60 protein-coding genes, 1 tRNA gene and 1 pseudogene (1 of these 62 cut by a window edge) are annotated in these 56,680 nt (G+C 58.8%); 54 read left to right on the forward strand and 8 right to left on the reverse strand.

Annotated elements, in window-relative coordinates; genetic code table 11:
• Positions 1-644, forward strand: a 644-nt coding sequence (locus ACT3TP_RS13835; protein WP_444620838.1) for a sensor histidine kinase, incomplete at its 5' end; no start/stop codon positions are given.
• On the forward strand, positions 641-1,309 hold the full coding sequence (locus ACT3TP_RS13840) for a LuxR C-terminal-related transcriptional regulator (protein ID WP_096283724.1): 669 nt from the start codon (positions 641-643) through the stop codon (positions 1,307-1,309). The genes ACT3TP_RS13835 and ACT3TP_RS13840, both read left to right, overlap by 4 nt.
• A gap of 58 nt (positions 1,310-1,367) precedes the next feature.
• Here ACT3TP_RS13840 and ACT3TP_RS13845 read toward each other — a convergent pair whose 3' ends face one another.
• Positions 1,368-2,567, reverse strand: a complete 1,200-nt coding sequence (locus ACT3TP_RS13845; protein WP_444616365.1) for a pyridoxal phosphate-dependent aminotransferase — start codon at positions 2,565-2,567, stop codon at positions 1,368-1,370.
• 262 nt (positions 2,568-2,829) lie between these two features.
• On the opposite strand from ACT3TP_RS13845, the gene ACT3TP_RS13850 reads away from it, so the two are divergent.
• From ACT3TP_RS13850 to ACT3TP_RS13885, 8 genes are all read left to right on the forward strand, one after another.
• Positions 2,830-2,902 (forward strand) — tRNA-Trp (locus ACT3TP_RS13850).
• A gap of 119 nt (positions 2,903-3,021) precedes the next feature.
• On the forward strand, positions 3,022-3,276 hold the full coding sequence (secE, locus tag ACT3TP_RS13855; RefSeq protein WP_096283720.1) for a preprotein translocase subunit SecE: 255 nt from the start codon (positions 3,022-3,024) through the stop codon (positions 3,274-3,276).
• 71 nt (positions 3,277-3,347) lie between these two features.
• A complete protein-coding gene (nusG, locus tag ACT3TP_RS13860; protein ID WP_096283718.1) occupies positions 3,348-4,235 on the forward strand; it encodes a transcription termination/antitermination protein NusG in 888 nt (295 codons plus the stop codon).
• 128 nt (positions 4,236-4,363) lie between these two features.
• Positions 4,364-4,795, forward strand: coding sequence for a 50S ribosomal protein L11 (rplK, locus tag ACT3TP_RS13865; RefSeq protein WP_096283716.1), 432 nt, complete (start codon positions 4,364-4,366; stop codon positions 4,793-4,795).
• 135 nt (positions 4,796-4,930) lie between these two features.
• Complete coding sequence (gene rplA, locus ACT3TP_RS13870) at positions 4,931-5,632, forward strand: 50S ribosomal protein L1 (protein ID WP_096283714.1); 702 nt, start codon at positions 4,931-4,933, stop codon at positions 5,630-5,632.
• A 765-nt stretch (positions 5,633-6,397) separates the two neighbouring features.
• Positions 6,398-6,919, forward strand: coding sequence for a 50S ribosomal protein L10 (rplJ, locus tag ACT3TP_RS13875; protein WP_096283712.1), 522 nt, complete (start codon positions 6,398-6,400; stop codon positions 6,917-6,919).
• A gap of 71 nt (positions 6,920-6,990) precedes the next feature.
• Positions 6,991-7,365: a 50S ribosomal protein L7/L12 gene (gene rplL, locus ACT3TP_RS13880; protein WP_096283710.1), complete on the forward strand. Its 375-nt coding sequence runs from the start codon at positions 6,991-6,993 to the stop codon at positions 7,363-7,365.
• 162 nt (positions 7,366-7,527) lie between these two features.
• The gene (locus ACT3TP_RS13885) at positions 7,528-8,700 is read left to right on the forward strand and encodes an acyltransferase family protein (protein WP_444616369.1); all 1,173 of its coding nucleotides are present in this window, start codon (positions 7,528-7,530) and stop codon (positions 8,698-8,700) included.
• Here the strand turns inward: ACT3TP_RS13885 and ACT3TP_RS13890 are convergent.
• Entirely contained in the window at positions 8,654-9,151 is a 498-nt protein-coding gene (locus ACT3TP_RS13890) for an aminoacyl-tRNA deacylase (protein ID WP_096283706.1), read from the reverse strand. The genes ACT3TP_RS13885 and ACT3TP_RS13890 overlap by 47 nt on opposite strands.
• A gap of 251 nt (positions 9,152-9,402) precedes the next feature.
• On the reverse strand, positions 9,403-10,848 hold the full coding sequence (locus ACT3TP_RS13895) for an amino acid permease (RefSeq protein ID WP_444620839.1): 1,446 nt from the start codon (positions 10,846-10,848) through the stop codon (positions 9,403-9,405).
• 746 nt (positions 10,849-11,594) lie between these two features.
• Between ACT3TP_RS13895 and rpoB the strand changes: the two genes are divergently transcribed.
• The 19 genes from rpoB to ACT3TP_RS13990 all read left to right on the forward strand — a co-directional run bounded on the left by rpoB (position 11,595) and on the right by ACT3TP_RS13990 (position 34,039).
• Complete coding sequence (gene rpoB, locus ACT3TP_RS13900) at positions 11,595-15,101, forward strand: DNA-directed RNA polymerase subunit beta (RefSeq protein WP_096283782.1); 3,507 nt, start codon at positions 11,595-11,597, stop codon at positions 15,099-15,101.
• A gap of 108 nt (positions 15,102-15,209) precedes the next feature.
• Complete coding sequence (locus tag ACT3TP_RS13905; RefSeq protein ID WP_444620840.1) at positions 15,210-19,100, forward strand: DNA-directed RNA polymerase subunit beta'; 3,891 nt, start codon at positions 15,210-15,212, stop codon at positions 19,098-19,100.
• Positions 19,101-19,550: 450 nt separating this feature from the next.
• Entirely contained in the window at positions 19,551-19,925 is a 375-nt protein-coding gene (gene rpsL / locus ACT3TP_RS13910; protein WP_096283780.1) for a 30S ribosomal protein S12, read from the forward strand.
• Positions 19,925-20,395 (forward strand): 30S ribosomal protein S7, encoded by a 471-nt coding sequence (rpsG, locus tag ACT3TP_RS13915; RefSeq protein ID WP_096283700.1) that lies wholly within the window; start codon positions 19,925-19,927, stop codon positions 20,393-20,395. Before rpsL ends, rpsG begins: the two co-directional genes overlap by 1 nt.
• A 70-nt stretch (positions 20,396-20,465) precedes the next feature.
• Positions 20,466-22,580 (forward strand): elongation factor G, encoded by a 2,115-nt coding sequence (fusA, locus tag ACT3TP_RS13920; protein WP_096283698.1) that lies wholly within the window; start codon positions 20,466-20,468, stop codon positions 22,578-22,580.
• Between the two features lie 244 nt (positions 22,581-22,824).
• A complete protein-coding gene (gene tuf, locus ACT3TP_RS13925; protein WP_096283696.1) occupies positions 22,825-24,015 on the forward strand; it encodes an elongation factor Tu in 1,191 nt (396 codons plus the stop codon).
• Between the two features lie 180 nt (positions 24,016-24,195).
• The gene (locus tag ACT3TP_RS13930) at positions 24,196-27,849 is read left to right on the forward strand and encodes a hypothetical protein (protein WP_444620841.1); all 3,654 of its coding nucleotides are present in this window, start codon (positions 24,196-24,198) and stop codon (positions 27,847-27,849) included.
• Between the two features lie 398 nt (positions 27,850-28,247).
• Positions 28,248-28,556 (forward strand): 30S ribosomal protein S10, encoded by a 309-nt coding sequence (gene rpsJ, locus ACT3TP_RS13935; RefSeq protein WP_013349689.1) that lies wholly within the window; start codon positions 28,248-28,250, stop codon positions 28,554-28,556.
• A gap of 20 nt (positions 28,557-28,576) precedes the next feature.
• The gene (gene rplC / locus ACT3TP_RS13940) at positions 28,577-29,227 is read left to right on the forward strand and encodes a 50S ribosomal protein L3 (protein ID WP_096283691.1); all 651 of its coding nucleotides are present in this window, start codon (positions 28,577-28,579) and stop codon (positions 29,225-29,227) included.
• Between the two features lie 4 nt (positions 29,228-29,231).
• Complete coding sequence (gene rplD / locus ACT3TP_RS13945) at positions 29,232-29,834, forward strand: 50S ribosomal protein L4 (protein ID WP_096283689.1); 603 nt, start codon at positions 29,232-29,234, stop codon at positions 29,832-29,834.
• Entirely contained in the window at positions 29,831-30,133 is a 303-nt protein-coding gene (rplW, locus tag ACT3TP_RS13950) for a 50S ribosomal protein L23 (protein ID WP_096283687.1), read from the forward strand. Before rplD ends, rplW begins: the two co-directional genes overlap by 4 nt.
• Positions 30,134-30,164: 31 nt before the next feature.
• Positions 30,165-31,004: a 50S ribosomal protein L2 gene (gene rplB, locus ACT3TP_RS13955; RefSeq protein ID WP_096283685.1), complete on the forward strand. Its 840-nt coding sequence runs from the start codon at positions 30,165-30,167 to the stop codon at positions 31,002-31,004.
• A 12-nt stretch (positions 31,005-31,016) separates the two neighbouring features.
• A complete protein-coding gene (gene rpsS / locus ACT3TP_RS13960) occupies positions 31,017-31,298 on the forward strand; it encodes a 30S ribosomal protein S19 (protein WP_096283683.1) in 282 nt (93 codons plus the stop codon).
• A gap of 58 nt (positions 31,299-31,356) precedes the next feature.
• Positions 31,357-31,722, forward strand: a complete 366-nt coding sequence (gene rplV, locus ACT3TP_RS13965; RefSeq protein ID WP_096256898.1) for a 50S ribosomal protein L22 — start codon at positions 31,357-31,359, stop codon at positions 31,720-31,722.
• Entirely contained in the window at positions 31,723-32,508 is a 786-nt protein-coding gene (gene rpsC / locus ACT3TP_RS13970) for a 30S ribosomal protein S3 (RefSeq protein ID WP_096283680.1), read from the forward strand.
• Complete coding sequence (gene rplP / locus ACT3TP_RS13975) at positions 32,509-32,925, forward strand: 50S ribosomal protein L16 (protein ID WP_096283678.1); 417 nt, start codon at positions 32,509-32,511, stop codon at positions 32,923-32,925. It abuts the gene before it with no gap.
• Between the two features lie 2 nt (positions 32,926-32,927).
• On the forward strand, positions 32,928-33,197 hold the full coding sequence (gene rpmC, locus ACT3TP_RS13980) for a 50S ribosomal protein L29 (RefSeq protein WP_096283676.1): 270 nt from the start codon (positions 32,928-32,930) through the stop codon (positions 33,195-33,197).
• A complete protein-coding gene (rpsQ, locus tag ACT3TP_RS13985; protein WP_096256894.1) occupies positions 33,197-33,484 on the forward strand; it encodes a 30S ribosomal protein S17 in 288 nt (95 codons plus the stop codon). The genes rpmC and rpsQ overlap by 1 nt, the downstream gene beginning before the upstream one ends.
• Positions 33,485-33,637: 153 nt before the next feature.
• The gene (locus ACT3TP_RS13990) at positions 33,638-34,039 is read left to right on the forward strand and encodes a RidA family protein (RefSeq protein WP_105568747.1); all 402 of its coding nucleotides are present in this window, start codon (positions 33,638-33,640) and stop codon (positions 34,037-34,039) included.
• On the opposite strand, the gene ACT3TP_RS13995 is transcribed toward ACT3TP_RS13990, so the two are convergent.
• Positions 34,011-34,850 (reverse strand): helix-turn-helix transcriptional regulator, encoded by an 840-nt coding sequence (locus ACT3TP_RS13995; protein ID WP_105568748.1) that lies wholly within the window; start codon positions 34,848-34,850, stop codon positions 34,011-34,013. The genes ACT3TP_RS13990 and ACT3TP_RS13995 overlap by 29 nt on opposite strands.
• 69 nt (positions 34,851-34,919) lie before the next feature.
• On the opposite strand from ACT3TP_RS13995, the gene ACT3TP_RS14000 reads away from it, so the two are divergent.
• Positions 34,920-35,429, forward strand: a complete 510-nt coding sequence (locus ACT3TP_RS14000; RefSeq protein ID WP_444620842.1) for a VOC family protein — start codon at positions 34,920-34,922, stop codon at positions 35,427-35,429.
• Positions 35,430-35,462: 33 nt separating this feature from the next.
• Here the strand turns inward: ACT3TP_RS14000 and ACT3TP_RS14005 are convergent, their stop codons facing one another.
• Positions 35,463-36,287, reverse strand: a complete 825-nt coding sequence (locus ACT3TP_RS14005) for an MBL fold metallo-hydrolase (RefSeq protein WP_444620843.1) — start codon at positions 36,285-36,287, stop codon at positions 35,463-35,465.
• 430 nt (positions 36,288-36,717) lie between these two features.
• Here ACT3TP_RS14005 and ACT3TP_RS14010 point away from each other — a divergent pair, with 430 nt between their 5' ends.
• From ACT3TP_RS14010 to rplQ, 19 genes and pseudogenes are all read left to right on the forward strand, one after another.
• Positions 36,718-37,680: an endonuclease/exonuclease/phosphatase family protein gene (locus ACT3TP_RS14010; RefSeq protein ID WP_444620844.1), complete on the forward strand. Its 963-nt coding sequence runs from the start codon at positions 36,718-36,720 to the stop codon at positions 37,678-37,680.
• Between the two features lie 325 nt (positions 37,681-38,005).
• Positions 38,006-38,374: a 50S ribosomal protein L14 gene (gene rplN / locus ACT3TP_RS14015; RefSeq protein ID WP_096283660.1), complete on the forward strand. Its 369-nt coding sequence runs from the start codon at positions 38,006-38,008 to the stop codon at positions 38,372-38,374.
• A gap of 2 nt (positions 38,375-38,376) precedes the next feature.
• Positions 38,377-38,721: a 50S ribosomal protein L24 gene (gene rplX / locus ACT3TP_RS14020; protein ID WP_096256888.1), complete on the forward strand. Its 345-nt coding sequence runs from the start codon at positions 38,377-38,379 to the stop codon at positions 38,719-38,721.
• Entirely contained in the window at positions 38,721-39,290 is a 570-nt protein-coding gene (gene rplE, locus ACT3TP_RS14025; protein WP_096283658.1) for a 50S ribosomal protein L5, read from the forward strand. The genes rplX and rplE overlap by 1 nt, the downstream gene beginning before the upstream one ends.
• A 57-nt stretch (positions 39,291-39,347) precedes the next feature.
• A complete protein-coding gene (gene rpsH, locus ACT3TP_RS14030; protein ID WP_096283656.1) occupies positions 39,348-39,746 on the forward strand; it encodes a 30S ribosomal protein S8 in 399 nt (132 codons plus the stop codon).
• 20 nt (positions 39,747-39,766) lie between these two features.
• Positions 39,767-40,303, forward strand: a complete 537-nt coding sequence (rplF, locus tag ACT3TP_RS14035) for a 50S ribosomal protein L6 (RefSeq protein ID WP_096283654.1) — start codon at positions 39,767-39,769, stop codon at positions 40,301-40,303.
• 2 nt (positions 40,304-40,305) lie between these two features.
• Positions 40,306-40,677 (forward strand): 50S ribosomal protein L18, encoded by a 372-nt coding sequence (rplR, locus tag ACT3TP_RS14040; RefSeq protein WP_096283652.1) that lies wholly within the window; start codon positions 40,306-40,308, stop codon positions 40,675-40,677.
• A gap of 29 nt (positions 40,678-40,706) precedes the next feature.
• Positions 40,707-41,387, forward strand: coding sequence for a 30S ribosomal protein S5 (rpsE, locus tag ACT3TP_RS14045; RefSeq protein ID WP_176484079.1), 681 nt, complete (start codon positions 40,707-40,709; stop codon positions 41,385-41,387).
• A gap of 3 nt (positions 41,388-41,390) precedes the next feature.
• Positions 41,391-41,597, forward strand: a complete 207-nt coding sequence (rpmD, locus tag ACT3TP_RS14050; RefSeq protein WP_096283647.1) for a 50S ribosomal protein L30 — start codon at positions 41,391-41,393, stop codon at positions 41,595-41,597.
• Between the two features lie 2 nt (positions 41,598-41,599).
• Entirely contained in the window at positions 41,600-42,052 is a 453-nt protein-coding gene (gene rplO / locus ACT3TP_RS14055) for a 50S ribosomal protein L15 (RefSeq protein ID WP_105553130.1), read from the forward strand.
• 254 nt (positions 42,053-42,306) lie between these two features.
• A complete protein-coding gene (gene secY, locus ACT3TP_RS14060; protein ID WP_105568752.1) occupies positions 42,307-43,611 on the forward strand; it encodes a preprotein translocase subunit SecY in 1,305 nt (434 codons plus the stop codon).
• Positions 43,608-44,180, forward strand: a complete 573-nt coding sequence (locus tag ACT3TP_RS14065) for an adenylate kinase (protein ID WP_105568753.1) — start codon at positions 43,608-43,610, stop codon at positions 44,178-44,180. Before secY ends, ACT3TP_RS14065 begins: the two co-directional genes overlap by 4 nt.
• Positions 44,181-44,315: 135 nt before the next feature.
• Positions 44,316-45,146, forward strand: a complete 831-nt coding sequence (gene map, locus ACT3TP_RS14070; RefSeq protein WP_105553351.1) for a type I methionyl aminopeptidase — start codon at positions 44,316-44,318, stop codon at positions 45,144-45,146.
• A gap of 207 nt (positions 45,147-45,353) precedes the next feature.
• Positions 45,354-45,575, forward strand: a complete 222-nt coding sequence (gene infA, locus ACT3TP_RS14075) for a translation initiation factor IF-1 (protein ID WP_096256877.1) — start codon at positions 45,354-45,356, stop codon at positions 45,573-45,575.
• 134 nt (positions 45,576-45,709) lie between these two features.
• Complete coding sequence (rpmJ, locus tag ACT3TP_RS14080; RefSeq protein ID WP_013349661.1) at positions 45,710-45,823, forward strand: 50S ribosomal protein L36; 114 nt, start codon at positions 45,710-45,712, stop codon at positions 45,821-45,823.
• A gap of 145 nt (positions 45,824-45,968) precedes the next feature.
• Positions 45,969-46,343: a 30S ribosomal protein S13 gene (gene rpsM / locus ACT3TP_RS14085; protein ID WP_096283639.1), complete on the forward strand. Its 375-nt coding sequence runs from the start codon at positions 45,969-45,971 to the stop codon at positions 46,341-46,343.
• Between the two features lie 43 nt (positions 46,344-46,386).
• On the forward strand, positions 46,387-46,788 hold the full coding sequence (rpsK, locus tag ACT3TP_RS14090; protein ID WP_096283637.1) for a 30S ribosomal protein S11: 402 nt from the start codon (positions 46,387-46,389) through the stop codon (positions 46,786-46,788).
• Between the two features lie 167 nt (positions 46,789-46,955).
• Positions 46,956-47,960 (forward strand): DNA-directed RNA polymerase subunit alpha, encoded by a 1,005-nt coding sequence (locus ACT3TP_RS14095; RefSeq protein WP_096283635.1) that lies wholly within the window; start codon positions 46,956-46,958, stop codon positions 47,958-47,960.
• Between the two features lie 84 nt (positions 47,961-48,044).
• Positions 48,045-48,491, forward strand: a pseudogene (gene rplQ, locus ACT3TP_RS14100) (50S ribosomal protein L17); the annotation flags it as partial.
• Between the two features lie 148 nt (positions 48,492-48,639).
• On the opposite strand, the gene ACT3TP_RS14105 reads toward rplQ, so the two are convergent.
• Entirely contained in the window at positions 48,640-49,272 is a 633-nt protein-coding gene (locus ACT3TP_RS14105) for an RES family NAD+ phosphorylase (protein ID WP_444620846.1), read from the reverse strand.
• Positions 49,269-49,955, reverse strand: a complete 687-nt coding sequence (locus ACT3TP_RS14110) for a hypothetical protein (protein WP_444620847.1) — start codon at positions 49,953-49,955, stop codon at positions 49,269-49,271. The genes ACT3TP_RS14105 and ACT3TP_RS14110 overlap by 4 nt, the downstream gene beginning before the upstream one ends.
• 354 nt (positions 49,956-50,309) lie before the next feature.
• Here ACT3TP_RS14110 and truA point away from each other — a divergent pair, with 354 nt between their 5' ends.
• The 5 genes from truA to ACT3TP_RS14135 all read left to right on the forward strand — a co-directional run bounded on the left by truA (position 50,310) and on the right by ACT3TP_RS14135 (position 55,426).
• On the forward strand, positions 50,310-51,167 hold the full coding sequence (truA, locus tag ACT3TP_RS14115; RefSeq protein WP_444620861.1) for a tRNA pseudouridine(38-40) synthase TruA: 858 nt from the start codon (positions 50,310-50,312) through the stop codon (positions 51,165-51,167).
• A 309-nt stretch (positions 51,168-51,476) separates the two neighbouring features.
• Positions 51,477-51,920 carry a 50S ribosomal protein L13 gene (gene rplM, locus ACT3TP_RS14120; RefSeq protein ID WP_096283625.1) on the forward strand — a complete coding sequence of 148 codons (444 nt, stop codon included), beginning with the start codon at positions 51,477-51,479 and terminating at the stop codon, positions 51,918-51,920.
• Positions 51,921-51,958: 38 nt separating this feature from the next.
• Positions 51,959-52,459, forward strand: a complete 501-nt coding sequence (gene rpsI, locus ACT3TP_RS14125) for a 30S ribosomal protein S9 (protein ID WP_096283623.1) — start codon at positions 51,959-51,961, stop codon at positions 52,457-52,459.
• 162 nt (positions 52,460-52,621) lie between these two features.
• Positions 52,622-53,968: a phosphoglucosamine mutase gene (gene glmM, locus ACT3TP_RS14130; RefSeq protein WP_096283776.1), complete on the forward strand. Its 1,347-nt coding sequence runs from the start codon at positions 52,622-52,624 to the stop codon at positions 53,966-53,968.
• A 126-nt stretch (positions 53,969-54,094) separates the two neighbouring features.
• On the forward strand, positions 54,095-55,426 hold the full coding sequence (locus ACT3TP_RS14135; protein ID WP_444620848.1) for a UDP-glucose dehydrogenase family protein: 1,332 nt from the start codon (positions 54,095-54,097) through the stop codon (positions 55,424-55,426).
• 76 nt (positions 55,427-55,502) lie between these two features.
• Here the strand turns inward: ACT3TP_RS14135 and ACT3TP_RS14140 are convergent, their stop codons facing one another.
• On the reverse strand, positions 55,503-56,680 hold the 3' portion of the coding sequence (locus ACT3TP_RS14140; RefSeq protein ID WP_444620849.1) for an NAD(P)H-hydrate dehydratase. Its footprint extends 349 nt past the window's final position; only the last 1,178 of its 1,527 coding nucleotides appear in the window; its start codon lies beyond the right edge, outside the window — the gene reads right to left on this strand; the stop codon is at positions 55,503-55,505.

The raw sequence follows: 56,680 nt of genomic DNA on the forward strand, positions 1-56,680 counted from the left end.
GCGCGGTGGTGGTGCTGCTGCCCTGGGGTGCCAGGTTGTGGCGCGACTACCTTTCGGAGAGAAGCAATCGGCAGGCCGCCGCGCAGCGGGCAGACTTTGCCGCGCATCTGCACGACTCGGTGCTGCAGACGCTGGCCGTGATCCAAAAACGCAGCGATGACCCGGCAGCGGTGCGAACCCTGGCGCGCGTGCAGGAACGCGAACTGCGCGCCTGGCTCTATGAGACCGAAGAGCTCGATGAGAAAGACGTGGTCGTGGAAATCCAGACCGAGGCCGACAATGTAGAGAAATTGATGCTGCGGGATGTCGATGTGATTACCGTCGGCAATGCCAGGGGCTTCGACGGACAGCAGTCGCTCGTGGCGGCGAGCCGGGAAGCGATGATGAATGCCGCAAAACATGCCGAGGGAAGAATCTCGGTGTTTGTCGAATGCAGCGAGCTGCTCATCGAGGTGTTCATCCGGGATCGCGGAAGGGGATTCGACGTAGACGGCATCGACAGGGACCGGTATGGGGTGCGCGAATCGATTATCGGACGGATGCAGCGGGCCGGCGGGCAGGCAGCTATTCGCAGCGGCGAGACGGGCACCGAAGTAGAGTTGAAAATGCCAAGGAACAGCAGTCAGGAAGATACGGAATCATGAGTAGCGAACAGCAGAACTTCACGGTGGTGTTGGTAGACGACCATGGAATCTTCCGCTCCGGGCTCCGCGCGGATCTCGGTGAGGACCTGCGCATTGTCGGTGAGGCGGGGTCCGTTGAACAGGCTATCGAAGTCATCGAAAGCCAGCGGCCGGACGTGGTCCTGCTCGACGTGCACCTGCCCGGCGGACGCGGCGGCGGGGGCGCGGAGGTCTTGCGCGGTTGCGCGCACCTGTTGGGAACCACCAAGTTCCTGGCGCTGAGCGTTTCGGATTCGGCGCAGGACGTGGTCACGGTGATTCGGGCCGGGGCCCGGGGCTACGTGACCAAGAGCATTTCCGGAGCCGAAATCTCGGACGCGGTGCGCCGGGTGGCCGGGGGAGATGCGGTGTTCTCGCCACGGCTGGCGGGCTTTGTGCTGGACGCATTCGGCGGTGCAAAAGTGGCCGAATCGACCGGCATCGACGAGGAACTGGATCTGCTCTCGGACCGGGAACTGCAGGTGATGCGCCTGATCGCCCGCGGCTACAGCTACAAGGAGGTGGCCAAGGAGCTGTTCATCTCGGTGAAAACCGTGGAATCGCATGTCTCAAACGTGCTGCGCAAATTGCAGCTCTCGAATCGCCATGAACTCACGCGCTGGGCGGTGGACCGGAAGATCCTCTAGGCGTTAACGAGTGCGGGCCCGATCCGGTGGATCGGGCCCGCAATGTCCGGATGCCGCTCTACTCGGCTTCGCCCAGCAACCGGGCCATCCGCGAGACGCCCTCGGCCAGGTCTGCATCGCCCAGCGCATAGGACATGCGGATATAGCCCGAGGGGCCAAAGGCTTCGCCCGGTACAACCGCGACTTCCGCCTGCTCCAGGATGAACGCGGCCAGCTCGGCGCTGGTGTTGTTCACAACGCCGCGGATCTTCTTGCCCAGCAGCCCGCGCACGTCCGAGTAGGCGTAGAAGGCACCTTCAGGCATCGGGCAGTGCAACCCGTCGATGGCGTTCAAGCCCTCGACGATGGCCAGCCGGCGGCGGTTGAAGGCGACCTTCATCTCCTCGACGGCATCCAAGGGGCCGGCCACGGCGGCCAAGGCGGCACGCTGGGACACATTGGCCACGTTCGAGGTCGCATGGGACTGCAGGTTGGTGGCAGCCTTGATGACGTCCAGTGGGCCGGCCATCCAGCCCACACGCCAACCGGTCATGGCGTAGGTCTTGGCCACGCCGTTGAGGATGACCACCCGGTCTTCGAGCTCCGGAACCAGCGTTGCAATGGAGCTGAAGGAGGCGTCCCCATAGGTCAGGTGTTCGTAGATCTCATCGGTGACTACCCACAAGCCCTTTTCGGCCGCCCAGCGGCCGATTTCCATGATCTGCTCTGCCGTATAAACCGCGCCGGTAGGGTTCGAGGGGGAAACGAAGAGCAAGACCTTGGTACGCTCGGTCAGCACGGACTCAAGCTGCTCGACGGTGACCTTATAGCCCTGCTCGGGGCCGGCGAAGACGGATACGGGCACCCCGCCCGCCAGCTGCACCGACTCCGGGTAGGTGGTCCAGTAAGGAGCCGGAATGATGACTTCGTCTCCCGGGTCAAGCAGTGCGGCAAAGGTGTTGTAGACCGCCTGCTTGCCGCCGTTGGTCACCAGCACCTGCGCGCCAGCCAGCTCGTATCCGGAGTGGCGCAGCGTCTTTTCGGCAATCGCTTCGCGCAGTTCAGGCAGGCCCGCCGCGGGGGAGTACCGGTGGTTCTTCGGATCCTGGGCGGCCTTGACCGCTGCCTCGACGATGTAATCCGGTGTTGGGAAGTCCGGCTCGCCGGCGCCGAAGCCGATGACTGGACGACCGGCGGCCTTGAGCGCTTTCGCCTTGGCATCAACCGCTAGCGTTGCGGACTCGGAAATGGCGCCGATGCGGCGTGAAATTCTAGACATAGAAAATGCATCCTGACGGTTACGTAAGCTGCTGTTAGCTCCAATCCTAGTTCCCAGTATTTGCCGATGCTCAGTGAAATTGAAAAATGACACCAAGTGGTCACTAACTGGTGGTCAGAATGCGGTGTGCGACACACAGGGTGCAGTCAGTTCGACATTTGCTAGTTCGTTGCGTAAAGTTATTTCTCGTTGCTGAGACATCGCAACCGACATGGAAAAGTCCTGATCGGCTAAGATGTTCTCAGTAAGAGCGGTAGCTCAAAGGGTAGTGGCGCAATTGGTAGCGCAGCGGTCTCCAAAACCGCAGGTTGCAGGTTCGAGTCCTGTCTGCCCTGCGCAGTAGCGATGGTAATAATCGCACAGCGAATCTCAAATCACGGTGTGTTGTGGTCGGTCAGGCTGCGGCGCACCGTGATTGTTTCAACTGGCCAAAAAAATTGAAACGAGGATCAGGTTGAGCGAATCAGCTGCCGTAAACTCCGGAAATGGTGAGAAGGCAAAGAAGGGCTTCTTCGGACGCATCTTCCTATTCCTGCGCCAGGTAATTTCAGAACTGAAGAAGGTCGTTACCCCAACGCGTAGCGAGCTCATCAATTACACGCTGGTTGTAATCGGTTTTGTTTGCGTCGTTATGCTGATCGTTACGATCCTTGACTTCGTACTGGGCCAAGGCTCGATCCTCCTGTTCACCAATCAGCCAGAACAGTAATTTATTTGCCGCGGCGGTATAATCGCCCGCAGGTAGTAGATGTCATTCAGTCAAAGAAAGCAGGAGCTGCAGTGTCCGACAAGGAACTCGAACCGCAGATTAATGACGAGGTCGAAAACGAGTTCGTTGAAGCTGATGGCGCGCAGGTAGAAACCGCCGCCGAGGTTGCAACCGACGAGACCGAAGCTCCAGCCGTTGTTGCTGAAGAAGCCGTTCAGGGCGAAGCCGACGAAGATGAAGCTGCTGAAGCAGACGTTCAAGATGTAGCCGACGAAGACGAAGCCGCTGAAGACGTCGAGGATGAAGCCGACGAGGACGAAACCGCTGAAGCAGACGACGTCGATGTTGTCGCCGCGCTCAAGGAAGAATTCCGCTCGAAGCTGCGTCGCCAGCCGGGTGACTGGTTCGTCATTCACACCTACGCAGGTTACGAAAACCGCGTGAAGCTGAACCTCGAGACTCGTATCCAGACCCAGGACATGGACGATTTCATCTATGAAATCCAGGTTCCGATGGAAGAGGTCGTTGAGGTCAAGAACACTCAGCGCAAGATCGTTCGCCGTGTGCGCATCCCGGGCTACGTCCTGGTTCGCATGGAACTGACCGACGCTTCTTGGGGTGTCGTTCGACACACGCCAGGTGTCACCGGATTCGTTGGAAACGCCCATGATCCCAACCCGCTGAACCTCGACGAAGTGTTCTCCATGCTGGAGCACACCGTGGTGGATCCGGTCGAGCAGCCATCGGCTTCCAAGCCGGGACGCTCGCCAATCACCGAAGTCACCGTCGATTTCGAAGTTGGCGAATCGGTTACCGTCAACGATGGTCCGTTCGAGACCATGCCGGCGACGATCTCGGAAATCAAGCTGGAATCGGCACAGCTGGTAGTCCTCGTTTCGATCTTCGAACGCGAGACCCCAGTGACCTTGAACTTCAACCAGGTCACCAAGATCCAGTAGTATTAAGTCTTCGTGCCCCATTCCGTTTGCTTTACGGGGTGAGGGCACGTCCGGCTGTCGCGCCACGACGGCCACAACCCGCAGCACGCTCCTGTGTTGTGGGAACTGCAAGAGTATAAGGACCCGACATGGCCCCAAAGAAAAAGGTCACCGGACTCATCAAGCTGCAGATCCAGGCAGGCGCCGCTAACCCGGCTCCGCCAATTGGTCCTGCACTTGGCCAGCACGGCGTCAACATCATGGAATTCTGCAAGGCTTACAACGCAGCGACCGAGTCGCAGCGCGGTAACGTTGTACCAGTTGAAATCACCGTGTATGAAGACCGTTCATTCACCTTCATCACCAAGACCCCTCCAGCAGCAGAGCTGATCAAGAAGGCTGCTGGCGTTGCCAAGGGTTCAGCTACCCCGCACACCGTCAAGGTTGCCAAGCTGTCCCAGGCTCAGGTTGAAGAAATCGCCACCACCAAGATGGCTGACCTCAACGCCAACGACTTGGCTGCCGCCTCGTTGATCATCGCCGGTACCGCCCGTTCCATGGGCATCACCGTCGAAGGCTAATTTTTAGCTTTTCGTAGTTCACTTCGGTGACTGCAACAAAGAATTTAATCTAAGGCGAGCAGGGAACACCCTGTCCGCCCGTGGCAGGACCGGGCGCGGTCCATATGACCACGACTGCATAAGGAGATAACGCAGATGGCAAAGCGCAGCAAAGCATACGTAGCCGCCGCGGCCAAGATCGTGGCTGACAAGTTCTACGATCCAACCGAGGCAATTGTCCTGGCTAAGGAAATCGCAGGCGAAAAGACTAACTCCACCGTTGAGGTAGCTTTCCGTTTGAGCGTTGACCCACGCAAGGCTGACCAGATGGTTCGCGGTACCGTGAACCTTCCACACGGCACCGGTAAGACCGCCCGCGTGGTTGTCTTCGCCAATGGCGACAAGGCCGAAGCTGCAATCGCAGCCGGCGCCGACTTCGTCGGCTCGGACGACCTGATCGAAAAGATCCAGGGCGGCTGGACCGACTTCGACTCGGCCGTAGCAACCCCAGACCTCATGGGTAAGGTTGGCCGCTTGGGTAAGATCTTGGGTCCTCGTAACCTGATGCCAAACCCTAAGACCGGCACCGTGACCATGGATGTCGCCAAGGCTGTTAATGACATCAAGGGTGGCAAGATCGACTTCCGCGTCGACAAGCACGCCAACCTTCACTTCATCATCGGCAAGGCTTCGTTCGAAGCCAAGCAGCTGACCGAGAACTACGCAGCAGCTTTGGAAGAAGTGCTTCGCTTGAAGCCTTCCTCCTCGAAGGGCCGCTACATCTCGAAGGCAACCGTTTCGACCACCTTCGGTCCAGGTATCCCTGTTGATTCGAACGTAACTCGCGTCGAGGCCTAAAGCCCAACGAGCGCTAAAACCGCGGGACAGACCAGAGAGATCTGGTCTGTCCCGCGGTTTTTGTTTTCCCACTCCTCGATTACCTGGCACAGGCTAACCAATCGTCTGCAGGCCTAGTCAAAAGCTTGTTCGACGTCCGCGCCTGGCTAGCTGCAACGGTGGTGGCGGTAGCGTAAATCGCTCACGGTTCGTTCTGCTGCTTTGCAACCAGACTGCTAGCGAAACCGGTGCTGACTAGAGGATAATCATCTGGCGAAAGCTTCTGGACGCCAAAGATGTGAATTCTCTGAACTGCAGCCGTTATCTACCTGTGATCTGTTCCGTTGCCGCAATGAGTAGTGATAGGCTTAAATCACCGACTTGATCGGCGGTTTCTACATGGGCCCCCCAAGACCATGTAGAAGCTGGATGCGGAAGTTTCCCCAAAACTTTTGTGTCGACAAGTAGCCTGTTGCCAGCGTCCCCCAAGTGCTGGCTTCAGGCCTTGTCACTTTAACGGCCATCTAGTGATTCGAATCATGCGCGCCGTGGCGCCATTGGATTTGGAAGATGCTGCGGTGGCCGTTTAGACTAGAGATACCGAAGACCGTCGGCCGAGTGCGTGCTTGCACAAACTCCTAAGAGCTCGAACGAGCGGCCAACGCCGGTTTCATAGATTTATTTTGACTTGATGTAGTGGATATGCCCTGTGCTCCTGCGCGGGGCCTTTTTTATGGGCTCCGCCGGTTATGAAACGGTACCGAACAAATCCCCGGAAGGAGTGTTATGGCAACGCCTACCAAGACTGTAGCGATTGAAGAAATCACTGCAGACTTCAAGGAATCAACTGCGGCTGTCTTGACTGAATACCGTGGGCTTACCGTTGCACAGCTCAAGGAACTTCGCCGCTCACTTGGTCAGGAGACCAAGTACACGGTTGTGAAGAACACCTTGACCGCTATCGCAGCGAAGGAAGTTGGCATCGATGCATTCGATGGTCAGCTTTCCGGTCCGACTGCAATCGCCTTCATTAAGGGTGACGCAGTTGCTGCCGCAAAGAGCCTCACGGAATTTGCCAAGGCTAACGAGAAGCTTGTCGTCAAGTCCGGCTTCTTCGAGGGCAAGGCCCTTGATCATGCTGGCATCGCTGCTTTGGCAGCTTTGGAATCCCGCGAAACTCAGCTCACTCGCGTTGCTGCAGTACTGCAGGCTCCGGCCGCCGCAGCTGTACGCGTGGTGGACGCTTTGCGTCTGAAGCTAGAAGAGGACGGCGGCGCTGCTGCCGAGGAAGCTCCGGCAGAAGCCTAAGCTTTCGCGACTCTCTCGCATCGTAAACCCAATTCATAGGCCCCAGGGCCAAAATCGAAAGGACGCCGACCATGGCGAAGCTCAGCACTGAAGAGCTGCTTTCAGCATTCAAGGAAATGACCATCATCGAGCTCTCCGAGTTCGTGAAGGAATTCGAGGAGACCTTCGAGGTTTCCGCAGCTGCTGTTGCAGTTGCAGGCCCAGCAGCCGGTGGCGAAGCCGCAGCTGAAGAGCAGACCGAATTCGACGTTATCCTCGAGTCGGCTGGCGACAAGAAGATTGCAGTCATCAAGGAAGTCCGTGGTTTGACTTCCCTCGGCCTGAAGGAAGCCAAGGAGCTCGTTGACGCTGCTCCAAAGGCTGTTCTTGAAGGTGCCGCAAAGGACGCTGCCGAGAAGGCAAAGGAAGCTCTCGAAGCTGCCGGCGCAACCGTCTCGGTTAAGTAGTAAGTTCAGCGGTCACTCGCAACTTATTACCAAAGGGTTCATGGACTTCGTGTCCATGGGCCCTTTGGTCGTTAACGGGGCAAAATCTCGTGCCACAACTTTATAAGTTTATAACGTTTCTATTAACAGGGTTTATTCAAGTTCATTGTTTACAGTGAATATGTGTCAAAAACTGAAACGCAGGAATCCAAGAAGTCGGGTGCACGGCTAGGCTTGCTAGACGGGCTGCGTATTAGTGCCGCCCTGATCGTCGTGCTCTACCACTACACCACCTGGGGGCATAGCCACTGGGGCGTCAAAGCACCAGATGCGTGGCCGGTGTTGTCGGAGTTCACTCGGTACGGCTCGATCGGCGTACAACTTTTCTTCCTGATCTCTGGATTCGTGATCCTGATGTCCGTTCAGGGGAAAAGCATAATCCACTTCATCGGATCAAGACTTGGCCGGCTGTATCCGGCTTATTGGCTGGCAGTGATCGCGGCGGCGATTCTGACCTTTAAAATCTGGCCGGCCGAGAAGGACGGACGCAGCGGCGGGGATATCGTCCCGAACCTCACCATGGTCCAGCAGGGTATGGGGGTCCGGGATCTCGACGGCGTCTACTGGACGCTGTGGGTGGAATTCCGTTTCTACGTATTGCTCGGATTGCTGCTGGTATTGGGACTGGTGAAGACCAAAAACATCATGTGGCTGGCGTTCATCTGGCCGGCTCTGGGAATCCTCTTGCATGTGGCGGAGATGCCTAAGATGCAAGATTGGTTTGCCGGTCAGTACGCGGCTCAGTTTGCCGCGGGCATGGTCTTGTTCCTGATCTATCAGAACGGCCATACCCTCGGACGCTGGGCCCTAGTGGCTTTCAACACCGTAGTATCTGCCTACTTCACGGGCCTCAAGGGGAGCTTCGACAGCGACTTCCTTTCCGGCTTGACCGTGCCGTCCTGGCATTTCTCGGTACTGGCGGTGCTGTGTGTGGCGTTGCTGGCGCTCTGCGTACTCACTCCATTGAAGTACGTTCAGGCTCGTTGGCTAGTCGTGGCAGGATCGCTGACCTACCCTCTGTACCTGTTCCACCAGCTCTGGGGCTGGTGGATCATTGACTCGCTGAGCGCCAGCGTGAACAAATATGTGCTGCTCGTCTTGACCATAAGTCTCATGCTGATCGTGGCCTACCTCGTTGCTCGCTTCGTGGAGAAGCCCGTGGGCCTTTGGCTGCGCAATGAATCAATCAAGTCGCTCACCGCACTCAACGGTTGGGCCAAGAAGCTTCCGCTACCAGAGGCCATAGCTGCTAGTCGGGAACGGAAATATCAGCAATCGTGGCATCAAAGCCGGTAACCAAATCGCGCGGATGAACGAGCAAGCCGTGCTCGGGTTCACCGCAGCCCAACGCGATGACTTCCGGAACAGGTTCTTGGAAGACACTGGAATCAATGTAGAGCGGCAAGACCGTGTGCGAACCAAACGGAGTGATGGTTCCATGGACATAACGGGTAACGTCATAAGCTATATCCGCCTCTGGCAGGGAAAGCTTGTTGACTCCAACCTCGGCCCGCAGCTTTGGCCAGCTCAATTTGCGACCACCTGGGATCAGCGCAAATAAATACGTGTCGTCGGAACGCTTGATGACTAGCGTTTTGAGCAGATGCGCGGGAATGACGCCCAGCAATTTAGCGGCTTCTTCCAGCGAGGAAGCAGCTTCACGCGGCACTATTTCAATCGAGATATCCCGGCGCGAAGCATCGAGGCTGACACGGGTGAGAGCTTCATTGACCTTTGACTGATTCATGTTCTTCACTCCTGATTGTTCATTGCTGTTCTCTGGCGGGTTAGAGTTCGAGCGGTAACTGCGGCGTTCAGTGCCAGAATCTGGTCGTGTAACCCTACCGCTTTCTTCTCGAAGAGCTTTATCCTTTCCCCGAGGCTAGCTCATATTCATCACGATTTGGAGACATGGGGCGCATAAACGATGGGTACTAGCCAAAACAGCGAGCGGCGGGAGTCCCGCTGCTCGCTGTTTTGGCCTCGTGAAAATTTCGATTAGCTATGCACGTCCTGCGTTTCCAACGGATCGCCCTGCTTTTGATTACCGTCATAGTCATCGGTGCCGCCGGCCGGTACGGCTTTGCCTCGCACGAAGAACCAATAGCAAATTGCCAAGAGGGCTATCCACGCGACGCCTGTGAGCAAAGCGCTGCGAGTCTGCGGAACGATACCAATCATGATGATAACGAAGACCATGAACGCTACGGCAACGTAGCTTCCCAACGGCCACAACGGCACCGGGAAAGCCGAGGGTGCAAGATTGTCGCGCATGATCTTGCGTTTCATCGCGACATGCGAAATCAGGATCATTAACCAAACCACGACCGTCGCGAAGGTGGCGAGGGCTGCGATCAAGAAGAATATCTGGTCCTTGAACCAAATGTTGAGCAGAACGCCGATCAGCAATGCACCGATCATTGACATTGACGTCACCCAGGGGACCCCGTTGGCGGTGGTCTTGGTAAATACTTGCGGTGCCTGTCCAAGCCGCGCCATCCCGTGGATCATGCGACCGGCACCGAATATATCCGCGTTAATTGCCGACAAGGCCGCGGTAATCACAACGAAGTTCAAAACGTGAGCCGCTGAGGAGAGCCCGATGCTTGAGAAAATCGAGACGAAGGGGCTTTCCTCCCCATTGATCGTATTCCAAGGCTGGATGCTCATGATGACGCCCAGGGTCAGCACGTAAAACAGCAGAATGCGTACGGGCACCGAATTGACCGCCTGCGGGATGACCTTTCGAGGATTCTGCGCTTCTCCGGCGGTAATGCCAATAACCTCGGTGCCACCGAAAGCGAACATCACAATGGTGAAGGACATCAGTACGCCCCAGATGCCCTGCGGCATGAATCCGTCGTGTGCGAAGAGATTTGAGATTCCGGCGGCGTCTTCGCTTTGATTGCCGAGCCCGAAGAGGATGACCAAGACTCCGCCGGCGATCATCGCGATGATCGCGACCACCTTGATCAGCGAAAACCAGAATTCCAGCTCGCCAAAAACCTTGACCGAGAGCAGATTCACCGCTGCAATGAAGAAGACCACCGCGAGGACCCAGATCCAGCGTTCAACGTTGGGGAACCAGAAGCCCATATACACGCCAAAGGCTGTCACATCCGCCAAGGCCACGACGAACATCTCGAAGGTGTAGGTCCATCCGGTGGCGAAGCCGGCAAAACGTCCGACATACGTAGATGCATAGCTGCCGAAGGAGCCTGAGACCGGATTTCGAACCGCCATCTCGCCCAGCGCACGCATGACCATGAAGACCACGGCGCCACCAACAAGATAGGCGAGCAGTACAGCTGGGCCAGCCATTTGTATGGCTCCTGCCGAGCCATAGAACAGTCCCGTTCCAATGGCTGATCCTAGCGCAATGAATCGTATATGCCGAGTACTCAAGCCTCGTTTGAGGCTCTGGGCTGGTTGACTGGTTCTCACTGCTCTCCTTGGAAAACTAGGGGATTCGAGCGGGAGCTGGAATATCGGATTCCTGGGCGTCCCCGTCGAGCTACCTGTCTATGTAATCGTGATCACAGGGTCGGCAGTAGGGACTTTTTGATCAGCAGTCCGGAATTTCAGACGACACCAGGTTAAGCGTTTGTCGTTGCCGAAAGAGTGCGTCAGGCCAGAATTGCGACGCAAGTCGATACCGAGAACATAGTCTCCATGGACGTGCAAGAGCGGGGGAGCGGTCTTCCGGATAATTAATAAAGATTCGCAGGCGAAGCGCATGGGCCGCGAGAGTGGCTAAATCAGATGCCGAGTGGGCGTTGTGAGTAACAACACAGCAAGGCGGCGCGAAGCCCACGGGAAAGCGAGTGATTTCTGAGTGGCCGCGCTTCGAAACCCTGAGGTGGGTGATTATTTGCCAGTTCACGTGGGAAAACGCTTAGGCGTTGGAGGAACTGGGTTTGGCCGAGGTTGTCGCCGGGGCAGGCGTGCGCTTGCGAATTTCGAGAAATTTCCGGCGACCTAAAAGGCGGCAAGAAACTATAGCACGAATCTCTCCGGCGGATATCGACAAGCTTAAAATACTCCGGTAGAGTAGAAATTTGCGCCATACCTGTTTGCGCGCGGCCTTCATATAGCGGTGGGTTCGCGTCGTCACACGAGGGCTTGTCCTATGACAGGCACCTTAGCACGGTTGGCGTTCGGAAACCTGACGGTCTTTGGAAGGATCCATCTTGGTCGCCTCGAGCAACCCTAACAACCAAACCGCTAGTTCGGCTCGCGATGCTGCATACGCTGGCCGACTTTCTTTTGCAAAGATTCACGAACCCCTTGAAGTGCCTAACCTGCTGGCATTGCAGACTGAGAGCTTTGACCGCCTCATCGGCAATGAACTCTGGAAGGCTCGTCTAGCCAAGGCCGAAGCCGCTGGTGACACCAGCGTGCCAGACACCTCGGGCTTGGCTGAAATCTTCGAGGAGATTTCCCCGATCGAAGACTTCCAGGACACCATGTCCTTGAGCTTCTCCGATCCGGAATTCGCTGACCCAAAGTACTCCATCGCTGAGTGCAAGGATCGCGACGCTACTTACGCGGCACCGCTGTATGTCAAGGCCGAGTTCATGAACAATGAAACCGGCGAGATCAAGCAGCAGACCGTCTTCATGGGCGATTTCCCACTGATGTCCGACAAGGGCACCTTCGTCATCAACGGCACCGAGCGTGTTGTTGTGTCGCAGCTGGTCCGTTCCCCTGGTGCGTACTTTGAGTCCGCTCCGGACAAGACCAGTGACAAGACCATCTACTCCTCGCGAATCATTCCTTCGCGCGGCGCCTGGTTCGAACTGGAAATCGACAAGCGCGACCAGATCGGTGTGCGCCTGGACCGTAAGCGCAAGCAGTCGGTCACCGTGTTGCTCAAGGCCCTTGGCTGGAGCGAAGAGAAGATCCTGTCCGAGTTCGGTCAGTACGACTCGATGCGTGCCACCTTGGAAAAGGACAACATCAAGGACCAGAACGAAGCGCTTCTGGATATCTACCGCAAGCTGCGTCCGGGCGAGCCGCCAACGGTTGATGCCGCACAGGGTCTGCTGCGCAACATGTACTTCGAGCCAAAGCGCTACGACCTGGCCAAGGTTGGTCGTTACAAGATCAACCGCAAGCTGGGTGTCGAGACTCCGGTTGACGCCGAGAGCCCTGCCGTTCTGTCGGTAGACGACATTGTCGCCATGATCCGCTACCTCGTTGCATTGCACGCAGGCGAGAAGACCATCTCCGGCACCCGCAAGGGCGAGATCATCGACGTATCGGTTAACGTGGACGACATCGACCACTTCGGCAACCGTCGTATCCGCGCCGTGGGCGAGCTGATCGAGAACCAGATCCGCACCGGTCTTTCGCGTATGGAGCGTGTTGTGCGCGAGCGCATGACCACCCAGGACGTCGAAGCGATCACCCCGCAGACGCTGATCAACATCCGCCCGGTGGTAGCTGCCATCAAGGAGTTCTTCGGTACTTCGCAGCTCTCGCAGTTCATGGACCAGAACAACCCGCTAGCCGGACTGACCCACAAGCGCCGCTTGTCGGCACTGGGCCCAGGCGGTCTGTCCCGTGACCGCGCAGGCATGGAAGTTCGCGACGTTCACCCGTCCCACTACGGACGTATGTGCCCAATTGAAACTCCCGAAGGCCCGAACATTGGCCTGATCGGTTCGTTGGCTACCTACGGCCGGATCAACTCCTTCGGCTTCATCGAAACCCCTTACCGCAAGGTAGTGGACGGCGTTGTCTCCAACGAGGTCGAGTACCTGACCGCAGATGACGAGCTGCAGCACTTCATCGCACAGGCCAACGCTCCGCTGGGCGAAGACGGCCGCTTCGAAGAAGATGCCGTCTTGGTCCGTGAAAAGGGCGGTGGCGGCGAGCCCGTCATCGTTGAGCCGAGCGAAGTGACCTTCATGGACGTTTCGCCGCGCCAGATGGTGTCGGTTGCCACCGCGCTGATTCCATTCCTCGAGCACGATGACGCGAACCGCGCACTGATGGGCGCCAACATGCAGCGCCAGGCTGTGCCGCTGTTGGCTTCCGAGTCGCCACTGGTTGGTACCGGCATGGAGAAGTACGCCGCAATTGACGCCGGCGATTCCGTGGTCGCACTGAAGCCAGGTGTTGTCACCGAGGTTTCCGCAGACCTGGTTGTTGTCATGAACGATGACGGCACCGAGTCGATGTACCCGATCATGAAGTTCGCACGCTCGAACCAGGGCAACGCGTACAACCAGCGCGTACTGGTCACCGAGGGCGATCGACTGGAATTCCAGTCGATCATCGCCGACGGTCCTTCGACCGACAAGGGCGAGCTATCCCTGGGTAAGAACCTGCTCGTGGCATTCATGTCATGGGAAGGGCACAACTTCGAGGATGCGATCATCCTTTCGCAGCGCATGATCTTCGAGGACGTGCTCACCTCGATTCACATCGAAGAGCACGAAGTCGATGCCCGCGACACCAAGCTTGGTGCCGAGGAAATCACCCGCGATATCCCGAACGTCTCCGAGGACATCCTCTCCCAGCTTGATGACCGCGGCATCGTGTACATCGGCGCCGAGGTTGAAGCAGGCGACGTCCTGGTTGGCCGTGTCACTCCTAAGGGCGAGACCGAGCTGACCCCGGAAGAGCGCCTGCTGCGCGCGATCTTCGGTGAGAAGTCCCGCGAAGTGCGCGATACCTCGCTGAAGGTGCCGCACGGCGAGTCCGGTACCGTCATCGGCGTGCGCATCTTCGATCGCGACAACGATGATGACCTGTCCCCAGGCGTGAACCAGCTGGTCCGCGTGTACGTGGCACAGAAGCGCAAGATCACCAACGGTGACAAGCTTGCCGGCCGTCACGGCAACAAGGGCGTTATCTCCAAGATTCTTCCACTTGAGGATATGCCTTTCCTCGAGGACGGAACCGCGGTTGACGTCGTGTTGAACCCACTGGGTGTGCCAGGTCGAATGAACGTCGGCCAGGTTATGGAAATCCACCTGGGTTGGGCTGCCAAGCAGGGCTGGAATATCGAGAACGAGCCGGCTTGGGTGCGAAACCTGCCGAACCTGCCTCGCCAGTCCGGTCCGACCACCGTGTCCACCCCGGTCTTCGACGGTGCCTCGGAAGAGGAAATCCGCGGAATCCTGGATTCGACGAACGTCACTCGTGACGGTGAGCGTCTGATCGGCAACACCGGTAAGACCCGCCTGTTCGACGGTCGTTCCGGCGAGCCATTCCCGGATCCGGTATCCGTTGGCTACATGTACATCTTGAAGCTTCACCACCTGGTGGACGACAAGATCCACGCACGTTCCACCGGTCCATACTCCATGATTACCCAGCAGCCACTTGGTGGTAAGGCCCAGTTCGGTGGCCAGCGCTTCGGTGAGATGGAAGTTTGGGCCCTGGAAGCTTACGGCGCCGCTTACACCCTGCAGGAACTTCTGACCATCAAGTCGGATGATATCCACGGTCGTGTGAAGGTCTACGAAGCCATCGTCAAGGGCGAGAACGTTCCGGAGCCAGGTGTTCCAGAGTCGTTCAAGGTGCTCATCAAGGAAATGCAGTCGTTGTGCTTGAACGTTGAGGTACTTGGTACCGACGGCAACACTATCGAAATGCGTGAATCGGACGAGGAATCGTTCCGTGCAGCGGAAGAGCTGGGCATCGACCTTTCCCGGTCGGAGCCAAACTCCGTAGAGGAGGTCTAGGTTCCACCGCTGCCTTGAGCGGCCCGCGGGCCCAGCGAGCGTAGCGGCTCACCAAGACTTACTTATTCGTATCGACTTCAGACACCAAAGAAGAGAGAAAAGGACCCTATGTCCAGCGATTCCTCATTCGGCCTCATGCGCATTGGCCTTGCTACCGCAGAAGAAATTCGCGGTTGGAGCTACGGCGAAGTCAAGAAGCCGGAAACCATTAACTACCGCACCCTGAAGCCAGAGAAGGACGGACTTTTCTGCGAAAAGATCTTCGGCCCTTCCCGGGACTGGGAATGCTACTGCGGTAAGTACAAGCGTGTACGTTTCAAGGGCATCATCTGTGAGCGTTGTGGCGTCGAGGTGACCCGCGCTAACGTTCGCCGTGAGCGCATGGGACACATCGAGCTTGCCGCTCCAGTGACCCACATCTGGTACTTCAAGGGCGTTCCATCGCGTTTGGGCTACCTGCTGGATCTGGCTCCGAAGGACCTCGAAAAGGTCATTTACTTCGCTGCCTACATGATCACCAGCGTCAACGAAGAACGTCGCCACGCCGAATTGCCTAACCTGCAGGCCCAGCATGATCTGGAACTGCGCAACCTGGCAAACAACGCGGAAGCCGACAAGAAGGCCATCGCCGCCGAGCTCGAAACCGAGCTTGAGCGCATGGAGGCCGACGGTGCCAAGGGCGCCGAGCTGAACAAGGCTCGCACCCTGGCAGAGAAGACCGTGCTGCAGATCGACAAGCGCGCGAAGCTCGAAGCAGAGCGCCTGCGTGCGGTCTGGGAACGCTTCAAGGGCCTGAAGGTCGCTGACCTTGAGGGCGATGAAGGCCTGTACCGCACCATGCGTGAGAAGTACGGACTGTTCTTCGAAGGCTCCATGGGTGCAGAATCGATCCAGAAGCGCCTGCAGAACTTCGACCTTGCCGGCGAAGCCGAACTGCTCAAGAAGATCATCGACGAGGGCAAGGGCCAGAAGAAGGCCCGTGCACTGAAGCGCCTGAAGGTGGTTAACGCCTTCCTGGTCAACCAGAACTCGCCAGAGGGCATGGTGCTGGATTCCGTTCCGGTGATCCCACCAGAGCTGCGTCCGATGGTTCAGCTCGACGGTGGCCGTTTCGCCACCTCGGACCTGAACGACCTGTACCGCCGCGTGATCAACCGCAACAACCGCCTCAAGCGCCTGCTGGATCTCGGTGCCCCCGAGATCATCGTGAACAACGAAAAGCGCATGCTCCAGGAAGCTGTTGACTCGCTGTTCGACAACGGTCGTCGTGGCCGTCCGGTCACCGGACCGGGTAACCGCCCGCTGAAGTCCCTGAGCGACATGCTCAAGGGCAAGCAGGGTCGTTTCCGCCAGAACCTGCTCGGCAAGCGTGTTGACTACTCGGGCCGTTCGGTCATCGTGGTTGGTCCGCAGCTGAAGCTGCACCAGTGTGGTCTGCCTAAGCAGATGGCCCTGGAGCTCTTCAAGCCGTTCGTGATGAAGCGCCTGGTTGACCTCAACCACGCACAGAACATCAAGAGTGCCAAGCGCATGGTCGAGCGTTACCGCCCACAGGTTTGGGATGTTCTCGAAGAGATCATCACCGAGCACCCGGTACTGCTGAACCGTGCACCTACCCTGCACCGTTTGGGCATCCAGGCGTTCGAACCTCAGCTGGTCGAGGGCAAGGCATTGCAGCTGCACCCGCTGGTTTGTGCTGCCTTCAACGCCGACTTCGACGGTGACCAGATGGCAGTCCACCTGCCGCTGAGCCCAGAAGCCCAGGCCGAAGCGCGCATCCTGATGCTGTCCTCGCACAACATCTTGAAGCCTTCGGACGGCCGCCCGGTGGCACTTCCTTCGCAGGATATGATCATCGGTCTGCACCACCTGACCACCAAGCGCGCTACCGAAGCCGGTGCCGGACGCACCTTCACCTCGGTTGCCGAAGCCATTATGGCAATGGACCTGCGTGAGCTGCACCTGAACGCACCGGTCAAGATCCGCGTACCGAACTTCGTTCCTTCCGAGGAGCAGCCAGCTCCGGAAGGCTGGGAGCCAGGCACCGATGCGCTCTTGGAGACCTCGCTGGGCCAGGTGTTGTTCAACGACACCCTGCCAGCGGACTACCCATGGGTTGCCCACGTGACCGGCAAGGATGCGCTTTCGGAGATCGTCAACGATCTGGCCGAGCGCTACCCGAAGATCACCGCCGCCGAAACCCTGGATAACCTGAAGGATGCCGGTTTCTACTGGGCAACCCGCTCGGGCGTCACCGTGGCAATCTCGGATATTACCTCGAATATGGACAAGGCAGCCATCCTTGCTCCTTACGAGGTTCGTGCCGCAAAGGTTCAGGCTTCGTTCGATAAGGGCTTGATTGCCGATACCGAACGCCGCCAGGACCTGATCGACATCTGGACCAAGGCTACCGATGAGGTTGCCGAGGCGATGAAGAACGGCATGGAAGAGCTGAACACCATTAACCGCATGGTGACTTCCAAGGCTCGTGGTAACTACCTGCAACTGCGGCAGATCGCCGGTATCCGTGGTCTGGTGTCCAACCCTAAGGGTGAAATTATTCCTCGCCCGATCAAGTCTTCGTACCGCGAAGGCCTGTCGGTTCTGGAGTACTTCATCGCGACCCACGGTGCCCGTAAGGGTCTGGCCGATACCGCGTTGAAGACCGCTAACTCGGGTTACCTGACCCGTCGTCTGGTGGACGTTTCACAGGACGTTATCGTGCGCGAAGAAGACTGTGGCACCCGCCGCGGCCTGACCGTGCCGATCGCCAACAACTCCGTTGGTGTGCGCATGATGCACGAAACCGTCGAGAACTCGGCGTACACCCGCACCCTGGCCACCGAGGCCAAGGACGCGGAGGGCAACGTGCTGGCAGCAGCCGGCGCCGATGTGGGCGACGTGCTCATCGACCAGCTGTACGCAGCCGGCGTCGATGAGATCCGTGTCCGCTCCGTGCTGACCTGTGATTCGGCCGTGGGAACCTGTGCTCTGTGCTACGGTCGCTCGCTGGCCAGCGGCAAGACCGTGGACATCGGCGAGGCTGTGGGCATTATCGCCGCACAGTCCATCGGTGAGCCTGGTACCCAGCTGACCATGCGTACCTTCCACACCGGTGGTGTTGCATCGGCTGACGATATTACCCAGGGTCTGCCTCGTATCCAGGAACTGTTCGAAGCCCGTACCCCTAAGGGTGTGGCTCCGATGTCCGAGGTCACCGGTCGCGTGTCGATCGAGGACGACGAGAAGCAGCTGCGCGTTGTGGTCACTCCAGACAACGGCGACGACAAGCAGGCCTACCCGGTTCTGCGTCGTGCTCGCCTGTTGGTTGAAGAGGGCGAAAGCATCATCGCCGGTACTCAGCTCACCAGCGGTACCCTGGATCCGAAGCAGGTTCTTCGAGTCCTCGGCCCACGTGAAGCTCAGAAGTTCTTGGTCCGTGAGGTCCAGGACGTGTACCAGTCCCAGGGTGTAGGCATCCACGATAAGCACGTGGAAGTCATCGTCCGCCAGATGCTGCGTCGCGTCACCGTCATCGAATCCGGCGAAACCGACTTGCTTCCGGGCGAGCTGGCCGACCGTTCGCGCTTCACCGCTGCGAACAAGAAGGCAGTCACCGAGGGCAAGCGCCCGGCCGCCGGTCGTGACGAGATGATGGGTATTACCAAGGCATCGCTTGCCACCGATTCATGGCTGTCGGCTGCTTCCTTCCAGGAAACCACCCGCGTCCTGACTCAGGCTGCGATGGAAGGCAAGTCGGATCCATTGCTGGGTCTGAAGGAGAACGTGATCATCGGTAAGTTGATCCCGGCCGGTACCGGTTTGGATCGCTACACCCAGATCAACGTCGAGCCAACCGACGAAGCAAAGGCAACTTTGTTCACCGGTTCTTCGGCCTTCTCTTCGGGCCTGTACGACGATGCACTGGAGGGCAACCTTTCGCCAGAGTTCCAGGCCATCTCGATGGACGACTACGACCACGGTTCAGACTTCCGCTAAACACGGATTCTGACTAGTTAGTCAAAACGCCCGCCGGTACCTCGTGTGCCGGCGGGCGTTCCATTTAAGCGCAGACCAATTAGTAGATATATCAGTGGGGGAATAGTCTACTAAAGCTGCCGCGCCAGAGGCGAGGCTGCTGGATTCACCCCGTGGTCACCTGCGGTATCGCCGCCGTTCAGCTTGGCTCGATAGGATCAGTGCATTGGTGAGATAGCTTACGGAAACTAGAGCGATGGCGGTTTAATGCTAGACTGAGATCAATTGTTTTAGGTGTGGCAAAATGGACTCGGTCCGGGTTGCGGGCAGGTTGCGCAACAAATGCCACACTTTCGCACGCCTAGGGACTTTCTGTTCCTGTTGGCCGCAAAGCAAGCAGCTAGCTCCACAACTTCGCAGATTCTGTTCGGTTGTGGTGCCGACAAACTTAGACAATGGAAGGACACGAAAGTGCCTACTATTCAGCAGCTGGTCCGTAAGGGCCGCTCGCCTAAGGTCGTCAAGACCAAGGCTCCTGCCCTCAAGGGCAACCCAATGCGTCGTGGCGTATGCACCCGTGTGTACACCACCACCCCGAAGAAGCCTAACTCGGCTCTGCGTAAGGTCGCACGTGTGCGCCTTGCCGGTGGCATCGAAGTTACCGCTTACATTCCAGGTGTCGGACACAACCTGCAGGAACACTCCATCGTGCTCGTTCGCGGTGGTCGTGTAAAGGACCTCCCAGGTGTTCGTTACAAGATTGTACGTGGTGCTCTTGATACTCAGGGTGTTAAGGGTCGTAAGCAGGCTCGTTCCAGCTACGGCGCGAAGAAGGATGGTAAGTAATGCCTCGTAAGGGTCCGGCGCCAAAGCGCCCACTAGTTTCTGATCCGGTCTTCGAATCCCCATTGGTCACTCAGCTGATCAACAAGGTTCTCGTTGACGGCAAGAAGTCCACTGCAGAGCGCATTGTTTACGGTGCACTCGAAGGTGCGGCCGCAAAGTCCGGCACCGACGCTGTGACGACTCTCAAGAAGGCCATGGATAACATCCGCCCGGCCCTCGAGGTTCGTTCACGCCGTGTTGGTGGCGCTACTTACCAGGTTCCCGTCGAGGTCAAGCCAGGCCGCGCAACCGCACTTGCACTGCGCTGGTTGGTTGGCTACTCGAAGGCTCGCCGCGAGAAGACCATGATCGAGCGTTTGATGAACGAGATCTTGGATGCATCGAACGGTCTGGGTGCCGCTGTGAAGCGTCGCGAAGACACTCACAAGATGGCCGAGTCCAACAAGGCCTTCGCCCATTACCGCTGGTAAGAACCGCTTGGAATTGCTGGGTGTCAAAAGGCACCCAGCCAATCCTAGCCTCACCTTTTAGGGAGACAACGTGGCACAGGACGTGCTTACTGACCTGAATAAGGTCCGAAATATCGGCATCATGGCACACATCGATGCTGGTAAGACCACTACTACTGAGCGCATCCTGTTCTACACGGGTGTGAATCACAAGCTCGGTGAGACCCACGACGGTGCGTCGACCACCGACTGGATGGAGCAGGAAAAGGAACGCGGTATCACCATTACCTCCGCGGCCGTGACCTGTTTCTGGAACAACAACCAGATCAACATCATCGACACCCCTGGCCACGTTGACTTCACCGTTGAGGTGGAGCGCTCGCTGCGCGTGCTCGATGGCGCCGTTGCCGTGTTCGATGGCAAGGAAGGCGTTGAGCCTCAGTCTGAGACCGTTTGGCGTCAGGCTGACAAGTACAACGTTCCGCGTATCTGCTTCGTCAACAAGATGGACAAGCTGGGCGCTGATTTCTACTTCACCGTAGATACCATCGTCAAGCGCTTGGGTGCCAAGCCATTGGTGATGCAGCTGCCTATCGGCTCCGAGCACGAATTCACCGGTGTGGTCGACTTGATGACCATGAAGGCATTCGTCTGGGAAGGCGACTCCAAGGGTGACGTCACCATGGGTGCCGCCTACGAGACTCGCGAAATTCCTGCAGACATGCAGGCTAAGGCCGACGAGTACCGCGCCAAGCTGGTTGAGGATGTCGCCGAGGGCTCTGACGAGCTCATGGAGAAGTTCCTCGAAGGCGAAGAGATCAGCAATGATGAGCTCAAGGCCGGCATTCGCAAGATGGTCATCAACTCGGAGATCTACCCGGTCTTCTGTGGTTCGGCCTTCAAGAACCGCGGCGTGCAGCCAATGCTCGACGCAGTGATCGATTTCCTGCCAAACCCACTTGACGTGGGCGCCATGGTGGGCCACGATCCAAAGGACGAAGAGGTCGAGCTGACTCGCGAGCCTTCCGAGGATGCACCATTCTCGGCACTGGCTTTCAAGATCGCCGCGCACCCATTCTTCGGCCAGCTGAACTTCATTCGCGTTTACTCGGGCAAGGCATCATCTGGTACCCAGTTGCTGAACTCGACTAAGCAGAAGAAGGAACGCGTTGGCAAGCTCTTCCAGATGCACTCCAACAAGGAGAATCCGGTTGACGAGATCCACGCAGGTCACATCTACGCCGTGATCGGCCTGAAGGATACCACCACCGGTGATACCCTTTGCGATCCAGCGAACCCGATCGTGCTTGAGTCGATGTCGTTCCCAGCACCAGTGATCTTCGTGGCCATCGAGCCTAAGACCAAGGGTGACCAGGAGAAGCTGTCGACCGCTATCCAGAAGCTGTCTGCGGAAGATCCAACCTTCACCGTTTCGTTGAACGACGACACCGGCCAGACCGAAATCGGCGGCATGGGCGAGCTTCACCTGGATATCCTGGTGGACCGCATGAAGCGCGAATTCCGCGTGGAAGCCAACGTGGGTAAGCCACAGGTCGCGTACCGCGAAACCATCAAGAAGGCTGTGGAGAAGGTTGACTTCACCCACAAGAAGCAGACCGGTGGTTCGGGCCAGTTCGCAAAGGTCCAGGTTTCGTTCGAACCTCTAGAGGTTGTCGACGGAGTTACCTACGAGTTCAAGAACGCCGTCACCGGTGGTCGTATCCCTCGTGAGTACATCCCATCCATCGACGCCGGTATCCAGGACGCCATGCAGTACGGCATCCTTGCTGGTTACCAGATGGTCGGCGTGAAGGCTACCGTCATCGACGGTGCTTACCACGACGTTGACTCCTCGGAAATGGCGTTCAAGATCGCTGGCTCACAGGTATTCAAGGAAGGCGCACGCCGCGCTAACCCAATCCTGCTTGAACCACTGATGAGCGTCGAAGTTCGTACCCCGGAAGAGTACATGGGCGACGTTATCGGCGACCTGAACTCCCGCCGTGGCTCGATCACCGAGATGTCCGATGCAGCTGGCGTGAAGGTTATCAATGCCCACGTGCCACTGTCGGAGATGTTCGGCTACATTGGTGACCTGCGGTCCAAGACCCAGGGTCGTGCAGTGTACTCGATGACTTTCCACAGCTACTCTGAGGTCCCGAAGGCAGTTGCCGAAGAGATCATCCAGAAGGCCCGCGGCGAGTAATCGTCTAGGAACCAAACTTGGCCGTGACCCCGCCAGTGTGGGGGAGTGGCCGATCGCGAAGCCGGCTTTATTGCCAATGAAGCCGGCCTCGCAAACGGCCAACGAGGGATTTGCATCACATGCAGGGCCCGCGCAGGACCGAAATTTTCGTAAATATCCAAGCCCCCAGTAGACTGATTCCAGTTCGTTTGCGAATCGCGCAATCGTAAGTAAGTCTTCTGTAAAACGTTTCTAGGAGGAACCTGTGGCAAAGGCAAAGTTCGAGCGGACCAAGCCGCACGTCAACATCGGCACCATTGGTCACGTTGACCACGGTAAGACCACGTTGACCGCCGCCATCTCCAAGGTACTTGCTGACAAGTACCCTGATCTCAACGAGCAGCGCGACTTCGCGTCGGTTGACTCCGCTCCAGAAGAGCGCCAGCGCGGTATTACCATCAATATCTCGCACGTTGAGTACCAGACCGAGACCCGTCACTACGCACACGTTGACGCTCCAGGCCACGCTGACTATGTCAAGAACATGATCACCGGTGCGGCTCAGATGGACGGCGCAATCCTCGTGGTTGCTGCTACCGACGGCCCAATGGCTCAGACCCGCGAGCACGTTCTGCTTGCTCGTCAGGTTGGCGTGCCATCCCTGATGGTTGCACTGAACAAGTCCGACATGGTTGAGGACGAGGAGCTCCTTGAGCTCGTCGAGATGGAAGTTCGCGAACTTCTCTCCTCGCAGGGCTTCGATGGCGACGATGCACCAGTGATCCGCGTTTCGGGCCTGAAGGCTCTGGAAGGCGACGCTGAGTGGACCAAGTCCATCGAGGAACTGATGGAAGCAGTCGATACCTACATCCCGAACCCAGTTCGTGATCGCGATCGTCCATTCCTGATGCCAATCGAAGACGTCTTCACCATCACCGGTCGCGGTACCGTTGTGACCGGTCGCGCCGAGCGTGGCACCCTGAAGATCAACTCGGAAGTCGAAGTTGTCGGCATCCGTCCGATCCAGAAGACCACCGTTACCGGTATCGAGATGTTCCACAAGCAGCTCGACGAGGCATGGGCCGGCGAGAACTGTGGCCTGCTGCTTCGCGGTCTGAAGCGCGACGATGTCGAGCGCGGCCAGGTTATCGTAGCCCCAGGCTCGATCACCCCGCACACCGGCTTCGATGCCAACGTCTACATCCTGTCGAAGGACGAAGGCGGACGTCACAACCCGTTCTACTCGAACTACCGTCCGCAGTTCTACTTCCGCACCACCGACGTGACCGGCGTCATCACCCTCCCAGAGGGCACCGAGATGGTCATGCCAGGCGACAACACCGAAATGTCGGTTGAGCTGATTCAGCCAATCGCCATGGAAGATGGCCTCGGCTTCGCTATCCGTGAAGGCGGCCGCACCGTTGGTTCGGGCAAGGTCACCAAGATCACCAAGTAGTTCGCTGCTTAACTGATCTAGGCCAACTGGTCTGACAAAAAAGATCTCCACCACTTCTTCGGAAGAGGTGGAGATCTTTTTGCTTAACATCTGCGCGTTAAGTGCCAAGTATGTCAATGCAGTGGTCTAATTGGATTGCGTGGATATCCCTCTGCGAGTTCATCGATCTAAGGTCGCGGCATGTTCTGGTTCATCTTGGTTCTCCTGCTCGTGGCTGCCAGCTTCTTCATAGGCTTTCGCATTGGCCGCAGGAACCACACGGTGAACTCCGAGGCCAAGCAGCAAGCCTGGCAGGAAGGCTATAACGCCGCCACTAACTACGCGGCACGTACCGCCCAGCAACCTTCCACGCACGCTCCGCCGCCACCGAGCCAAGAGGCGAGTAATTGGCCCCTGGGAGCCCCGGTGGCAAACCCCGCTGCGCAGGTCTATGCCCGGCCGCCGGTCCAAGCACCCGCAGCGCCTGTCCGCCCGGTGAAGCAACTGACCCCGCGTGAACGGGAACTGCGCAATATCAACGTCACCCTCTACGTGGCCGCCCTGCTGATCGTGGCCGCCGGAGCCCTGTTCCTGAGTTTCGCATTACCGCCGCTGCCTAAACTCATCGCCTTGTTCGCATTGGCCGCGGCCTTTTACGGCGGAGGACTCTATGTGCACGGGGCAAAGCAGAATCTCAAGCCAGCCGCCAGCGCCTTCGCCGGAACCGGGTTGGCCTTATTGCCTTTATCGGGAATCGCGACCTACCTGACGCTCCCGGTGCCGGCGGCAGTGGTGTGGCTGGTCTTCTCGGTGCTGGGCACCCTTGCCGTGGGTTTTGCCACCCTCCGTTTACGCTCCCGGGTGCTAGCTTGGATTGCGGTCTTCGTAGTGGTCTCCACCACCATGGCCTGCGCGGCCACGGTGCAACGCGGCATCTTGTTCTACCTGCTCTTCTTACTGCTGCTCTCCCTGGTGCTGCTTGTCCTGGCTGTGCGCAGCGCAAAGGTTCGCTCCTCGCTCTTCTACTCGGCCGTGTCCGCCACCGCGCAGTTGCTGCCGCTGTTGGTGCTCGGCCTGGCATTAGTCATGTTGACCACCTTGCATGCCCGCGACTTGGTGTGGGTGTTCTTCTTGGTGACCGCCCACCTGCTGCTCTCCATCAGATTGCTGGTGAGGTTCCGGCTGCATCGGCTCTACGCGGCACGCGTGAGCTTCATGCTGCTGATTTTCGCCACCGCAAATTACCTGGCCTGGGAACCACGGAATACCTGGGTGCTCATCGCGGTGCTTTGGGCGGCGCAGGCCCTGGCGATCACGCATTATGCACAAGGTTATCGCCGGCTTTTCACGGTGCCAGCCAACTGGTGGCGGGCCGAACGGGTGCTCCTCTGGGTGCTGGTCTGCGCTTCAATGCTCGCGGTTATGCTCAATGCCAGCGGAGAACTCATTCCTTGGTGGTATTCGGTGCTGTTGATTCCCGTGCTTCAGCTCTTCGCGGTTCCAGCCTTGGGCAAGCGGGGAAAGATTGAAGCGGCCGCTATCGTGGCGCTGGTCCTGCTGGGGATCACCGCCAGTGACTGGTTTGCCTGGCGGGCATTGCCGGGGGTAGCCGTGGCTCTGGTGGGACTCACACTCGCGATGCGCAGCGAAACGGATCGCCGCTGGCATCTGGCGCTAGACCAGACCCGGTGGATCGGGTTCCTTGTCTTCGGCGGATTTGGCGGTCGCACGGTGCAGCAGATGCTGAGCGGTTTTGATCACCAAACGGGTAGGTCAAGCTGGTACGCGATGAACGTGTCGGAGAATGTCTCGCTGCAGCTAGCGTGGGTTGTGGGCCTGTGGGTACCTTTGTTTGCACTGTGGCTCATCTCGACGCTCCAAGGCGCTCGGCTAGCCGACCGGACTCGTGGGCAACTCATTCGATTCGGTGCTTCCGCGCTGCTGGCGTTGATCACCCTGGGGTACATCGGATCTATGGTGAACCAGGTGGCTGGCGTGGATGCTGCTACGGCAAGCTTCCTTGGACTACCTGCCGGCAACTGGTTCTTCATAGGAATCCTCCTAACGTTGGCCAGCGTGATTCTGGCCGGTTGGCGCAACGATGGCTTCGGCCAGGAACGCGCAGTGCAAATACTGCGCACCATGGTGCTGGCAGCTAGTGGTGGGCTCTTCCTGCTCAGCTTCCAGGAGCCGCAAAACGCCCTGCCTTTCGTGGGACTTGTGAATCTATTCTTCTATCTGCGTGGCGCTCATCTGGTTCACTCACCACGCTGGAAGATGAGCTACGCCGGCGCCGCACAAATCACCTTCACCCTGAGCATCTGGTGGTTTGTGGACATGATCAATTTTGATTCCCATGGTCGCTTCGCCCTGTTGCTGGTATCGGTTATGGTGCCGCAACTGCTTCGCTTGTTCCTCGTCATGCGAACCGGACGCCGTTTGAGCCGAGAGATGCTGTGGATTACCGTCGGACTGGTTTGCCTGCTGCCGCTATTCCTACTCATCGGTGATGCGAGCTTTGGGCTGCATGACCGTGGCACCATGCTGTTGGGATTGAGCTTGTGGATCATTCATTCGGTGGCAGGGTTCTTGGGCATCAGAGGGCAGTCGAAGCATGCAGAGTTCCTGCTCTTCGCAGCCATCATGGGACTGTGCGGCCTGTGCTATGTCCAAGGCGTGCAAAGCTTCTCAGCCACCGGCTGGATTCACGGACCGTGGTGGTCTGTGCAGATGATTCAGATTCTGCTCATGGCGCTGGCGCTGATCAGCCTGGGGATACAGTGGCGCTTGCGCGATTCGGCCACACTGCGCTTCTCGCCGATCTTTGGCACGGTCTTCGCGTTGTTCTGCATTGGGTTCGTAGCTCCCGCCCCCGGGTGGTTCGCGCTGATCTTCCTGGTTGCCGCGCTGCAGCTCGGGCTTTTGGTTCACACCCGGAAAATCCCGTGGTTGGCCGCCGGCGCCAGTCTTACATTGCTGGGAGCCATTGGCCAAGGCATCGATTTCTGGCGGGGCACTAGGCCATCAGGGCTGCAACCCTGGATGGACCCAACCTGGCAGCTGCTATTCACTGCAATGGTGCTGTTGATCATTTCGCTCTTGCACGGCCGGTTCGCCGAGCCGGTTCCACATTTTCCCCGAGAACTGGTGACCTCGCGCGAGGCCAGCGGAGCCGCTGCGCGTATCTATTTCGCGGCGATGATTCTTGGCACCCTGATCGCCGGGGCGTTGGTGCATTTCAACGACCTGCGGGCGGTGTGGATTATTGCCGGTGCGGTGCTGATCTTTGGTGCCGCCGTTCTAGTCCGGATGTACGAATTGCCGACGCACTGGCTTCGGTGGGGGAGCGATGTGCTGATAGCGCTCGGCGCATTGTTGGGCTTCAGCAGCTACAGCCAAATCATTCGCCTGCCAGATATCAGTTTCTTCTTCCTGTACTTCACGCTCGTTGCCGGCATCCTGGCCGTTCGTCACTTCATGGGCAAACGCTCGCCGGTGGCTCATGGGTATCTGGTCGCGGCCGCCGTTCTTGCCTCGCTGACCCAGTTGAGCACCCTGGCAGATGTCAATGGGGCGGCGCAGGTCTTTAGCCTCTTCTTCTTTGCCGCATTAATCGTTCTCGGCCTGAAGCTGGGGCAGAAGCGCTACATCTGGTGGGGCGCGATCGCCATTACCGCGGCGGTGCTGTGGTTCTTGCGGTACCTGGCATTCCTTTGGCTGGTGCTTGCCGGCATCGCGCTGATTGTCGCGGCGGTGCTCAAGCTGGTGCGCGTTGAACGCAAGCCCAAGAGCGAGGAGGCTGACCCGGGCGGCGCGGAGCGAGAGCGCCAAGATCGCGGCGATGCCGGTTCGTGAGGTCAAGATCACTGGGCTGAATCCGGGCAAAAGATTTGCGCCACGGCGGTCGACCTGTCAGACTAGATAAGTTGCTTGATTGCAACCCGATCCCCGCGAGGGGTAATCGGTAGTGGTTTGCGCGACCGGGATCGGCTCTCACCCAGGATAATGCCTGGGGTTCGGGATCGATACAACCGCTGCAAACCAAAAGACCTTCGCACAAAGTGAAAACCCTGTCGGGTTTGTCGTGACTAAAATTTACACGACACGCCCGACCGCGGGGGTCGGAGCCACCTGCGGGTGAGGAACCCGGATCTGATCCGGATTCAGTCGCAGCGTAAGGCGTGCCGGTCCGCAAGGGCCCGTATACAGGCACAGTAATTCTAGATAGTGCTAACAGAAAGAGGCATGACGCCATGGCGGGACAGAAAATCCGCATCCGGCTGAAGTCGTATGACCACGAGGTCATTGACGTTTCGGCCCGGAAGATCGTTGAGACGGTCACGCGCGCAGGCGCAACCGTAGTCGGCCCAGTGCCGCTGCCAACGGAAAAGAACGTGTACTGCGTTATCCGTTCGCCACACAAGTACAAGGACAGCCGTGAGCACTTCGAAATGCGCACGCACAAGCGTCTGATCGACATCGTCGATCCGACCCCGAAGGCTGTTGATTCGCTGATGCGTCTCGACCTGCCAGCGGATGTCAACATCGAAATCAAGCTTTAAGGGGAGGTGGCGAGAAAACTATGACCGCAACCCGTAATTTCAAGGGACTGTTGGGCACGAAGCTCGGCATGACCCAGGTTTGGGATGAAAACAACATTCTGATCCCAGTCACCGTCGTGCAGGCTGACAGCAACGTTGTCACCCAGCTAGTTAACGCTGAGCGTGATGGCTACACCGCAGTTCAGATCGGCTACGGCCAGATCGACCCACGCAAGGTCACCAAGCCACTGGCTGGTCACTTTGAAGCTGCCGGCGTGACCCCACGTCGTCACCTGGTGGAGCTGCGCACTGAAGATGCAGCCGAGTACACCGCTGGACAGGAACTGTCCGTCGAGCTGTTCAACGCAGGCCAGAAGGTCGACGTTGTAGGCACCTCGAAGGGTAAGGGCTTTGCCGGCGTTATGAAGCGTCACAACTTCAAGGGTGCTCCGGCTTCCCACGGTGCGCACAAGAACCACCGCAAGCCAGGTTCCATCGGCGGCGCATCGACCCCAGGTCGCGTTTTCCGTGGACAGAAGATGGCCGGTCGCATGGGTGCTGAGCGGGTAACCACTCAGAACCTGACCATTCACGCCATCGACGCTGAGAAGAACCTTCTGCTGATCAAGGGCGCCGTTCCAGGCGCTCGCGGTCGCGTCGTTCTCGTACGCACCGCCGTGAAGGGAGCATAAGTAAATGACTAAGGCACTTAACGTCGACCTGCCAGCAGGTATCTTCGACGTACAGACCAACGTCCCGCTGTTGCACCAGGTTGTCGTTGCACAGCTTGCTGCTGCCCGCCAGGGTACCCACAAGACCAAGGACCGCTCGGAAGTTTCCGGCGCCGGTCGCAAGCCGTTCAAGCAGAAGGGTACCGGCCGCGCCCGTCAGGGTTCGATCCGTGCTCCACACATGACCGGCGGTGGCATTGTCCACGGTCCAACCCCACGTGATTACTCGCAGCGTACCCCGAAGAAGATGAAGGCTGCTGCACTGCGCGGCGCCCTGTCTGATCGCGCACGCTTCGATCGTGTCCACGTGATCGAGAACCTGGTTGCCGGTGAAACCCCGTCGACCAAGGAAGCTCTGGCAACCTTGCGTTCGCTGACCGAGCGCAAGAACCTGCTCGTCGTCATTGACCGCGCGAACGATGTTGCAGCACTTTCGGTGCGCAACCTTGATTCCGTGCACGTCCTATACGTCGACCAGTTGAACACCTACGATGTTCTGGTTTCGGATGACGTAGTCTTCACCAAGGCTGCCTTCGAAGCACTGGTCCAGAAGGAGGAAGCCAAGTGAGCGTCTTCTCAAAGGCTCCGCACGATGTGGTCATCGCACCAGTCGTTTCGGAAAAGAGCTACGGCCTGATCGATGAAGGTCAGTACACCTTCTTGGTCGACCCACGTTCGAACAAGTCGGAAATCAAGAATGCCGTTGAAGCTATCTTCAACGTCAAGGTTGAGTCCGTAAACACCATGAATCGATCCGGTAAGCGCAAGCGCACCAAGTTCGGGTGGGGTGCACGCAAGGATACCAAGCGCGCAATCATCACCTTGAAAGAAGGATCGATTGACATCTTCGGCGGTCCGCTTTCCTAAGCGGAGACCACTTTAACGAGGAATAAGAAAAATGGGAATTCGTAAGTACAAGCCAACTACCCCGGGCCTTCGCGGCTCGTCGGTAGCTGACTTCGCAGAAATCACCCGATCGACTCCGGAAAAGTCGCTGGTTCGCCCGCTCACCAAGAGCGGCGGCCGTAACAACTCCGGTAAGATCACCACCCGACACAAGGGTGGCGGACACAAGCGTGCCTACCGCGTGATCGACTTCCGTCGTCACGACAAGGACGGCGTTCCGGCAACCGTTGCTCACATCGAGTACGACCCGAACCGCACCGCACGTATCGCTTTGCTCCACTACATTGATGGAACCAAGCGCTACATCGTTGCTCCGAACAAGCTCCAGCAGGGCGACCAGGTTGAGGCCGGTCCAAACGCGGATATCAAGCCAGGTAACAACCTGCCGCTTCGCAATATCCCGGTTGGTTCCGTAATCCACGCGGTCGAGTTGCGTCCCGGCGGCGGTGCCAAGATGGCACGTTCCGCAGGCGCTTCGATCCAGCTGGTGGCTCGTGAGGGCCGCTTCGCTCAGCTGCGTTTGCCTTCGGGTGAAATCCGCAACGTTGATGTGCGCTGCCGCGCAACCATCGGCGAAGTTGGCAATGCCGAGCAGATCAACATCAACTGGGGCAAGGCCGGCCGCATGCGCTGGAAGGGCGTTCGCCCAACCGTGCGTGGTGTCGCCATGAACCCGATCGATCACCCACACGGTGGTGGTGAAGGTAAGACCTCCGGTGGTCGTCACCCGGTCAACCCTAATGGTAAGCGTGAAGGACGCACTCGTCGTCCGAACAAGGACAGCGACAAGCTTATCGTGCGTCGCCGTCGTACCGGCAAGAACAAGCGATAGGAGCCTGGAAACATGCCACGCAGCCTGAAGAAAGGCCCCTTCGTCGATCAGCACCTCTTCCTTAAGGTCGAAGCTGAAAACGAAAAGGGCACCAAGAACGTCATCAAGACGTGGTCCCGCCGTTCGATGATTATCCCGGACATGCTGGGACACACCATCGCCGTGCACGACGGTCGTAAGCACATTCCAGTGTTTGTCACCGAATCAATGGTTGGCCACAAGCTCGGAGAGTTTGCAGCCACCCGCACGTTCCGTGGCCACGTAAAGGACGACAAGAAGGGCAAGCGTCGCTAGGTCCCGTTAGGGATCTAGAGATGCTTACCCCTCTTCGAGAGACGAGAGAAGGAAAGCAATGGAAGCCAAGGCAATTGCGCGCCATATTCGCGTGACGCCTATGAAGGCCCGGCGCGTCGTCAACCTTGTTCGTGGTCTACAGACCAACGAAGCGCTGGCTATCCTGAAGTTTGCCCCACAGGCAGCTTCGGAGCCAGTGTACAAGGTTGTTGCATCGGCAGTGGCTAACGCCCGTGCCGCTGCAGACCGTGCAGGTGAAGCATTCAATGAGGACGAGCTGATCATCAGCGAAGCGTTTGTTGACGAAGGTCCGACCATGAAGCGGTTCCAGCCGCGAGCTCAGGGTCGCGCATTCCAGATCAAGAAGCGCACCAGCCACGTCACCGTGGTTGTTTCAACCCCGGAGAAGGGTGGGGAGAACTAAATGGGACAGAAGGTAAACCCGAACGGTTTCCGTCTCGGCATCACCACTGACCACGTTTCGCACTGGTTCGCCGATAGCAGCAAGCCAGGACAGCGCTACGCAGATTACGTAAAAGAAGACGTAAAGATCCGCGCATTGCTGTCCACCGGAATGGATCGTGCAGGCATCGCCCGCGTCGAGATCGAGCGCACTCGTGACCGTGTTCGTGTGGATATCCACACCGCACGTCCGGGCATCGTGATCGGCCGCCGCGGCGCCGAAGCAGATCGCATCCGTGGCGCACTGGAGAAGATGACGGCTAAGCAGGTTCAGCTGAACATCCTCGAGGTCAAGAACCCTGACATGGAGGCCCAGTTGGTCGCCCAGGGCATCGCCGAGCAGCTTGCTTCGCGTGTGGCTTTCCGCCGCGCGATGAAGAAGGCCATGCAGTCGGCAATGCGCGCTGGTGCCAAGGGCATCCGCGTTCAGTGCTCCGGTCGTCTTGGCGGTGCAGAAATGTCCCGCAAGGAGTTCTACCGCGAAGGTCGTGTGCCGCTGCACACCCTGCGTGCGAACATCGACTTCGGCAAGTTCGAAGCCAAGACCACCTTCGGCCGTATCGGCGTGAAGGTCTGGATCTACAAGGGCGACGTAACCGCCAAGGAACTTGCTGCACAGCAGGCCGCAGCAGCTCCGGCTCGCGGTGGTCGCGGCGGTGGCAACGATCGTCCACGTGGTGGAGAGCGTCGTCGTCGTCCAGAGCGTAAGGGCGCTGCAGCTCCGGCTGCGGAAGGAGGACAGGCTTAAATGCTTATCCCACGTCGAGTGAAGTTCCGTAAGCAGCACCACCCGAAGCGCTCCGGCGCTGCCAAGGGCGGAACCACTGTTGCTTTCGGTGAATACGGCATTCAGGCTCTTACTCCTGCTTACGTGACGAACCGTCAGATCGAGGCAGCTCGTATCGCGATGACCCGTCACATCAAGCGTGGCGGTAAGGTCTGGATCAACATTTACCCAGACCGTCCACTGACCAAGAAGCCAGCCGAAACCCGCATGGGTTCCGGTAAGGGTTCCCCGGAGTGGTGGGTTGCAAACGTAAAGCCAGGACGCATCTTGTTCGAACTTGATGGCGTTTCAGAAGAGGTAGCTAAGGAAGCATTGCGTCTCGCAATCCACAAGCTGCCATTGAAGGCACGCATCGTGCGTCGTGAGGGTGGTGAATAGGGATGACTATTGGTTCTAAGGATCTAAGCGTCGACTCCCTGGACGGCTTCGATAATACTCGTTTGAACGAGGAATTGAAGAAGGCCAAGGCAGAACTGTTCAACCTGCGTTTCCAGTCGGCTACCGGCCAGCTTGAGACTCACGGCAACCTGAAGGCTATCAAGCGCGACATCGCACGCATCTACACCGTAATGCGTGAGCGCGAGCTGGGTCTTCGTAAGGAAGTTGTTGTCCCGGTTGAAGAGACCAAGAAGGGCAAGGAAACCAAGTAATGAGCGAGAAGGATAACGTCGTGGACGCAGCTGTAGAGCGCAACGACCGCAAGACCCTCCGTGGTTACGTGGTTTCCGACAAGATGCAGAAGACCATCGTCGTTGACGTTGAGGACCGTGTTAAGCACGCCCTTTACGGCAAGGTCATGCGTCGCAACAAGAACGTGAAGGCTCACGACGAGAACAACGAAGCCGGCATTGGCGACTTGGTTGTAATCGCAGAGACTCGCCCATTGTCAGCAGACAAGAACTGGCGTCTCGTTGAGATCGTTGAGAAGGCTAAGTAAGCTTTCTTGGTGATTTCACGGATTACGTGAATAACTGAAAACGCCCCGGAGCGCTGCGCAAGCAGAGCCCCGGGGCGTTTTTGCGCCCCCGAGGGAGAGAAAACGGTAAATCCGAGCTCTTGAAGTGGCGGCGCAGCGCTGTCAGCATGGGGTATGGCTTCCATCGAATTCATCCGGCCCGCGGGCCTTGTCCACTCGCCTGCGTTCAGCCATGTGGCGGTGGTGCCACCCGGGGCGAGAATGGTTTACGTGGGCGGGCAAAACTCGGTCGACGAGCGCGGGACGCTCATCGGTGCCGATGATGTGGCGGTGCAGGCCGCTCGGGCGTTGCACAACGCACGCATCGCCCTGAACGCCGCCGGCGCGGATCTGGCCGATGTGATCTCCTGGAACGTCCAACTTGCCGAGGGCGTCGAGGTATCCCGCGCCTATGGGGCTATCGCCGGCGAACTGAGCTCCCCGAGCCCGCCGCTGGTGACCGCGAGCCTCGTCGCAGGCTTGGGCGTGATGGGTGCGCTCGTCGAAATCAGTGCGGTGGCCGCGCTGTTTGATTAGGTTCGCGAAAGACCGCGTCTGCAGGTTTCGAATTTGCGCGGTAGGCGCTGGGGGTGAAACCGAGTACCTGGCGAAAATCGGTGGTGAGATGCGCATGGTCTGCGTACGCTAGCTCGGCGGCAATCTGGGCGATGGTTGTTTCGGGGCTTTCACGCAGCCGCTGCGCGGCTTCTTGCAGGCGGTATCGGCGGATGATGGTCAACGGTGCGAGCCCCACATAATCTTTTGCCAGGCGCTGCACGCTGCGCACCGAGATCCCCATGGCCTGTGCCAGCTGGGGGACATTGATGATTTCCCTTTGCCCGGCGGCCAGCTCAAGCATGCGATTCGCCAGAAGCCCTTGGACCGAAGGGTGCGGGATCTTCGCTTCGAGCCACGCAGCGAACAGCTGGATCGCCGATTCGATGGTTTCCCGCTTCACCGGTCCAGCCAGCAATGCGCTGATCGCTTCGTGCGGTGTCGCGCCCGGGATACTCATCTCGGCTCCGAGCAAGCTGCGCGGATCGATGCCGAAGGCCGGGGTGGACGCTGGCAGGAGCATGGCCGCGAGAACCCAGCCGGTTCCGCTCAAATCTCGGTGCGAGGCACCGGTAGCAACGCCGGAGAGCGTGACACCCTGGCGTTGTATAACCACGTTCATGCAGGGGAACGGAAGCAATTCTTGGCGCGAGGTTCGCCCTGCGGCAATATCCCAGCGAGCCAGCCAGAACCAGCCCACGCGGTCACGCAATTCTTCGGGAGCCGGCACTCGGATGAATTCTGGCAGCATTGCGGGATAGAGCACGCCGCGACGGTCGGCCGAGCTGTCCATGACCGTTCCCCTCCAAACTTGGCGCGAATCTACAAGTCCCAGCGTGCCACAAGCTTCTAGGGTGAAGACATGGAATATCGAGAAGAAAACACAATGGGTGTGACCGGGCAGCACACCGTCGCAGGGATCCCTCACGGATCCACATCGTTGACCCCGTTTTTGGCGATCCGGAATGCGGCTGGGGCCGTGGAGTTCTACCGTGAGGTCTTTAAGGCCAGAGTCGTGGACTCCACGGAGATCGGGGGAGTGATGGTCCACGCAGACCTGGACTTTGGCAACGGCAAACTGCAGTTGGGAGAGCCGAGCCCGGACTACGGACTCGTTGCACCACCCGCGCAACCCGAAGCCTGCTACTCCATTGGCCTGTACTGCCCGAACGTCGATGAGCTAGTGGCAAAGGCCGAGGCGGCGGGAGCCGCAATCCGCGAGCCGGTGGCAACCTTCGTGTCCGGTGATCGTTTTGCCTCGATCATCGATCCCTTTGGAGTGCGTTGGTCGCTGATGTCCAGGGTGGAGGATCTCTCCGAAGCGCAGAGCAAGGAACGCGTAGCCCGGTGGGCGGCCGAGCAGCAGGCCTGAGCTGCGCGTGGTCTGCGTGCTTGTGCATCGGCTTCACCCTTGTGGGGATAGTTCGGAAAATCCTCGTTCAAATGCGGAGTGCAGCATCCAGCGGGGCCACGGCAATTCGGCCGCGGCTAGTGCTTCATCAATGCTGCGCCCGGCGTTCCAGGCGCCTCGAACCGCATTAGCCACAGCGTGGAGTTCTGCGGCCTGCGTGGCGGCAAATTGGAGATCCACGGTCCGCCCGTGCCCTGGAACAATCACATCCGCTGGCCCGATTCCAGCCAGCAGCGCGCGCAAGGATTCGGGCCAGTCCAGCGGCCAACTTCCCGAACCAAACATGGGAGGTCCGGATTCTTCGATCACGTCCCCAAGCATCCATACTCGGGCGTCGGGAACGAAGACCGCAAGATCTGTGTCCGTGTGTCCACGCGATATGGGCAAGCAGGCAATGTCCCGTCCACCAGCGGTCAGTGTCGTCGCTTGTTCCACAAGCACAGATGGGTGCACCAAGGCGACCTGGTCCCATGCTTTGTCTGGTTCTCGGCTGGGATCCTGGCGCCATGCCGCCAAACGTGGCAATTCGAAGGAATCGAAGTGGGCAGGGATCCGCTGGTGGCCGATAACGGGTACGCCCAAGTGGGCAAATACGGAATTTCCAAAGCAATGGTCGTAGTGCGCATGGGTATTGACCGCGCCCACGATTGGTTTGCCGAAGCGCTGGCTCAGCTCTTCCACTATTTGCCTGGCTTCCATGGGCGAACCGCCGGTGTCAACGACGGTCGTACCGCTAGGCCCGAGGATCGCGGCAATGTTGACCCTATCTGCGCCATAAGATTTCACGAATACGTCATTTGCGACCTCAACCCAAGACATGATCACTACGGTACAGCCGTCGGTGGTCAAAATGGCGGATCAGCCGACAGCAATGGGCCTTGGCCATCGGCAACAGCACAAATCACTGCAGTTCGACTCGTTCGGTCTTCTTGCCGCGCCGGGCAGAATTTCCAGGACCGTCTCGGCTGATCCCGGGAACTCAGAGTGCTCCACGAGCAGCGGGCCTAGGCAACCGTCGCGGGGGGAGTGCTGCATCCGTGCAGTGCGGGTTATGACCGTCAACTAATCGCTGCAACTCTCACCGTTCTTCTTACCCGGAGAAGATTGATCTTCACCGGCGGCTCCAGCGGCCAGGTCCGCCACGAGAATCCCTGCGAGTTGTGCAAGGCTACCGGCTGGGCAATGGAATAAATACTGTGAGCCATAGGGCTGATTCTGGCTAAACATCTCGACAGGATAAGCTCCCGGTATGCCCACAATTGATCTGCAAAAACGGAAGAAGACCTTGTGGATCCCGGTGGTGCTGCTGTCACTGCTGATTTCGGGGCTCACGCATTTACCGTGGCTTGCCGGGGGAGTGCTGCCCAAGGTGCAAGCGGCCTCGCTGTGGCTTCTGCTCATCCCATTTGCCGCACTGGTCTATGCCTGCTGGCGGTGCAAATTGCTTCCCGGAGCGGTGCTGCTGTTGGCGCTCATTTTCGGATTGCAGCCCTACCTGCAGTTCAATCCGCCGGCCGGCACGGATCCCGGACCCGCGCTGAAGGTATTTTCGTTTAATACCTATAAAGCCCAGGCAGATCCCGCCGAGCTGGCGCGAGAGATCAGCAGCGAAGATCCAGATGTGCTTGTTTTGGTGGAGACCAGTGAGCCGTTGCATGAGTCGCTCGCGGCCCGCGGGGCGATGACCGAATATCTCTACCGGACAGCTCCGGCGCCGGCGGATGGAAACCGGGACACAGTCATTTTTTCAAAACTCCCGTTGACCGAGACCGAGACGGAGCTGAGTACCGAAGAAACTGGGTGGTTCAGCATGCCCACGGTGCTGATCGAGGTTCAGGGGCAGCAGGTGCAGTTGGCCGGAGTGCATGTGTATCCGCCGTTGGGTAAGGCGGAAACCTGGGAGCAGGGGCTTCGCAGCGTGGAGAAGTGGATCGAGACGCATGGTGAAAACCCGGTGATTTTGGCGGGCGACTTCAATGCCACGCGCGGTCATCCACAATACCGCTGCGCGGTGCAGGGGCTAGACGAAGCTTCGGGGTTTATTCCTGCGGCGACCTGGCCAGCCACGCGACTGCCGAGTCCAGTCATAGAGATTGATCACATCATTTCTCGTGGGTTTGCGGTCTCGGAGACGAAATCGACCCGATTGCCCGGCTCGGATCATTTGGCGCTCAGCGCAACTTTGCATCTGCAGCCGTCAGCAAGCCCGTAAAGTCGGGAACAATCCGGGCCGCGGGTGTGACCAAGAACGCTAGCTTTCCTATTACCACACCATTTCTAAATGGCGTGAATCTAGGCTAGACTTAAGGTTCTGTGCGCATTTCATTCGAGGACTATCCACCTTCGGTGCGATGCAGTGCGGCCTGACACCGTCGGGTTGCGCAGTACAGCCTCGATATTTTACGCCTCGGCCCTGCCAGCAATTGGGATCAGCATTCGGTGCGCCCGCGCCGGTGGGGGTAAGCGATCGTATCGTGGAGACCATATCCGTTCCGCAAGGCTCCCAGAGAGAACCAGCGAGACGACAGGAGTAAGAAGTGATTCAGAAAGAGTCGCGACTAAAAGTTGCCGATAACACTGGTGCTAAGGAAATCCTTACCATCAACGTGCTCGGTGGCTCGAAGCGTCGCTACGCAAGCATTGGCGACACTATTGTCGCTACCGTCAAGGATGCAATTCCAGGCGGCAACGTGAAGAAGGGCGACGTCGTCAAGGCTGTCGTTGTTCGCACCAAGAAGGAAATCCGTCGTGCAGACGGTTCCTACATCAAGTTCGACGAGAACGCTGCTGTGATCTTGAAGAACGAAGGTGAGCCCCGCGGAACCCGTATTTTCGGTCCAGTGGGTCGCGAACTTCGTGACAAGAAGTTCATGAAGATCGTTTCGTTGGCTCCGGAGGTGCTGTAAGCATGGGTGCAAAGATCAAAAAGGGTGATCTGGTTCAGATCATCTCAGGCAAAGAGCGTGGCAAGCAGGGCAAGGTCCTGACTGTCATCACCGCCACTTCGCGCGTTCTGGTTGAGGGCGTTAACCGCGTCACCAAGCACACCAAGGCTGGACAGTCCGAAAACGGAACCACGTCCGGTGGCATCGAGGTTGTTGAGGCTCCAGTGCACGTTTCCAACGTTGCAGTGGTTGACCCAGAGACCAAGAAGCCAACCCGCGTTGGTTTCCGCGAGGAAACCGTCGAGAAGAACGGTGTGTCCAAGACTGTGCGCGTCCGTTACGCCAAGGCTTCCGGAAAGGATCTGTAATGACTGAGACAGCCACCAAGATCCAGCCACGTCTGAAGGCAAAGTACGCCGCAGACATCCGCCCTGCATTGCAGGAGCAGTTCAGCTACGTCAACCCAATGCAGGTACCAACCCTGACCAAGGTCGTCGTGAACATGGGTGTCGGCGAGGCCGCTAAGGACTCGAAGCTCATCGAAGGCGCCGTGCGCGATCTGACCGCAATTACCGGTCAGAAGCCAGTGGTCACCAAGGCTCGCAAGTCGATCGCACAGTTCAAGCTGCGCGAAGGCATGCCGATTGGTACCCACACCACCTTGCGTAACGATCGCATGTGGGAATTCGTCGATCGCTTGATCACCTTGGCACTGCCTCGTATCCGCGACTTCCGCGGTCTGAGCGACCGCCAGTTTGATGGCAATGGCAACTACACTTTCGGTCTGACCGAACAGTCGATGTTCCACGAAATCAACCAGGACAAGATCGATCGCGTGCGCGGTATGGACATCACTGTGGTGACCACCGCCAAGACTGACGATGAAGGCCGTGCCTTGCTCAAGGCTCTGGGCTTCCCGTTCAAGACCAACAACTAAACTCGCTACGTTACAGGTCCCTAGCGGAAACCGTAACGAGGAAGGGCTGAAGCCCACATGTCTATGACAGATCCAGTCGCAGATATGCTGACTCGACTGCGCAACGCCAACTCGGCACACCACGACTCCGTGTCGATGCCGTCGAGCAAGCTCAAAGTGCGCATTGCCAACATCTTGAAGGATCAGGGCTACATTGCCTCCTTCGAGGAAGAAGCAGCAGAAGTCGGCAAGACGCTGACCATCACCCTGAAGTACGGCCCATCGCGTGAGCGTTCAATCGCTGGCGTACGCCGTATCTCCAAGCCAGGCTTGCGTGTATACGCAAAGTCCACCAACCTGCCTCACGTGCTCGGTGGTCTTGGTATCGCAATCCTGTCCACCTCCTCCGGTCTGCTTACTGACCGTCAGGCTGCAAAGAAGGGCGTAGGTGGGGAAGTCCTCGCCTACGTCTGGTAACGGGAAGGGAGAAACATACAATGTCACGTATTGGACGTCTTCCGATCACCGTCCCGGCAAACGTTGAGCTGAATGTGGATGGCCAGCAGGTCACCGCAAAGGGCCCGAAGGGTGAGCTTTCGGTCACCATCTCGGCTCCTATCACCGTTGCCAAGGATGAGAACACCGTTACCGTATCCCGCCCGAACGATTCGCGCGATGCGCGTTCGTTGCACGGCTTGAGCCGCACCCTGATCAATAACCTGATCATCGGTGTGACCGACGGATACGAAAAGAAGCTGGAAATCCACGGTACCGGTTACCGTGTTGTCGCTAAGGGCGCCGGCCTGGAGTTCGCTCTCGGCTACTCGCACCCAGTTAGCGTCACGGCTCCTGACGGCATCACCTTTACCGTCGAGGGCAACAACAAAATCACCATCGCTGGTATTGACAAGCAGCACGTCGGTGAAGTTGCCGCTAACATCCGCAAGCTGCGCAAGACCGAGCCTTACAAGGGCAAGGGCATTCGCTACGCTGGCGAGATCATCCGCCGCAAGGTCGGAAAGGCTGGTAAATAATTATGGCTATCGGAATCAAGGGCAAGAGCAGGTCCGCTTCACGCGGTCGTCGCCACCTGCGTGTGCGCAAGCGCATCGTTGGTACCTCGGTACGCCCACGCTTGGTCATCAACCGTTCGGCTCGTCACATGTTCGTACAGATCGTGGACGACTCACAGGGTCTGACCCTGGCCAGCGCTTCGACCATGGAAGCAGATCTTCGCGCAAGCGATGCCGACAAGACCGCAAAGTCCAAGCGCGTTGGTGAGCTCGTTGCAGAGCGCGCCAAGGCTGCAGGCATCGAAGCAGTTGTCTTCGACCGCGGCGGTAACCGCTACCACGGTCGCGTGGCAGCCATTGCCGACGGCGCACGTGAAGGTGGGCTGGCACTGTGAGCGAAGCTACTAACAAGAAGGAAACTCAGGTGTCTGAAGCTACTGAAGCAGCCTCGACTACTGCAGCTCCTGCCACGGAGAAGACCGGCGCCGCTCGCGGCGAGGGTCGTGGCCGTGGTGGAGAAGGCCGTGGCCGTGGCGAGGGTCGTGGCCGAGGCCGCGATTCGAAGGACAGCCGCAATGACGACAAGGACAAGTTCCTTGAGCGCGTTGTAGCTATCAACCGCGTATCCAAGGTCGTCAAGGGTGGTCGTCGCTTTAGCTTCACCGCACTTGTCGTCGTGGGCGACGGCAACGGAATGGTTGGCGTTGGCTACGGTAAGGCCAAGGAAGTTCCAGCAGCTATCGCCAAGGGCGTTGAAGAAGCCAAGAAGTCCTTCTTCCGCGTTCCACGCGTTGGCGGCACCATCCCGCACCTGGTCAAGGGCGAGGCCGCCGCTGGCGTCGTCTTGCTCCGTCCAGCTGCTCCGGGTACCGGCGTTATCGCCGGCGGTCCGGTGCGTGCGGTATTGGAATGCGCTGGTATCCAGGACATCCTTTCGAAGTCGATGGGTTCAAGCAACCAGATCAACATCGTGAAGGGCACCATTGCAGCGCTGAAGGGTCTCGAAGAGCCTGCAGCAGTTGCAGCTCGCCGCGGTCTTCCGCTGGACGAGGTTGCACCAGCAGCAATGTTGCGTCACATCCAGACCCAGAAGGCAGGTGCTTAATCAATGGCTAAGAACATTGTTCCAGGCGATGCCACGCTGGAAATCACCCAGATTAAGTCCATCATTGGTGGTAGCCAGGTTCAGCGCGACATCGTTCGCTCGCTGGGTCTGAAGCGCATCGGACACACCGTTGTCCGCTCCGCTGACCCTGTGACCGTAGGTATGGTCAACAAGGTTCCACACCTGTTGAAGGTTGAGGAGGCGAAGTAAAGATGGCTGAAGAAAAAGCACTTAAGGTTCACCACCTGCGTCCAGCTCAGGGTGCCAAGACCGCCAAGACCCGCGTGGGTCGTGGCGAGGCATCCAAGGGTAAGACTGCAGGCCGTGGTACCAAGGGTACGAAGGCTCGTTACCAGATCAAGGCAGGTTTCGCAGGTGGACAGCTTCCACTGCACATGCGTCTGCCAAAGCTGCGTGGCTTCAAGAACCCATTCCGCGTCGAGTACCAGGTTGTAAACCTGGACAAGATCTCGGAATTGTTCCCAGAAGGTGGCGAAGTTACCGTCGAGGCACTCGTTGCCAAGGGCGCTGTTCGTAAGAACCAGCCTGTCAAGGTGCTGGGCACCGGCGACCTGACGGTCAAGGTTGACGTGAAGGTTAACGCTTTCTCGGCTTCCGCAACCGAAAAGATTGCTGCTGCTGGCGGCCAGGCAGAAACCCTCTAATTCAGGGTTTGCGCTATAGCTAAATCCCCGGTGAGCTTGTTTAGACAAGCTCACCGGGGATTTTCTTATCTCGCGTTACTCGTAGTATTACGCTCCGAAATCCCAAGTAAACCACCGTATTTCCGCAACCACTGCGAAAAAATGGGGTTATAGCTGTGTGGCGTATTTGGCGAGATAGTACATAAGACGGCTAGAATCATTAGGTCATAGCAAGAGTCTTTACCTAGACTCAAGCACATACTTCAGGAGGACGCTTGTTCAGCGCCATAGCCCGAGTTTTTCGGACGCCTGACCTGCGCAACAAACTGCTTTTCACCCTCGGGATCATTGCGATCTATCGAGTCGGCGTTTTTATTCCGGCCCCGGGCGTGGATTACAGCAACGTTCAGCAGTGTCTAGCATTGGGTTCAACCACCGGTGGTCTTTATCAGTTCGTAAACCTCTTCAGCGGCGGCGCCCTGTTGCAAGTTTCGATCTTTGCCATGGGTATCATGCCGTACATTACGGCGGCCATTATTGTGCAGCTACTGCGTGTGGTGATCCCGCACTTCGAAGCACTGCACAAGGAAGGCCAAGCCGGCCAAGGCAAGCTGACCCAGTACACCCGCTACCTGACCATCGCATTGGCGCTCTTGCAGGGCACCACGCTGATCACTCTGGCGCGTACCGGCGGACTGTTCCCGAGCTGCACCCTGCCGCTGATTCCCGATGACTCGATTATCGTGATTCTGCTGATGATCTTCGCACTGACCGCAGGCACCGGCCTGATCATGTGGATGGGCGAATTGATCACCGAACGCGGTATCGGCAACGGCATGTCCATCCTGATCTTCATCTCGATCGCTTCGGGCTTCCCGGCCGCCATGGGCGCCATCGCGCAGTCCCAGGGTTGGGGCACCTTCATCGGGGTCATCGCCATCGGCTTCCTGGTGATCGCGCTGGTCGTGTTCGTGGAGCAGTCCCAGCGACGTGTTCCGGTGCAGTACGCCAAGCGCACCATCGGACGGCGCACCGTGGGTGGCACCTCCACCTACATTCCGCTGAAGGTCAACATGGCGAACGTGATCCCGGTGATCTTCGCCAGCTCGATCCTCGCCCTGCCGCAGATGATCGTCTCGTTCAACCAGAACGATGACGGCACCCTGCCAGGTTGGGCCATGTGGCTGCAGGAGCACTCGGCGTCCTCTTCACCGTGGTACATGCTCGTCTACACTCTGCTGATCATTGGCTTCACCTACTTCTATGTCGCGATTACCTTCAACCCGATTGAAGTCTCGGACAATATGAAGAAGTACGGTGGCTTCATTCCGGGCATTCGCGCCGGCAAGCCAACGGCCGAGTATCTGCAGTTCGTGATTTCCCGAATCACCTTCGCGGGCGCCCTGTATCTGGCGTTCGTCGCGTTGATCCCGCTGATCGCCTTCGTGCTGTTCAACGCAGACCAAAACTTCCCATTTGGCGGCACCTCGATCCTCATCATGGTTGGTGTGGGTCTGGAAACCGTCAAGCAAATCAATGCTCAAATGCAGCAACGAAACTATGAAGGGCTACTGCGATGAGTCGACTGTTAATTATTGGTCCACCGGGTGCCGGCAAAGGCACCCAAGCAGTGAAGATTTCCGAGCGTTTGGAGATCGTCGCGATCTCCACCGGTGATATCTTCCGCGCCAACGTCAAGGGCGGCACCCCACTGGGTGTCGAGGCGAAGAAGTACATCGACGCCGGCAACTTCGTGCCGGACTCGGTCACCAACAACATGGTTGAAGATCGACTGGGCCAGGAAGATGTCGCCAACGGCTTCCTGCTCGACGGCTACCCACGCACCAGCGCACAGGTTGATGCCCTGGATGCCATGCTTGCCGCTCAGGGCGTCGAGTTGGATGCAGTGCTGCAGCTGACCGCCGATGACGAAGAGCTGGTAGCGCGCCTGCTCAAGCGTGCTCAGATCGAAGGCCGTGCCGATGACACCGAAGAGGTCATCCGCCACCGCCTGGGGCTGTACAACGAAGAGACCCGCATCGTGGTAGATCGCTACGAAGAGCGCGGCATCGTGCGCAAGGTCGATGGCATTGGCGCCATCGACGAGGTCACCGAGCGTGTGCTCTCGGCGTTGAACGTTACCGCCTAAGCATTTCCACTTACACGTAGGGACCGTGCCGCGAACAGCCTCTGAGGGCCGTGGCACGGTCCCTGCGTGGTTTAGCTACACATATCCAAACGCTTACTTGGGTTCTGAGACCCAAAAGAATTAAGGGGCATGACATTGGCTCTAGGTCAGCCACGAATTGAGTACAAAACCAATTCGCAGATTTTGAAGATGCGCGAGGCCGGACTGGTGCTCGCCGAAGCACTCGACGAGGCCAGCGCCACCGCCCGTCCGGGGGTTACCACCAAGCAGGTCGACGCGGCCTTCGCGAAGGTGCTCGAACGCCACGGCGCCACCAGCAACTTCCTCGGCTACCACGGTTTCCCGGCGAACATCTGCGCCTCGGTCAACCACGAGGTCGTCCATGGCTTCCCCAGCGAGTATGAGCTGAAGGACGGAGACGTGCTGAAGGTCGATGGCGGCGCGATCATCGATGGCTGGCATTCGGACTCCGCACGCACCCTGCTCATCGGCAAGGTGGACCCGGCGGACCAGCGGCTGAGCGAGATCACCGAGCAGGCCATGTGGGCCGGCATCGCCGCCTTCTCCAAGGCGCGGTACATCGGGCAGATCGGCGAAGCGATCGACGACTTCGTCAGCTCCCAGCCGGGCGCCCCGCTGGGCATCTTGGAGGAGTACTGCGGCCACGGCATCGGCTCGGCCATGCACATGGCCCCGGATGTGCTGAACTACAACACCGGCCACCGCGGATCGCGGATCAAGCCGGGCATGGCGCTGGCCATCGAACCAATGCTGGTGCGCGGCAAGATCGCGACCTCGGTGCTGGAAGATGACTGGACGGTAGTCACCGACGACAAGGCGAACGCCTCGCAGTGGGAGCACACCGTAGCTATCCACATGGGCGGCATCTGGGTACTCACCGCACATGATGGCGGCGAAGCGGGATTGGCGCCATTCGGCGTGACTCCCTCGCCGATCAAGCCTTAAGTTCTGGCTCCGGCACGCCAAGCGTGCCGGAGCTAACAGTTTAAGTGCGTCCTTGGATTTGTCCTAGAGTCTGCCAATGGCGTATTCTTAATTTTTGGTTGTCTATTTGACTGAGCCTAAAACTCTTAGGGTTCGGTGAGGTCGTAAACAGCCAGAACCAATTACTTGTTGATGGAAAATCGTCAACAACAAAAGTTAGCGGGGAAAATGGGCAAGAAGGAAGGCGTCATCCAGGTAGAGGGCTCCGTATCCGAAGCGCTGCCGAACGCGATGTTTCGCGTAGAGCTGCCAAACGGTCACGTGGTGCTCGCCACTATCTCGGGTAAGATGCGTCAGCACTACATTCGTATCCTCCCAGAGGATCGAGTGCAGGTTGAAATGAGCCCATACGACCTCAACCGAGGCCGTATCGTTTACCGCTACAAGTAAATCTGCAGTCCATAGACATTAGCCTGACGGACGTTGAACGAGAGATCGTTCGAACGCCCGTCTGAGGAATGTCCTGGGACGAACTGCTTATTCACTGCTCCACTCAATAACTGCAACCGCAAAAGGACAAAGCCTTGAAGGTTAACCCTAGCGTGAAGCCGATCTGCGATAAATGCAAGGTGATCCGTCGTAATGGCGTGGTCATGGTGATCTGCGAGAATCCACGCCACAAGCAGCGTCAGGGCTAATTCCGTTCTTCGGAATTTCCCACGCGTAGTCATATAGGCAGTACCGCATCGAAGTATCGATGCACACCCCCGGGTTCGGAGGCCGGGGCCAGGAGATATCCTGGGTGGTACTGCTCCAGACCTCCGTTGGTTGAAAGGTAGCCACTTGGCTCGTTTAGCAGGCGTGGACATTCCACGCGAAAAGCGCGTAATTATCGCGCTGACTTACATCTACGGCGTGGGCAAGACCCGTGCAGAAGAGATCATCGCAGCGACCGGGACCAACCCGGACACGCGCGTTAAGGATCTCAGCGACGCTGACCTCGTTCAGCTGCGTGACTTCGTCGAAGGCACTTACAAGGTAGAAGGTGACCTGCGCCGCGAGGTTCAGGCTGACATCCGCCGCAAGGTCGAGATCGGATCCTACGAAGGTATTCGTCACCGTAAGGGCCTGCCGGTCCACGGTCAGCGCACCAAGACCAACGCTCGTACCCGCAAGGGCCCGAAGCGTACCGTCGCAGGTAAGAAGAAGACTCGCTAAATCTTAGCGGTCTAGTTCAAATACTTTTTTCGTAGGAGAAGAAATGCCCCCAAAGACTCGTGGAGCGGTACGTAAGCCGCGTCGCAAGGACAAAAAGAATATCGCGCAGGGACAGGCGCATATCAAGAGCACCTTCAACAACACCATCGTATCGATTACCGATCCGTCCGGTGCTGTTATCTCGTGGGCTTCGGCCGGCGAGGTAGGCATGAAGGGCTCGCGTAAGTCGACCCCATACGCTGCTCAGATGGCCGCTGAATCTGCCGCTAAGCGCGCGCAGGAGCACGGCATGCGCAAGGTTGACGTTTTCGTCAAGGGCCCGGGCTCGGGACGCGAAACCGCGATCCGTTCGCTGCAGGCTGCTGGCCTTGAGGTTGGATCCATCCAGGATGTTTCCCCAAGTGCCCACAACGGTTGCCGCCCATCAAAGCGTCGCCGCGTCTAATTGATTCGCTAGGCTGAGCCTAAAGAAGTCACCGAGCCATTCTTGCCGAATGGGTCGGTGACGTTCTTGGACTCTCATGCCTGCAACAGACGAACGGCCAACAGGCTACCGTCGTTTCCACCCCCGTGAGGCGTCATATAGCGGACGCTCGCTGAAAGGAAATGTAAGTGCTCATTACGCAGCGCCCAACCCTGACCGAAGAAGTAGTTTCCGAGAATCGCTCCCGGTTCATCATTGAACCGTTGGAGCCAGGCTTTGGTTACACCCTAGGCAACTCACTCCGCCGTACCCTGTTGTCCTCGATCCCTGGTGCAGCTGTCACCAGTGTTCGACTCGACGGTGTATTGCACGAGTTCTCTACCGTAGCCGGTGTCAAGGAAGACGTCACCGAACTGGTTCTTAACATCAAGAACCTGTCGGTCTCTTCCGAGCACGACGAGCCGGTCGTCGCCTACCTGCGCAAGCAGGGCCCAGGCGTCGTCACCGCAGCGGATATCACCCCACCAGCGGGTGTAGAGTTCCACAACCCTGAGCTGCACATCGCTACCTTGAACGCCAATGGCAAGTTCGATTTGGAACTGACCATTGAGCGTGGCCGTGGCTATGTGTCAGCTGCTCAGAACAAGAGTGCCGACACCGAGATCGGTCGAATCCCAGTTGATTCGATCTACTCGCCGGTGCTGAAGGTGACCTTCCGCGTGGAAGCTACCCGTGTTGAGCAGCGCACCGACTTCGATCGCTTGATCGTTGACGTTGAAGCAAAGCCGTCGATCACCCCGCGCGATGCTGTTGCATCCGCAGGTACCACGCTGGTTGAGCTGTTCGGTTTGTTCCGCGAACTGAACACCGCAGCCGAAGGTATCGAAATCGGCCCATCGCCAACGGATGCAGCTTTGGCTGCAGACATGGCGCTGCCGATCGAGGATCTGGAACTGACCGTTCGCTCGTACAACTGCTTGAAGCGTGAGGGCATCCACTCCGTGGGTGAACTCGTAACTCGCTCCGAGGCCGACCTGATGGACATCCGTAACTTCGGTGCGAAGTCCATTGACGAAGTCAAGGCCAAGCTTGTTGAACTGGGTCTAGCACTGAAGGATTCCCCTCCAGGGTTCGACCTTGCCGCTCGTAGTGCCATCGAAGATGGCGACGACGTCTACGACGAAGGCCTGTAAAGACCTTAGTCTCGCGACACACTACTTCACCCGACCTGCCGGTCACATACCGGCGGACTCGGTCATTCATCTAGGAGAACTACCATGCCTACCCCTACTAAGGGTCCGCGTCTCGGCGGCAGTGCAGCACATGAGCGATTGATCTTCGCTAACATGTCCGCACAGCTCTTCGAGAACAAGAAGATCACCACCACCCTGACCCGCGCCAAGCGTCTGCGTCCACACGCAGAGCGCCTGATCACCTTCGCAAAGCGTGGAGATCTGGCCTCGCGTCGTCGCGTCCAGTCGGTTATCGCTTCGCGCTCGCGCACCAACAAGTCGATCGTTCACGAGCTTTTCGCGAACATCGCACCTGCTATGGCCGATCGCCAGGGTGGCTACACCCGCATCACCAAGATTGGTAACCGCAAGGGCGACAACGCCCCTATGGCTGTTATCGAACTGGTCATGGAACCGGTTTCGCCAAAGCAGGCAGTCGTCAAGGAAGCCACCCAGGCTACCGAGAAGGCAACCGAAGCTACCACCGAAGAAGCCTAAGCTTAAGCTTGTGAATCTTCACCGGTAAAACGGTCAAGTTATCCCCGGACAATCCGCAAGGAATGTCCGGGGATAACTATTTAACGCAACGAAGCCCGGCAAATCATTCGGTCCGGACGTGGTGCCTGTCCGCGGCGTTCATTCAGACGATAGGCCAGCCCAGTTGTACCGAGGCTTTGCGCGCCATGGTCATCACATCAATGTGGGTCAGGTTCCGGGAAAAAGCGGGTGCCATCGGGAAAGCGGTACGCGCGCGCGAAAAGAGAACCACCATGGGCGTACCAACCATCGTTGAATTCACGTAGATGCCGTCAATGTCAGCGCCAAGCTGCAGGTTGATCTCCTTAGCCCACGCTCGGCAAACATTCTTGGGCTGTCCATTCAAGGAAGCCGAGGCCCGATGTCTCAGCAGCCACGTAGATGTAGTCAAATCAAGGAGCTGAAGTGGGCGTATCGGCGACCACGCGGAGAGTGTTCGGCTCTTGTCGAAGGAAATCGCGCGAACTGTCTGAAAGACCTCGGCAAAGGCGGTGACGTAACTAGGAGTTGTGTAGGAGACTCCAATCCCGGGATGAACATTTACCGGGAGAGGATGAGGCTCCCATCTGAAAGCCTTGATTGGACCGTACTCGCGCAGGTTGTTCCATGGTGCGCCGAAGGCTCCGGAACTTGTGTGTATTCTCCACAGAGGTCCTTGCCAAATCCTCAAATCATGGGGGAGCAGGGTGAGCGGCACAGGTGGCTTGCGAGGATTCTTCGGTGCCTTGGCAGTCACTCGAATTCCAAATGAGAAACCAATTCCAGTACGGCTTCAAGTGCACCACCGGTAATAAGCCAATCCGCAGGGGAGCGCCCTCCGAGATAGTCCTCATTGGATTGGGTCATTACGGTTTCGATCGCCAGCGGGTGATAGAAACGCGGGAAAGCGGGAATCAGTTCCCGCAGTCCGGGGACCACGCCCTCGCTGGTGAACTGCCATTTCGGGAACAGGGATTGTTTCCCTTCACTTCGAGCTAGCGCGAAATAGTCACCCTTAGCTTTCGCGCGGCGCACATTCGCCTCGTCCCGACCAACGATCTGCGCAACTTCAGCGGTAGTGTAGGCGGATTTCTCCACCAGATCCAGTGATTTTGCTTGGGCGTCTAGGACGATCAAATCGGACTTCAGCCGTCCTTCAGGGCTTAAATCGGCCTCTGACAGGTCTGTGTTCTCCAGCAGGAAATTACGTTCGCCCTCGGTCAACGGTTCGCTGATGCTATCTGACACATCCGAAACTACGCGCAAGAAATCTCGGGGTGCCATGCTGCCACCGTGTTTGTCCAAGAAGATCTGTACCGTCGACTCCAGATCCTTCCGGATGTAGTTCATCGCGCCGCTCATAATCATGATGATACGCCGTATCCAACCGTGGATAAATAGGTAAACCCTGCCATGTGGACGACGGAACGCGAGAATCATGGACCGATGACGGCTACCGCGATTAAGCCGTGAATTACGACCACAAGCGTGCGGCAGAAATGTTCCGCAGTGAACGGAATCGATATGCGGGGGCGTCTTGGCATGCCCTGCCTGCCGAACAGGTTCATTCGCTCCCTGCGGCACTTGGCTGGAGGACTGCAGAGCGCGCGAATCGCAGTGCTGCCGGCAGGTCAAGATGCGGTAGAAAGCGCATGTCCAGCCGCGGTTGGGGCTTCGGTTCGCGATTCACTCTTGTTCCAAGGGATAATTGAAAGCATGAATTCGCAGTCAGAGATCATTGATCCATTCGGTACCACCGCTCTGGGTACTAGTTCGTCCCCGGCGCTGATCCGCATGCGCATGGTGCTTGGATACGACGGCGCAGCCTACAACGGCTGGGCGCGGCAGCCCAATGTCGTCGGTGTGCAGCAGCTGGTCGAAGAGGCACTGGAAACCCTGATCCGCCGCCTGGTCCGTGTGGTCGTCGCCGGACGCACCGATGCCGGGGTGCACGCGCGCCGGCAGGTAGTCCACTTCGATCTGACCGAGGAAGAGTATCTGGCTCTGCCGCGCAATTCGGATCTGTTACCGGGCCCGGCGCTTCTGCGCCGCATCAATGGCCTCTTGGGCCGCCAAGATAAGGCCGTGTGGGTCCATGAAGTGGCCAAGGCCGCCGAGGGTTTCGACGCACGCTTCTCCGCCTTGGCCCGTCGCTACTCCTACCGGATTGCCGACGGCATCCACCGCTGGGATCCACTGAGCCGGCAGCTGACCATGTGGTACCGCGAAGACATCAACATCGACCTGTTGAACGCCGAGGCCCGATCGGTCCTCGGACGCCACGACTTCCTCTCCTACTGCAAGCCGCGCCCGCGGGCCACTACCATCCGCACACTGCAGGAATTTGAATTCAGCCGTGCCGAAGACGGAAATATCGTGGTGCATTTGAAGGCCGACGCGTTTTGCCACAATATGGTGCGTTCGCTGATCGGGGCGGCGCTGCGTGTGGCCAGCGGCAGGGAAGAGCCCGGTTTCCTGGCCGAACGCCTGGCGCTGATGGTGCGCGATTCGAAGTCGATTCTGGCTCATCCGCACGCGTTGGTGCTCGAAGAGGTCTACTATCCTGATGACCACGAGCTCGCCGAGCGAGCGGCACTCACCAGGGCAAGACGCGACGTTTCGCAGAAGGATTCATTAAAAGACCTCGATTAATGACCCTTCGGGTGTCATTGCTCACCTAGAGGCACCTTTGTTTTGGTCGTCTGAGTGTTAATCGGCTAAACTTTTATGAGTTGTGTATGTCCACGTTCGACACTACACGCCCAAGCGTGACGGCTTAGTTGCATAGTCGCTGGTCTGCTGGGTGTGCGAACAATATATGGACGGCCGGTCATCATCAGTCCTCACCTGACGTACTGGTCTAAGCACAAGAACAACACGACAGTGCTCGTCACTGGAGGATCTCACGCCTCGACACCTGCGACTGTTTGACCAGAAACGAATCAACGTAAGGCAATTACTGTGCGTACGTACACCCCTAAGCCGGCTGACCAGACTCGTCAGTGGTTTGTCATTGACGCCACCGACGTAGTACTCGGCCGTCTCGCCGTCCAGGCCGCAACCCTGCTGCGCGGCAAGCATAAGCCAACCTTCGCAGCTCACATGGACATGGGCGACCATGTCATCATCATCAACGCCGAGAAGGTCGCCCTGACCGGTAAGAAGCTGAAGGACAAGCGCGCCTACCGTCACTCGGGCTTCCCGGGCGGTCTGAAGAGCGTTAACTACGCCGAGCTCCTTGAGAAGAACCCAGTTCTGGCCGTCGAGAAGGCCATCAAGGGCATGCTGCCAAAGAACAAGCTTTCCGACGCTCAGCTGTCCAAGCTGAAGGTATACCGCGACGCCGAGCACCCACACGCTGCTCAGGCTCCAAAGGTACTGGAAATCAGCCAGGTCGCTCAGTAGTACTGGCCCCGAGAACAAAGACTTAATAGGAGATTATCGTGGCTGAGAACGCTGAAGAGACCACCGAATTCGAAGGCGAAACCCCTTCGACTTACACCACCGAGACCGCTGCATCGACCGTCGTAGCCGACACCGAGCGCGCTCCACTAACCGTTCCAGGTGGCGCAGTAGGCCGCCGCAAGCAGGCTATTGCCCGCGTTCGCCTGATCCCAGGCTCGGGCAACTGGGTCGTCAACGGCCGCACCCTGGAAAACTTCTTCCCTAACAAGCTGCACCAGCAGGATGTTAACGAGCCATTCAAGGTTCTGGGTCTAGAAGGCGCATACGATGTTATCGCCCGTATCCACGGTGGCGGCATCTCCGGCCAGGCCGGCGCATTGCGTCTTGGCATTGCCCGCTCGCTGAACGAGATCGATCGCGATGCAAACCGCGCGGCGCTGAAGAAGGCCGGCTACTTGACTCGTGACGCACGCGTCATCGAGCGCAAGAAGGCTGGTCTCAAGAAGGCCCGCAAGGCTTCGCAGTTCTCGAAGCGCTAAACCTTACCCACAGGTTTCCCAAAGGCCCGCATCTTCGGATGCGGGCCTTTGGCCTTTAAACGCCCGTTTGTGACCTCTGAGCCATTAAAGTTTTCTCACATAGCGTTCCAAAGCTCACATGTGCACGGGTAAATCGATGCGCAGGGCTTATGATTGACGATGATGGCAAGGTTATTTGGGACCGATGGGGTCCGAGGAAAAGCAAACGAGTTGTTAACCCCCGAGCTGGCGCTGGATCTAGCGCAAGCAGCTTCGGTGGTTCTTGGTTTAAGTCAGTCGGAAGACGGACGCAAGCCGGTTGCCGTGGTGGCGAAGGATCCGCGTATCAGCGGCGACTTCCTCTCCGCCGCGATCGAGGCTGGTCTGGCCGCTTCCGGTGTTGACGTTAAGGATGCGGGCACGTTGCCGACTCCGGCCGCCGCATTCCTGGTCGGTGATCTCAACGCCGACTTCGGCGTGATGATCTCCGCCTCGCATAATGCCGCGCCGGATAACGGCATCAAGTTCCTGGCCCGGGGAGGCAAGAAGCTGGACGACGCGTTGGAAGACGCGATCGAAGCCTGCCTGGACATGCCGAACCCGCGCCCCACCGGTGGCGCCGTAGGAAGGATCTCGCGTTTCTCCGACGCCGAGGACCGCTACATCATGCACCTGCTGGCGGCTATGCCAAACCGCCTCGAAGGCGTCAAAGTGGTCCTGGACTGCGCCCACGGCGCGGCTTCGGGCTGCTCGCCAGAGGTATTCAAGAATGCCGGCGCAGAGGTCATTGTCATCGGCGCCGAGCCAGATGGCATCAACATCAATGACGGCTACGGCTCCACCCACCTGGAAAAGCTCCAGGCCGCCGTGCTCGAGCACGGTGCGGACCTGGGCATCGCACACGACGGCGACGCGGACCGCTGCCTCGCGGTGGACCACGAGGGCACCGTCGTCGACGGGGATCAGATCATGGCCGTGATGGCCATTGACCTCAAAGCCCGCGGCGAACTGGTGGATGACACCCTGGTGGCCACCGTGATGAGCAATCTCGGTTTGAAGATCGCCATGGAAGAAGCCGGCATCACGCTCAAGCAGACCGGCGTCGGAGACCGCTATGTGCTCGAAGGCATGCGCGAAGGCAACTACTCGCTGGGCGGCGAGCAGTCCGGCCACGTTATCTTCAGCAAGTACGCCACCACCGGTGACGGGGTGCTGACCGGCCTGCTACTGGCAGCCCGCGTGAAGGCCACCGGCAAGACCCTCAAGGAGCTTGCCTCCGTGCTCACCGTGCTGCCGCAGGTGCTGATCAATGTGCGCGGCGTGGACAAGGCAGGGGTTGCCGAGTGCGAACCGCTGCTCAATGAGATCGCCGGGACCGAGGCCCGCCTGGGTTCCACCGGACGGGTGCTCTTGCGCCCCTCGGGCACCGAGCCAGTGGTGCGCGTGATGGTCGAGGCCGCCACTCAGGACCAGGCCCAGCTCGAAGCGGAGCTGCTGGCCGGCGCCGTGGCAACGCACCTGGCGCTTTAAGGCAACCACCCAGTAAACATCAAGAAAACTCACACCCCCGTACCGCGTTCCCGCAGGGATCATGGTGCGGGGGTGTGGCATGCTAACTAGTAGTTATTGGGTTAGATATCTGGGGAGTAGTACTTCGTGACTTTGCGTATCAGCGTCATCGGCACCGGCTATCTTGGTGCAACCCATGCAGCGTGCATGGCAGAACTGGGCTATGAGGTCATCGGCCTGGATGTTAATCCGGAGAAGCTCCAGGCACTGGCGGCCGGGATCCTACCCTTCCACGAGCCGGGCCTGCCCGAGCTGCTGCGCAAGCATGTTTCCAGCGGGCGCCTGCGGTTCACCGACTCCTACGCGCAGGTGGCCGAACTGGCCGACATCCACTTTGTCACCGTCGGCACCCCGCAGCGCGCGGACTCCCAGTCCGCGGATATGAGCTATGTCGATGCGGCCGTGGACTCCCTGGTGGAACACATCAGCGGCGAGGCGCTGATCGTGGGCAAGTCCACGGTGCCCGTGGGCACCGCGCGCCGGCTGGCCGAACGCATCGAAGCCACCGCGAGCCCGGAAAGCCACATCACCTTGGCCTGGAACCCGGAGTTCCTGCGCGAGGGCTTCGCCGTGAAGGACACGCTGACGCCGGACCGCTTGGTCTACGGCCTGGGGGACGAGAGCGCGCTGGGCAAGCTGCGCGAGGTCTACGCACCGATCCTCGCCGCCGGCACCCCCGAGGTCGTCACCGACCTGGAAACCTCGGAGCTGGTCAAGGTGGCCGCCAACGCGTTCCTGGCCACCAAGATCTCCTTCATCAACGCCTTCGCCGAGGTCACCGAGAATGTCGGCGGGGACATCAAGACGCTGGCCGACGCGATCGGCCACGATGCGCGCATCGGCCGCAAATTCCTCAACGCCGGCGTCGGGTTCGGCGGCGGCTGCCTGCCCAAGGACATCCGCGCCCTCCAGGCGCGGGTCAGCGAGCTGGGCCTGAGTCAGACCATGGGCTTCCTCGCCGAGGTGGACCAGATCAACCTGCGCCGCCGCGACCGCGTGGTTTCGCTGGCTTCCTCGATCCTGGGGGAGCAGCTGGCGGGCAAGCGGATCTGCGTGCTCGGGGTGACCTTCAAGCCCGACAGCGACGACGTGCGCGACTCGCCGGCGCTGGACATCGCGGTGCGGCTGTACAACTCCGGGGCCGAGGTTTCGGTCTATGACCCGGAGGGCAATAAGAACGCGGCCGGACGTTTCCCGCGGCTGAACTATGTGGATTCCTGGCGCGAGGCGGCGAAGGCCGCGGACCTGGTGCTGCTGCTGACCGAATGGAACGAATTCCGGGCGCTGGACCCCCAAGAGCTCGGCGAGGTTGTTGGCACCCGCGCGCTGATCGATGGACGCAATGTGCTGGACCGCCCGATGTGGCGCGAGCAGGGCTGGGTAATCACCGGGCCCGGCGAGAAGTTCGAGCTCGACTAAAAGTAAACCCTGAAAAGAAAATGTGGTCTCTGCGTATCGCGCAGAGACCACATTTTTCTGATTTAAGAGGCTTTGCCTAGAAGCCGAATTCCTTCATGACCGCCGGCAGGTTTTCGATCAAGCGCGAGGCGCTCACGGTACCTTGCTCGGCGCTCACCCGGCCCAGATGGCCGTGGATGACCGCCGCGCAGGCGGTGAGCTCCATCAGGCGGTCATTGCTGACGGTCTCCAGGCCCTGGATGCCCGTTAGCGAGCTGTCGGAGAGCAGATAGCCGAGAATGCCCGTGAGCACGTCTCCAGAGCCTGCAGTCGCCAGCTGGGCCGCCGCATGGCAGACCACGAGGTTGGCACCGTCCGGGGCGACCACATAGCTGGTCGGACCCTTCAGCAGCACCACCGCGTTGTAGGCAAGAGCCACCCAACGGGTCCAGCGGATCGGGTCCTGGGCGACTTCCTCGGTGGTGACGCTCACTCCGGCGCGGCGCAGCAGCATGCGAAGCTCCTTGGCATGCGGGGTCAGCACGCGCGGCTGCTCGCTGGGTCCGGCGGGAACCACGTCCAGTCCGCTGGCGTCGATGACCGCCGGCTGGCGGCTGTCGAAGACGTTGGCGATAACCCCGGTGGGGGGAGTGCGGCTGTCGATTCCCGGGCCAATGGCCCAGGCCGAGATCTTCGCGCCGCGCCCGTGGAGGTGGCGGCGGGCCAAGGACAATGCCTCGGAGATCTGCTGGTCATCCAGCGGAACGGTTTCCGGGGCGGCAATGGACAGCAGTGGCTGCACCTCTCCGGGTACATGGGTGCGCAGCAGGCCTGCACCGCAGGCAACCGCGGCCCGTGCGGTCAGCAGCGCGGCACCGGGGTAGAGCGCGGAGCCGGCAATGAGGCCGAGGACGCCACGTTCGTACTTGTGGCGCCCGGCGTCCCGCCAGCTGCGGTGCTCATCGAGCAGCGCACGGGCCGAGAGCTCGTCGACCAAATCGGTTTCCGGGCTGAGCGCGGAAAAATCGAAGTCCAGGCCGGCCACCTGAATCTCACCGGTCACCAAGGGTGCGTCGCGGGAGATCAGTCCGGTCTTCAGCGCCCCGAAGGTGATGGTGCGCTCGGCAAGCAGCACCTGGTCATCGGCAACGCCGGTTTCGCAGTCCAGCCCCGAGGGAACATCGCAGGCCAGGACCCGTGCGCCGGTGGGCAGCTGGGGCAGCTGTGCCCCGGGGCGGTAGCCAATTCCATAGATCGCATCGATGACCAAGGCCG

The sequence above is a fragment of the Glutamicibacter sp. AOP38-B1-38 genome (assembly GCF_052377485.1).
GTDB lineage: Bacteria > Actinomycetota > Actinomycetes > Actinomycetales > Micrococcaceae > Glutamicibacter.

Excerpts from the sequence above, each read along its gene's own strand:
- ACT3TP_RS13845 (WP_444616365.1), bottom strand. The coding sequence starts at position 2,567 with ATGTCTAGAATTTCACGCCGCATCGGCGCCATTTCCGAGTCCGCAACG.
- ACT3TP_RS14005 (WP_444620843.1), bottom strand. The coding sequence starts at position 36,287 with ATGTCTTGGGTTGAGGTCGCAAATGACGTATTCGTGAAATCTTATGGC.
- rplA (WP_096283714.1), top strand. The coding sequence starts at position 4,931 with ATGGCAAAGCGCAGCAAAGCATACGTAGCCGCCGCGGCCAAGATCGTG.
- rpsC (WP_096283680.1), top strand. The coding sequence starts at position 31,723 with ATGGGACAGAAGGTAAACCCGAACGGTTTCCGTCTCGGCATCACCACT.
- rpsS (WP_096283683.1), top strand. The coding sequence starts at position 31,017 with ATGCCACGCAGCCTGAAGAAAGGCCCCTTCGTCGATCAGCACCTCTTC.
- ACT3TP_RS14065 (WP_105568753.1), top strand. The coding sequence starts at position 43,608 with ATGAGTCGACTGTTAATTATTGGTCCACCGGGTGCCGGCAAAGGCACC.
- rplO (WP_105553130.1), top strand. The coding sequence starts at position 41,600 with ATGGCTGAAGAAAAAGCACTTAAGGTTCACCACCTGCGTCCAGCTCAG.
- rpsK (WP_096283637.1), top strand. The coding sequence starts at position 46,387 with ATGCCCCCAAAGACTCGTGGAGCGGTACGTAAGCCGCGTCGCAAGGAC.
- ACT3TP_RS14010 (WP_444620844.1), top strand. The coding sequence starts at position 36,718 with ATGCCCACAATTGATCTGCAAAAACGGAAGAAGACCTTGTGGATCCCG.
- rplK (WP_096283716.1), top strand. The coding sequence starts at position 4,364 with ATGGCCCCAAAGAAAAAGGTCACCGGACTCATCAAGCTGCAGATCCAG.
- rplJ (WP_096283712.1), top strand. The coding sequence starts at position 6,398 with ATGGCAACGCCTACCAAGACTGTAGCGATTGAAGAAATCACTGCAGAC.
- rplB (WP_096283685.1), top strand. The coding sequence starts at position 30,165 with ATGGGAATTCGTAAGTACAAGCCAACTACCCCGGGCCTTCGCGGCTCG.
- ACT3TP_RS14110 (WP_444620847.1), bottom strand. The coding sequence starts at position 49,955 with ATGATTCTCGCGTTCCGTCGTCCACATGGCAGGGTTTACCTATTTATC.
- rplC (WP_096283691.1), top strand. The coding sequence starts at position 28,577 with ATGACCGCAACCCGTAATTTCAAGGGACTGTTGGGCACGAAGCTCGGC.
- ACT3TP_RS13990 (WP_105568747.1), top strand. The coding sequence starts at position 33,638 with ATGGCTTCCATCGAATTCATCCGGCCCGCGGGCCTTGTCCACTCGCCT.
- rpsG (WP_096283700.1), top strand. The coding sequence starts at position 19,925 with ATGCCTCGTAAGGGTCCGGCGCCAAAGCGCCCACTAGTTTCTGATCCG.
- rpmC (WP_096283676.1), top strand. The coding sequence starts at position 32,928 with ATGACTATTGGTTCTAAGGATCTAAGCGTCGACTCCCTGGACGGCTTC.
- rplV (WP_096256898.1), top strand. The coding sequence starts at position 31,357 with ATGGAAGCCAAGGCAATTGCGCGCCATATTCGCGTGACGCCTATGAAG.
- ACT3TP_RS13890 (WP_096283706.1), bottom strand. The coding sequence starts at position 9,151 with ATGAATCAGTCAAAGGTCAATGAAGCTCTCACCCGTGTCAGCCTCGAT.
- rplP (WP_096283678.1), top strand. The coding sequence starts at position 32,509 with ATGCTTATCCCACGTCGAGTGAAGTTCCGTAAGCAGCACCACCCGAAG.
- rpsH (WP_096283656.1), top strand. The coding sequence starts at position 39,348 with ATGTCTATGACAGATCCAGTCGCAGATATGCTGACTCGACTGCGCAAC.
- ACT3TP_RS13995 (WP_105568748.1), bottom strand. The coding sequence starts at position 34,850 with ATGGACAGCTCGGCCGACCGTCGCGGCGTGCTCTATCCCGCAATGCTG.
- ACT3TP_RS14000 (WP_444620842.1), top strand. The coding sequence starts at position 34,920 with ATGGAATATCGAGAAGAAAACACAATGGGTGTGACCGGGCAGCACACC.
- rplR (WP_096283652.1), top strand. The coding sequence starts at position 40,306 with ATGGCTATCGGAATCAAGGGCAAGAGCAGGTCCGCTTCACGCGGTCGT.
- rplE (WP_096283658.1), top strand. The coding sequence starts at position 38,721 with ATGACTGAGACAGCCACCAAGATCCAGCCACGTCTGAAGGCAAAGTAC.
- ACT3TP_RS13930 (WP_444620841.1), top strand. The coding sequence starts at position 24,196 with ATGTTCTGGTTCATCTTGGTTCTCCTGCTCGTGGCTGCCAGCTTCTTC.
- rpsJ (WP_013349689.1), top strand. The coding sequence starts at position 28,248 with ATGGCGGGACAGAAAATCCGCATCCGGCTGAAGTCGTATGACCACGAG.
- rpmD (WP_096283647.1), top strand. The coding sequence starts at position 41,391 with ATGGCTAAGAACATTGTTCCAGGCGATGCCACGCTGGAAATCACCCAG.
- ACT3TP_RS13905 (WP_444620840.1), top strand. The coding sequence starts at position 15,210 with ATGTCCAGCGATTCCTCATTCGGCCTCATGCGCATTGGCCTTGCTACC.
- rplL (WP_096283710.1), top strand. The coding sequence starts at position 6,991 with ATGGCGAAGCTCAGCACTGAAGAGCTGCTTTCAGCATTCAAGGAAATG.
- rplD (WP_096283689.1), top strand. The coding sequence starts at position 29,232 with ATGACTAAGGCACTTAACGTCGACCTGCCAGCAGGTATCTTCGACGTA.
- rplX (WP_096256888.1), top strand. The coding sequence starts at position 38,377 with ATGGGTGCAAAGATCAAAAAGGGTGATCTGGTTCAGATCATCTCAGGC.
- rplF (WP_096283654.1), top strand. The coding sequence starts at position 39,767 with ATGTCACGTATTGGACGTCTTCCGATCACCGTCCCGGCAAACGTTGAG.
- rpsQ (WP_096256894.1), top strand. The coding sequence starts at position 33,197 with ATGAGCGAGAAGGATAACGTCGTGGACGCAGCTGTAGAGCGCAACGAC.
- glmM (WP_096283776.1), top strand. The coding sequence starts at position 52,622 with ATGGCAAGGTTATTTGGGACCGATGGGGTCCGAGGAAAAGCAAACGAG.
- infA (WP_096256877.1), top strand. The coding sequence starts at position 45,354 with ATGGGCAAGAAGGAAGGCGTCATCCAGGTAGAGGGCTCCGTATCCGAA.
- truA (WP_444620861.1), top strand. The coding sequence starts at position 50,310 with ATGCGCATGGTGCTTGGATACGACGGCGCAGCCTACAACGGCTGGGCG.
- ACT3TP_RS13840 (WP_096283724.1), top strand. The coding sequence starts at position 641 with ATGAGTAGCGAACAGCAGAACTTCACGGTGGTGTTGGTAGACGACCAT.